This is a genomic window from Allohoeflea poritis, from assembly GCF_027889715.1.
In the GTDB taxonomy this organism is placed as follows: domain Bacteria; phylum Pseudomonadota; class Alphaproteobacteria; order Rhizobiales; family Rhizobiaceae; genus Hoeflea_A; species Hoeflea_A poritis.
In genome coordinates this window covers 57,672-113,270 of the sequence record NZ_JAPJZH010000014.1, presented here as the reverse complement: position 1 = coordinate 113,270, position 55,599 = coordinate 57,672, and the positions used below count along the sequence as shown (strand labels likewise).

At 62.2% G+C, this 55,599-nt stretch carries 54 protein-coding genes and 1 pseudogene (2 of these 55 running past the window's edge); 17 read left to right on the top strand and 38 right to left on the bottom strand.

Features of this window, described 5'->3' with window-relative positions; genetic code table 11:
- The 3 genes from OOZ53_RS20060 to OOZ53_RS20050 all read left to right on the top strand — a co-directional run.
- On the top strand, window positions 1-505 hold the 3' portion of the coding sequence (locus OOZ53_RS20060; protein WP_271091505.1) for an SMP-30/gluconolactonase/LRE family protein. It extends 383 nt beyond the left edge of the window; only the last 505 of its 888 coding nucleotides appear in the window; its start codon lies off the left edge, out of view; its stop codon occupies window positions 503-505.
- 7 nt (window positions 506-512) lie between these two features.
- Window positions 513-2,471, top strand: coding sequence for a beta-galactosidase (locus OOZ53_RS20055; RefSeq protein ID WP_271091504.1), 1,959 nt, complete (start codon window positions 513-515; stop codon window positions 2,469-2,471).
- A 111-nt stretch (window positions 2,472-2,582) separates the two neighbouring features.
- The gene (locus tag OOZ53_RS20050) at window positions 2,583-3,941 is read left to right on the top strand and encodes a phosphohexomutase domain-containing protein (protein WP_271091503.1); all 1,359 of its coding nucleotides are present in this window, start codon (window positions 2,583-2,585) and stop codon (window positions 3,939-3,941) included.
- Window positions 3,942-3,953: 12 nt separating this feature from the next.
- On the opposite strand, the gene OOZ53_RS20045 is transcribed toward OOZ53_RS20050, so the two are convergent.
- The 8 genes from OOZ53_RS20045 to OOZ53_RS20010 form a co-directional block, all read right to left on the bottom strand.
- Window positions 3,954-4,784, bottom strand: a complete 831-nt coding sequence (locus OOZ53_RS20045; protein ID WP_271091502.1) for an ABC transporter substrate-binding protein — start codon at window positions 4,782-4,784, stop codon at window positions 3,954-3,956.
- Window positions 4,785-4,801: 17 nt separating this feature from the next.
- Window positions 4,802-5,557 carry an ATP-binding cassette domain-containing protein gene (locus tag OOZ53_RS20040; RefSeq protein WP_271091501.1) on the bottom strand — a complete coding sequence of 252 codons (756 nt, stop codon included), beginning with the start codon at window positions 5,555-5,557 and terminating at the stop codon, window positions 4,802-4,804.
- On the bottom strand, window positions 5,550-6,257 hold the full coding sequence (locus OOZ53_RS20035) for an ABC transporter permease (RefSeq protein WP_271091500.1): 708 nt from the start codon (window positions 6,255-6,257) through the stop codon (window positions 5,550-5,552). Before OOZ53_RS20035 ends, OOZ53_RS20040 begins: the two co-directional genes overlap by 8 nt.
- Before the next feature lie 111 nt (window positions 6,258-6,368).
- Window positions 6,369-7,727: a putative bifunctional diguanylate cyclase/phosphodiesterase gene (locus tag OOZ53_RS20030; RefSeq protein WP_271091499.1), complete on the bottom strand. Its 1,359-nt coding sequence runs from the start codon at window positions 7,725-7,727 to the stop codon at window positions 6,369-6,371.
- 211 nt (window positions 7,728-7,938) lie between these two features.
- Window positions 7,939-8,853: a metal ABC transporter permease gene (locus OOZ53_RS20025; protein ID WP_271091498.1), complete on the bottom strand. Its 915-nt coding sequence runs from the start codon at window positions 8,851-8,853 to the stop codon at window positions 7,939-7,941.
- 9 nt (window positions 8,854-8,862) lie between these two features.
- Window positions 8,863-10,089 (bottom strand): metal ABC transporter permease, encoded by a 1,227-nt coding sequence (locus OOZ53_RS20020; RefSeq protein WP_271091497.1) that lies wholly within the window; start codon window positions 10,087-10,089, stop codon window positions 8,863-8,865.
- 8 nt (window positions 10,090-10,097) lie between these two features.
- The gene (locus tag OOZ53_RS20015) at window positions 10,098-10,856 is read right to left on the bottom strand and encodes a metal ABC transporter ATP-binding protein (RefSeq protein WP_271091496.1); all 759 of its coding nucleotides are present in this window, start codon (window positions 10,854-10,856) and stop codon (window positions 10,098-10,100) included.
- Between the two features lies 1 nt (window position 10,857).
- Window positions 10,858-11,826, bottom strand: a complete 969-nt coding sequence (locus OOZ53_RS20010; protein WP_271091495.1) for a metal ABC transporter solute-binding protein, Zn/Mn family — start codon at window positions 11,824-11,826, stop codon at window positions 10,858-10,860.
- 152 nt (window positions 11,827-11,978) lie between these two features.
- Between OOZ53_RS20010 and mutL the strand changes: the two genes are divergently transcribed.
- Together mutL and OOZ53_RS20000 are read left to right on the top strand one after the other, a co-directional pair.
- The gene (gene mutL, locus OOZ53_RS20005) at window positions 11,979-13,799 is read left to right on the top strand and encodes a DNA mismatch repair endonuclease MutL (protein WP_271091494.1); all 1,821 of its coding nucleotides are present in this window, start codon (window positions 11,979-11,981) and stop codon (window positions 13,797-13,799) included.
- Between the two features lie 39 nt (window positions 13,800-13,838).
- Window positions 13,839-14,066 carry a DUF2093 domain-containing protein gene (locus OOZ53_RS20000; protein WP_271091493.1) on the top strand — a complete coding sequence of 76 codons (228 nt, stop codon included), beginning with the start codon at window positions 13,839-13,841 and terminating at the stop codon, window positions 14,064-14,066.
- Window positions 14,067-14,071: 5 nt separating this feature from the next.
- Here the strand turns inward: OOZ53_RS20000 and lpxK are convergent, their stop codons facing one another.
- The 6 genes from lpxK to OOZ53_RS19970 form a co-directional block, all read right to left on the bottom strand.
- The gene (gene lpxK, locus OOZ53_RS19995; protein ID WP_271091492.1) at window positions 14,072-15,130 is read right to left on the bottom strand and encodes a tetraacyldisaccharide 4'-kinase; all 1,059 of its coding nucleotides are present in this window, start codon (window positions 15,128-15,130) and stop codon (window positions 14,072-14,074) included.
- Window positions 15,124-16,449 (bottom strand): lipid IV(A) 3-deoxy-D-manno-octulosonic acid transferase, encoded by a 1,326-nt coding sequence (gene waaA / locus OOZ53_RS19990; RefSeq protein ID WP_271091491.1) that lies wholly within the window; start codon window positions 16,447-16,449, stop codon window positions 15,124-15,126. Before waaA ends, lpxK begins: the two co-directional genes overlap by 7 nt.
- Window positions 16,446-17,165 (bottom strand): lysophospholipid acyltransferase family protein, encoded by a 720-nt coding sequence (locus OOZ53_RS19985; protein WP_271091490.1) that lies wholly within the window; start codon window positions 17,163-17,165, stop codon window positions 16,446-16,448. The genes waaA and OOZ53_RS19985 overlap by 4 nt, the downstream gene beginning before the upstream one ends.
- 98 nt (window positions 17,166-17,263) lie before the next feature.
- Window positions 17,264-17,503 carry a DUF4170 domain-containing protein gene (locus OOZ53_RS19980; RefSeq protein WP_425499196.1) on the bottom strand — a complete coding sequence of 80 codons (240 nt, stop codon included), beginning with the start codon at window positions 17,501-17,503 and terminating at the stop codon, window positions 17,264-17,266.
- A gap of 110 nt (window positions 17,504-17,613) precedes the next feature.
- Complete coding sequence (locus OOZ53_RS19975) at window positions 17,614-18,405, bottom strand: 3'(2'),5'-bisphosphate nucleotidase CysQ (protein ID WP_271091489.1); 792 nt, start codon at window positions 18,403-18,405, stop codon at window positions 17,614-17,616.
- Entirely contained in the window at window positions 18,392-19,738 is a 1,347-nt protein-coding gene (locus OOZ53_RS19970) for a TldD/PmbA family protein (RefSeq protein ID WP_271091488.1), read from the bottom strand. Before OOZ53_RS19970 ends, OOZ53_RS19975 begins: the two co-directional genes overlap by 14 nt.
- A 128-nt stretch (window positions 19,739-19,866) precedes the next feature.
- Here OOZ53_RS19970 and OOZ53_RS19965 point away from each other — a divergent pair, with 128 nt between their 5' ends.
- Together OOZ53_RS19965 and OOZ53_RS19960 are read left to right on the top strand one after the other, a co-directional pair.
- The gene (locus OOZ53_RS19965; protein ID WP_271091487.1) at window positions 19,867-21,678 is read left to right on the top strand and encodes a monovalent cation:proton antiporter-2 (CPA2) family protein; all 1,812 of its coding nucleotides are present in this window, start codon (window positions 19,867-19,869) and stop codon (window positions 21,676-21,678) included.
- Between the two features lie 161 nt (window positions 21,679-21,839).
- Complete coding sequence (locus OOZ53_RS19960) at window positions 21,840-23,252, top strand: MATE family efflux transporter (RefSeq protein ID WP_271091486.1); 1,413 nt, start codon at window positions 21,840-21,842, stop codon at window positions 23,250-23,252.
- 25 nt (window positions 23,253-23,277) lie between these two features.
- On the opposite strand, the gene OOZ53_RS19955 is transcribed toward OOZ53_RS19960, so the two are convergent.
- Genes OOZ53_RS19955 through OOZ53_RS19920 form a run of 8 tightly spaced genes read right to left on the bottom strand, consistent with a single transcriptional unit; the run spans window position 23,278 to window position 30,895 of the window.
- Complete coding sequence (locus OOZ53_RS19955) at window positions 23,278-24,081, bottom strand: alpha/beta fold hydrolase (RefSeq protein ID WP_271091485.1); 804 nt, start codon at window positions 24,079-24,081, stop codon at window positions 23,278-23,280.
- Between the two features lie 45 nt (window positions 24,082-24,126).
- Window positions 24,127-25,119 (bottom strand): branched-chain amino acid ABC transporter permease, encoded by a 993-nt coding sequence (locus OOZ53_RS19950; RefSeq protein ID WP_271091484.1) that lies wholly within the window; start codon window positions 25,117-25,119, stop codon window positions 24,127-24,129.
- Window positions 25,116-25,985, bottom strand: coding sequence for a branched-chain amino acid ABC transporter permease (locus tag OOZ53_RS19945; protein ID WP_271091483.1), 870 nt, complete (start codon window positions 25,983-25,985; stop codon window positions 25,116-25,118). Before OOZ53_RS19945 ends, OOZ53_RS19950 begins: the two co-directional genes overlap by 4 nt.
- Complete coding sequence (locus OOZ53_RS19940; RefSeq protein ID WP_271091482.1) at window positions 25,982-26,704, bottom strand: ABC transporter ATP-binding protein; 723 nt, start codon at window positions 26,702-26,704, stop codon at window positions 25,982-25,984. The genes OOZ53_RS19945 and OOZ53_RS19940 overlap by 4 nt, the downstream gene beginning before the upstream one ends.
- Entirely contained in the window at window positions 26,704-27,435 is a 732-nt protein-coding gene (locus OOZ53_RS19935; RefSeq protein WP_271091481.1) for an ABC transporter ATP-binding protein, read from the bottom strand. The genes OOZ53_RS19940 and OOZ53_RS19935 overlap by 1 nt, the downstream gene beginning before the upstream one ends.
- 44 nt (window positions 27,436-27,479) lie before the next feature.
- Window positions 27,480-28,712: an ABC transporter substrate-binding protein gene (locus tag OOZ53_RS19930; RefSeq protein ID WP_271091480.1), complete on the bottom strand. Its 1,233-nt coding sequence runs from the start codon at window positions 28,710-28,712 to the stop codon at window positions 27,480-27,482.
- 34 nt (window positions 28,713-28,746) lie between these two features.
- A complete protein-coding gene (locus OOZ53_RS19925) occupies window positions 28,747-30,057 on the bottom strand; it encodes a M20 family metallopeptidase (RefSeq protein ID WP_271091479.1) in 1,311 nt (436 codons plus the stop codon).
- Between the two features lie 52 nt (window positions 30,058-30,109).
- The gene (locus OOZ53_RS19920) at window positions 30,110-30,895 is read right to left on the bottom strand and encodes an N-formylglutamate amidohydrolase (protein ID WP_271091478.1); all 786 of its coding nucleotides are present in this window, start codon (window positions 30,893-30,895) and stop codon (window positions 30,110-30,112) included.
- Window positions 30,896-31,015: 120 nt separating this feature from the next.
- Here OOZ53_RS19920 and OOZ53_RS19915 point away from each other — a divergent pair, with 120 nt between their 5' ends.
- Window positions 31,016-31,870 (top strand): MurR/RpiR family transcriptional regulator, encoded by an 855-nt coding sequence (locus tag OOZ53_RS19915; protein WP_271091477.1) that lies wholly within the window; start codon window positions 31,016-31,018, stop codon window positions 31,868-31,870.
- 27 nt (window positions 31,871-31,897) lie between these two features.
- Here the strand turns inward: OOZ53_RS19915 and OOZ53_RS19910 are convergent, their stop codons facing one another.
- Together OOZ53_RS19910 and OOZ53_RS19905 are read right to left on the bottom strand one after the other, a co-directional pair.
- On the bottom strand, window positions 31,898-32,242 hold the full coding sequence (locus OOZ53_RS19910) for an MmcQ/YjbR family DNA-binding protein (RefSeq protein ID WP_271091476.1): 345 nt from the start codon (window positions 32,240-32,242) through the stop codon (window positions 31,898-31,900).
- 2 nt (window positions 32,243-32,244) lie between these two features.
- Window positions 32,245-33,141 (bottom strand): patatin-like phospholipase family protein, encoded by an 897-nt coding sequence (locus tag OOZ53_RS19905; protein WP_271091475.1) that lies wholly within the window; start codon window positions 33,139-33,141, stop codon window positions 32,245-32,247.
- A 209-nt stretch (window positions 33,142-33,350) separates the two neighbouring features.
- On the opposite strand from OOZ53_RS19905, the gene OOZ53_RS19900 reads away from it, so the two are divergent.
- Window positions 33,351-34,472, top strand: a complete 1,122-nt coding sequence (locus OOZ53_RS19900) for a Fic family protein (protein WP_271091474.1) — start codon at window positions 33,351-33,353, stop codon at window positions 34,470-34,472.
- A 17-nt stretch (window positions 34,473-34,489) separates the two neighbouring features.
- On the opposite strand, the gene rsmD is transcribed toward OOZ53_RS19900, so the two are convergent.
- The gene (gene rsmD, locus OOZ53_RS19895) at window positions 34,490-35,059 is read right to left on the bottom strand and encodes a 16S rRNA (guanine(966)-N(2))-methyltransferase RsmD (RefSeq protein ID WP_271091531.1); all 570 of its coding nucleotides are present in this window, start codon (window positions 35,057-35,059) and stop codon (window positions 34,490-34,492) included.
- Window positions 35,043-36,245, bottom strand: a pseudogene (locus tag OOZ53_RS19890) (pseudouridine synthase); the annotation flags it as partial. The gene rsmD and the pseudogene OOZ53_RS19890, both read right to left, overlap by 17 nt.
- 113 nt (window positions 36,246-36,358) lie before the next feature.
- Between OOZ53_RS19890 and OOZ53_RS19885 the strand changes: the two are divergent.
- Window positions 36,359-36,805: a nucleoside deaminase gene (locus OOZ53_RS19885; RefSeq protein ID WP_271091473.1), complete on the top strand. Its 447-nt coding sequence runs from the start codon at window positions 36,359-36,361 to the stop codon at window positions 36,803-36,805.
- Window positions 36,806-36,859: 54 nt separating this feature from the next.
- Here the strand turns inward: OOZ53_RS19885 and OOZ53_RS19880 are convergent, their stop codons facing one another.
- The 6 genes from OOZ53_RS19880 to OOZ53_RS19855 form a co-directional block, all read right to left on the bottom strand.
- Window positions 36,860-37,465: a hypothetical protein gene (locus tag OOZ53_RS19880; RefSeq protein WP_271091472.1), complete on the bottom strand. Its 606-nt coding sequence runs from the start codon at window positions 37,463-37,465 to the stop codon at window positions 36,860-36,862.
- Window positions 37,466-37,569: 104 nt separating this feature from the next.
- A complete protein-coding gene (ileS, locus tag OOZ53_RS19875; protein ID WP_271091471.1) occupies window positions 37,570-40,479 on the bottom strand; it encodes an isoleucine--tRNA ligase in 2,910 nt (969 codons plus the stop codon).
- 247 nt (window positions 40,480-40,726) lie between these two features.
- A complete protein-coding gene (locus OOZ53_RS19870) occupies window positions 40,727-41,470 on the bottom strand; it encodes an SDR family NAD(P)-dependent oxidoreductase (protein ID WP_271091470.1) in 744 nt (247 codons plus the stop codon).
- Entirely contained in the window at window positions 41,467-42,165 is a 699-nt protein-coding gene (locus OOZ53_RS19865; protein WP_271091469.1) for an SDR family NAD(P)-dependent oxidoreductase, read from the bottom strand. The genes OOZ53_RS19870 and OOZ53_RS19865 overlap by 4 nt, the downstream gene beginning before the upstream one ends.
- Window positions 42,166-42,171: 6 nt before the next feature.
- Window positions 42,172-43,167: a bifunctional riboflavin kinase/FAD synthetase gene (locus OOZ53_RS19860; protein ID WP_271091468.1), complete on the bottom strand. Its 996-nt coding sequence runs from the start codon at window positions 43,165-43,167 to the stop codon at window positions 42,172-42,174.
- 4 nt (window positions 43,168-43,171) lie between these two features.
- Window positions 43,172-44,020 (bottom strand): TIGR01459 family HAD-type hydrolase, encoded by an 849-nt coding sequence (locus tag OOZ53_RS19855; RefSeq protein ID WP_271091467.1) that lies wholly within the window; start codon window positions 44,018-44,020, stop codon window positions 43,172-43,174.
- 311 nt (window positions 44,021-44,331) lie between these two features.
- Between OOZ53_RS19855 and groES the strand changes: the two genes are divergently transcribed.
- Both groES and groL read left to right on the top strand, forming a co-directional pair.
- Entirely contained in the window at window positions 44,332-44,628 is a 297-nt protein-coding gene (gene groES / locus OOZ53_RS19850; RefSeq protein ID WP_271091466.1) for a co-chaperone GroES, read from the top strand.
- Between the two features lie 65 nt (window positions 44,629-44,693).
- The gene (groL, locus tag OOZ53_RS19845; RefSeq protein WP_271091465.1) at window positions 44,694-46,337 is read left to right on the top strand and encodes a chaperonin GroEL; all 1,644 of its coding nucleotides are present in this window, start codon (window positions 44,694-44,696) and stop codon (window positions 46,335-46,337) included.
- A 71-nt stretch (window positions 46,338-46,408) separates the two neighbouring features.
- Here groL and OOZ53_RS19840 read toward each other — a convergent pair whose 3' ends face one another.
- Window positions 46,409-47,116, bottom strand: a complete 708-nt coding sequence (locus OOZ53_RS19840) for a glutathione S-transferase N-terminal domain-containing protein (RefSeq protein WP_271091464.1) — start codon at window positions 47,114-47,116, stop codon at window positions 46,409-46,411.
- 180 nt (window positions 47,117-47,296) lie between these two features.
- Here OOZ53_RS19840 and OOZ53_RS19835 point away from each other — a divergent pair, with 180 nt between their 5' ends.
- On the top strand, window positions 47,297-47,683 hold the full coding sequence (locus OOZ53_RS19835; protein WP_271091463.1) for a DoxX family protein: 387 nt from the start codon (window positions 47,297-47,299) through the stop codon (window positions 47,681-47,683).
- Window positions 47,684-47,758: 75 nt separating this feature from the next.
- Here the strand turns inward: OOZ53_RS19835 and OOZ53_RS19830 are convergent, their stop codons facing one another.
- On the bottom strand, window positions 47,759-48,451 hold the full coding sequence (locus OOZ53_RS19830; protein WP_425499195.1) for a L,D-transpeptidase: 693 nt from the start codon (window positions 48,449-48,451) through the stop codon (window positions 47,759-47,761).
- 202 nt (window positions 48,452-48,653) lie between these two features.
- Complete coding sequence (locus OOZ53_RS19825) at window positions 48,654-49,385, bottom strand: L,D-transpeptidase (protein ID WP_271091462.1); 732 nt, start codon at window positions 49,383-49,385, stop codon at window positions 48,654-48,656.
- A 251-nt stretch (window positions 49,386-49,636) separates the two neighbouring features.
- Here OOZ53_RS19825 and OOZ53_RS19820 point away from each other — a divergent pair, with 251 nt between their 5' ends.
- The 4 genes from OOZ53_RS19820 (at window position 49,637) to hisG (ending at window position 53,746) form a co-directional block, all read left to right on the top strand.
- Complete coding sequence (locus tag OOZ53_RS19820; protein ID WP_271091461.1) at window positions 49,637-50,287, top strand: DNA-3-methyladenine glycosylase I; 651 nt, start codon at window positions 49,637-49,639, stop codon at window positions 50,285-50,287.
- Window positions 50,288-50,388: 101 nt separating this feature from the next.
- The gene (gene hisS, locus OOZ53_RS19815; protein ID WP_271091460.1) at window positions 50,389-51,912 is read left to right on the top strand and encodes a histidine--tRNA ligase; all 1,524 of its coding nucleotides are present in this window, start codon (window positions 50,389-50,391) and stop codon (window positions 51,910-51,912) included.
- A complete protein-coding gene (locus OOZ53_RS19810; protein ID WP_271091459.1) occupies window positions 51,909-53,042 on the top strand; it encodes an ATP phosphoribosyltransferase regulatory subunit in 1,134 nt (377 codons plus the stop codon). The genes hisS and OOZ53_RS19810 overlap by 4 nt, the downstream gene beginning before the upstream one ends.
- Entirely contained in the window at window positions 53,039-53,746 is a 708-nt protein-coding gene (hisG, locus tag OOZ53_RS19805) for an ATP phosphoribosyltransferase (RefSeq protein WP_271091458.1), read from the top strand. The genes OOZ53_RS19810 and hisG overlap by 4 nt, the downstream gene beginning before the upstream one ends.
- On the opposite strand, the gene glcF is transcribed toward hisG, so the two are convergent.
- The 3 genes in view from glcF to glcE are tightly spaced (at most 40 nt apart) and all read right to left on the bottom strand, a layout consistent with a single transcriptional unit that may run on beyond the window.
- Window positions 53,735-55,039 (bottom strand): glycolate oxidase subunit GlcF, encoded by a 1,305-nt coding sequence (glcF, locus tag OOZ53_RS19800; protein WP_271091457.1) that lies wholly within the window; start codon window positions 55,037-55,039, stop codon window positions 53,735-53,737. The genes hisG and glcF overlap by 12 nt on opposite strands.
- 22 nt (window positions 55,040-55,061) lie before the next feature.
- A complete protein-coding gene (locus OOZ53_RS19795; RefSeq protein WP_271091456.1) occupies window positions 55,062-55,442 on the bottom strand; it encodes a DUF4870 family protein in 381 nt (126 codons plus the stop codon).
- Between the two features lie 40 nt (window positions 55,443-55,482).
- Window positions 55,483-55,599, bottom strand: the 3' end of a protein-coding gene (gene glcE / locus OOZ53_RS19790; protein WP_271091455.1) for a glycolate oxidase subunit GlcE. It continues 1,110 nt past the right edge of the window; 117 of the gene's 1,227 nt are visible here — the last part of the coding sequence; its start codon lies beyond the right edge, outside the window; the stop codon is at window positions 55,483-55,485.

Sequence of the window (55,599 nt, the reverse complement as noted above, 5' to 3'; positions counted from 1 at the left end):
CGGATCGATCTATCACTATTTCCGCGGCGAGCTGAAACCCCTGTTCACCGGCATTACCGTTACAAACGCAATATGTTTCTCCGCCGACGGTTCGGTCGGGTATTTCACCGACACGCCGACCGGAAAAGTCATGCGGGTACCGCTCGATCCGCAGACCGGATTGCCCACGGGACAAGCTGAGGATTTTATCGTGCGCACGCTGGATCATCCGGGCTGGGCCGATGGCGCGGTCATCGATGCCGACGGGCTGATGTGGATTGCCCGCTGGGACGGTTCCTGCGTTCAGGCATATGATGCTTCCGGATCGGTCGTCGAGACAATCAATCTGCCGGCGTCGCAGATCACATGTCCCGCCTTTGTCGGCAAAGATGCTTCACGCATGATCTTGACATCGGCTGCCGAGGGGATCAGTGAACAGCGTCTGATCGAACAGCCGCATGCCGGCATGACATTTATGATTGACCGCCGTGTGAACGGCAGGATCGAGCCGAAAGTCTCGCTTTAGAAAGACCATGAACAAGAAATTTGAAATCGGCGTGTGTTACTATCCGGAACACTGGCCCGAAAGCCTCTGGCCGGATGATGCGCGGCGCATGGCCGCCCTTGGCGTTACCTATGTGCGTATCGGCGAGTTTGCCTGGTCGCGGCTGGAGCCGAAGCGCGGCGATTTGCGCCTCGAATGGCTCGAACGCGCCATCGACGTGCTGCATGAAGCCGGCCTGAAAGTGATATTGGGAACACCGACGGCAACACCGCCGAAATGGCTGGTCGACGAGATGCCGGACATGCTTCCCGTCGACAAGGAGGGCAAGGTTCTCGGCTTCGGCTCGCGCCGTCACTATTGTTTCTCGCATCGCGGCTACCGCAGCGAATGCCTTCGCATCGTGGAAACCCTTGCGGAGCGCTTCGGCAATCACCCGGCCGTCGCCGGCTGGCAGACCGATAATGAATATGGCTGCCACGATACAGCCCGGTCCTGGTCCGAGGAATCGCTCGCCGCATTTCGCCATTGGCTGAGCGACAGATACGGATCGGTTGAAGCGCTCAATTCGGCCTGGGGCAATGTCTTCTGGTCCAAGGAGTACACCGATATCTACGCGATCGATCTTCCCGGCCTCGCACCGGCGGAGATCAATCCCGCGCACCGGATGGATTTCTACCGTTTCTCGTCCGACCAGGTCGTCGAGTTCAACCGGCTGCAGTGCGATCTGTTGCGCAAACTGTCGCCCGGCCGAGACATCATCCACAATTTCATGGGCCGGACGCTCGAATTCGATCACTTCGCGGTGGGCGCGGACCTCGACATATCGAGTTGGGACAACTATCCGCTCGGCTTCCTGGAGGACCGGTCGGACGCGGATGATGACTGGCGGCGGCGCTTCGCCCGTGCCGGCGATCCCGATTTTCAGGCCTTTCACCACGATCTTTACCGTGCAACATCCGGCGGCCGCTGGTGGGTCATGGAACAGCAGCCGGGACCGGTGAACTGGGCCGACCACAACCCGGTGCCGCGCGACGGCATGGTGCGACTGTGGACACTGGAAGCCTTTGCCCACGGAGCCGAGGTCGTCAGCTATTTCCGCTGGAAACAGGCACCGTTTGCACAGGAGCAGATGCACTCGGGCTTGCTGCGTCCGGACGGTGTCGAGGCGGAAGGCTATTTCGAGGCAAAGAGCGCAATCGAAGCGCTGCAGGCCGTGGACACAACGGCAAACACCAAAGCGGACGCCGCGATCGTTTTCGATTATGAATCCGCCTGGGCCTGGGAGGTACAGCCGCAGGGCCGTGAGTTCGACTATTTCCGTCTGGTCTTCGACCACTACCGGGCGCTGCGGCGCAAGGGGCTGTCGATCGATATCGTTGCTCCGGATACCGCAGACCTGTCGGCCTACGGGCTGGTGCTGGTTCCGGGGCTGTTTGCCTGGAGCGATGCGCTTGTCACGGCGCTGTGCAACTTTGAGGGCATCGCGCTGATCGGACCGCGATCTGGCTCGAAAACCAGGGATTTCTCGATTCCCGACGGTTTGCCGCCGGATCTGCCGAAGAACCTGGCCGATGTCCTGGTCAGCCGTGTCGAGAGCTTGAGGCCGGATTGCCCCGTGAGCCTTGCCGACGGGGAAGGCGCGGTCCGGTTCTGGCGCGAGTTTCTGGTCACAGGCGGATCGTGTCAGGCCGAGATTACGGCCGAGGACGGCTGGCCTGTTCTGGTGCATCAGGGACGAACCCATTATCTCGGCGGCTGGCCGGATGACATCTTGCTCGATGACATTGTCGCGCGACTGACCACTTTGGCCGCACTGCCGACCGTCGATCTGCCGGAGGGCGTTCGGCTACGACGGCACGGCGATCTGACCTTCGTGTTCAACTATGGCGATACGGCCGCGGACCTCGGCGCGCTCGGCCTTGACGGCGAACTGATCATCGGGGGCAGCGCGCTGCCGCCATCCGGTGTCTCGGTCTTCCGGCAGTAATCTGTTATCCATGAGCCTGGCGCGCAGGGGACCATGGTTGTCTCCCCCGCGTCACGGTGATATCGCAGGGGCCTGCTGACCCTGACCAGACAAAACGGGAAATCCCCTGCAATGACATCAGCCTTCAAAGCCTATGACGTCCGCGGCGAAATCCCCGGACAGGTCAATGTGCCGTTCGCCTACCGTTTCGGGCAGGCCGTCGCCGCCCAGCAGCCTCGTCAGAGCGTCGTTGTCGGCCACGACATGCGGCAAGACAGCCCGGCGCTGGCCAGCGCCATCACGCAAGGGCTGCTTGACAGCGGGGTCGATGTCCTTCCGCTCGGCCAGTGCGGGACCGAGGAGGTTTATTTTCACACCGACAACAGCGGCGCCGATGCCGGCCTGATGGTAACGGCCAGCCACAATCCCAAGGACTATAACGGCATCAAGATGGTGCTTGACGGCGCACGCGCCGCGACCCGCGACAATGCGCTCAAGCCGCTCGAGGACCTGGTTTACTCCGACCGCAAGTTTCCCGTCGTCGCGGACTATTCCAAGCGCGGTCTCCTGGCGCCGCAACTCGGCAAGGCGCCCTATGTGGAGCGCCTGCTGAAACAGGTCGAGGGGCTGGCGTTGAAGCCGCTCAAGATCGTCTGCCACGCCGGAAATGGCTGCGCCGGCCCGGTCATCGACCTGCTCGAAGAACACCTGCCCTTTACGTTCATCAAGGTCGATCACGCGCCCGACCCGTCCCTGCCGAACGGCATCCCCAATCCGCTGCTGCCGGAGCGGCGCGAACGCGCCAGCCGTGCGGTCGTCGAGCATGGCGCCGATCTCGGCCTTGCCTGGGACGGCGATTTCGACCGCTGTTTCTTCTATGACGAGCACGGCAATTTCGTCGAAGGCTACTATCTCGTCGGCCTCATCGCCCAGACCATGCTGCGCGGCCACCCGGGCGGCACGATCCTCTATGACCCGCGCCTGACATGGAACACCATCGACACGGTCGAAAAAGCCGGCGGCACCGCAAGGATCTGCCGCACCGGGCACGCCTTTTTCAAGCAGATGCTGCGCGATGAGGACGCCGTCTATGGCGGCGAGATGAGCGCGCATCACTATTTCCGCGATTTCAGCTATTGCGACACGGGCATGCTGCCCTGGCTCGCTGTCGTCGCCGAGATGTCGGCCAGCGGCGCCAAGCTCAGTGAGATGGTCGCCGCGCGGATCGACGCCTTCCCCTGTTCCGGCGAGATCAATTTCACCGTCGCGGATTCGGACCTTGTGCTGAAGAAGATCGCCGATCATTTCGCGCCGGCCGATCCGTCCGTCGAGACCATCGACGGGCTCAGCATGGCCTTCGGCGACTGGCGCTTCAACGTGCGCGCCTCGAATACGGAGCCGCTGCTGCGGCTCAATGTCGAAGCGCGTGGCGATGCGGGCCTCGTCGCCGCACGGGTCAAGGAAATCTCCGCTATCATCGAGACCGAATGATCGGCCCGACGGTCAGCTTCCGCCGTTCTTCGCGTTCGGATGGAAAAGCTGCTGCCCGTCGAGACGGAAACCGGCAATCGCCGCCTGGCCCTCGGGGCCGAGCAGCCATTCGACAAAGCGTTCGGCTGCCGCTTCCTTGACATTGGGGCAATGGGCAGGATCGATGGTGACAACGCCATATTGATTGAAAAGCGCCGGATCGCCCTCGACCAGGATCCGGTGGTCGGCCTGGTTACCGAAGCTGATCCAGGTCGCCCGGTCGGTCAGCACATAGGCGTCCATGCCGACGGCCACATTCAGCGTCGCACCCATTCCGGAGCCGGTTTCGCGGTACCAGCTTCCGCTGTGTGCCTGAGGATCGACACCGATGCCGTTCCACAGCGCGAGCTCCTTCTTGTGGGTTCCCGAATCGTCGCCGCGCGATGCAAAGGCCGCGCGTGAATGCGCAATCCTTTGAAGCGCATCGCCGATCTGCGCACTGCCGCCTATTTCCGCCGGATCCGCGGAGGGGCCGACGAGCACGAAATCATTGTACATGACATCGCGGCGTTGCTTACCGCCGCCCTCGGCGACAAAGGCTTCCTCTGCCGCCTTGGCATGCACGAGCAGCAGGTCGCCATCGCAATTGCCCGCATTCTTGATCGCCTGGCCGGTGCCCACTGCGACGACCCGCACCTGTATGCCGGTCTTTTTCTCAAATCCGGGCAGCAAATGCTCGTAGAGGCCGGAATTCTGCGTCGATGTGGTCGACTGCAGCACGATGAACTCCCCCGCGGCAACCGTGGCCACCGGGAACAGAATTGTCGTCAGCGTGACCGCCAGACAGCGCAACGATGTGAACATGGTTCCTCCTGAAATAGCTAAATTAGTATCTTGCCGGCGATGAAGGCCTGTGCCTCCGGGGTCGCGGGCGCGCCGAAAAACCGGTCCGTCGGGGCATGTTCGACAATCTTTCCGCGATGCATGAAGATAATCTCGTCGCCAAGGCGCCGGGCCTGGGCAAGATCATGGGCGATCAGCACGATGCGCATGCCGTCCTCACTGGCGTTCCTGACCATGGCCTCGATGGTCTGCATGGAGGCGGGATCGAGGCTGGATGTCGGCTCGTCCAGAAAGAGCAGATCAGGCCCCGCCGCCAGGGCACGGGTCAGCGCCAGCCTCTGCATCTCGCCGCCGGACAAGACCCGCGCCGAGGCATTCGCAAGGGCCAGCAATCCGGCGGCCTCCAGCGCCCGGTGCGCCTGGGCGCGTGCCTGTTCTGCCGAGCTGCCGACGGCGCGCAGCGCGAACTCGACGTTTGCGCGCACGGAACGGCGCAGGAGCACAGGCCGCTGCAGGACCATGCCGAAGCGGCAGTAACGCTGACGGTTCGGCGGCTCGCCATTCCAGAGCACGCGGCCCGAATCCGGCGCCCGCAGGCCGGCCAACACATTGAGCAGCAGCGATTTTCCCGCACCATTAGGGCCGACCAGCACGGTTGTGCCACGGCCGCCGATCGTCAGTGCCTCGATATCGAGAAGCACCCTGCCCTTGCGGCGCACGAACAACCGCTCCGCCGATACGGGCAGGATCGGTTTGGCTGCCGCCTGCGGGCCGGAGCGGACGACCTCATGCATAGGCCGACCTTTCGGCTGCGGCGCGAAGCAGGAAGACCAACGCATTGACGGCAAAGGCTATGATGACAAGGATCAGACCGAGGCCGAGCGCCAGGGCCAGATTGCCCTTCGAGGTTTCCAGGGCAATCGCCGTCGTCATGACACGCGTGACATGATTGATGTTGCCGCCGACGATGATCACGGCGCCGACTTCCGCAACAGCGCGCCCGAACCCGGCGAGCAGCGCGGTCATCAGGCTGTAGCGCCCTTCCCACAGCAGCGTGCGCAGCCGCGCCAGCGAGCCGAGACCGAAAAGCATGAGTTGATCGCGGTATTCGCCGTTGAGATCTTCAAGTGTCTGGCGGGCGAGCGCGGCGATGATCGGCACGACCAGGACCGTCTGCGCAATGATCATGGCGGTCGGTGTGTAGAGCAGTTGCAGCGGCCCGAGGGCCCCCGCATTGGACAGCAGCATGTAAACGACAAGGCCGACGACCACCGGCGGCAGCCCCATCAGGGCCGTCACCGTGACGATGACGATGCCGCGCCCCGGAAACCGGGTGACGGCAAGGAAGGCACCCAGCGGCAATCCGATAATCGTGGCGATGAATACGGCGGTCATGCTGACTTTCAAGGACAGCAAGACGATTTCGATCAGCCCTGGATCCAACCCCAGGACAAGCCGAAAGGCCTCGAAAAATGATGCGGCAAAATCCTGCATGGTTCAGCGCAGCCCGGTCGATGTGTCGATACCGGCGCATTAAATACGGCAAGAATTGCCCGCATCATACCCAAAACGGCAAATTTGGAGGTGCCAGCGTCAGACGCGGCGCTAGCGGAATTGCTGCTGGGCGGTCAGCACGGTGCCGGCAGCGCTTATAAACTGCTGAATCCGGTCAGCACTCATCGGCCGGCCGTACAGATAGCCCTGGCCGATCGAACAGCCCAGCTGCAGCAATTTGTCCGCCTGCTCCCTGGTTTCGATTCCTTCCGCGACGACCTCAAGATCAAGACCTTCGCACAGTGCGATGATTGCCTTGATGATGTGCTCGGAGGGCCGGTCTCGGGTAATCTCGGAAACGAAAGTCCGGTCGATCTTGACCTTGTCGAGCGCGATTTCGCGAAGCCTGCCGAGGCTTGACTGACCGGTGCCGAAATCATCGAGAGAAATGGACACGCCCTCGGCGCGCAGGCTGTCGATAATGCTGTTGGCGATTTCCGGGTCGGCCATCATTGCGGTCTCGGTGATTTCCAGGCCGAGACGACGCGGATCGAAGCCGACCGATCTGAGGATCGCCATGATCTTGTCGTGGGTCGTGGGATCCAGAAGCTGCGCCGAGGAAAGATTGAAGGACAGGAACATCTCGACCGGCCAGCTCAACGCCGTCCGTGTCGCCTTCTTCAGCATTGCCTCGGTAAGCGGCTCGATGATGCCACGCTCCTCGGCAAGCGGAATGAAGGTGGCTGGCGAGACAAAGCCGAGTTCGTCGTCATGCCAGCGCGCCAGCGCCTCGAAACCGACAGGGGCGCCATTGCGCAGATCGACAATGGGCTGGAAGTGCACATCCACCTCATCGGCGATAATGGCGCGCCGGAGCGCCTGCTCGAGCTGCGTCGCGCGCTTCATTTCCTCGGCGATGTCGACGGAGTAGACCGTGGTCTGACCACGGCCGCGTCGCTTCGAGCGGTAGAGCGCCGTGTCGACGCTTTCCATCAATTGGCCGTAGTCCTCGCCGGCATAAGGGTAGATGGCAAAACCGAAAGATGACGACAGGCGAACCGTACGCTTTCCGAGATCATAGGGAGCGGACAGCACATCCTTGAAGATGTCGCTGACCTTCTCCGCGCCGCGCTCGTCGAACACAAGCGGCAGGACGAAGGCGAAAGCATCGTTTTCAAGGCGTACGGCCACCGCGCCCGGCGGCATGCAGGCACGCAGGCGGTGCGCCACCTGGCACAGGATGTCATCGCCGGCCGTGTGGCCGAAAAGATCGTTGATCGGCCTGAAGCCGTCCAGATTGACAAGACCGACGGTAAACGGCGCCGGATCGAGCGATCGTTCCTGTACCAGCTTGGAGATCTTGTCGCGCAGCCTGGCGCGGTTGCCCAAACCGGTCAAAGGGTCCGTATAGCAGACGGCTTCCGCCCCGCCCGTGGTCCTTATGCGACCGGAGGCCAGTTCAACCGACATCGTTTCTTCCTTACGCCCAAATGGTGGAGGAACACCATATCCATTGCACCAGCATGGCGCAGTTTTGTTAAGAAACAACTATCAGACGATTACGCCTTTTCGGATCAGGCCCCAGCAACCCATTGAAATTCCGTCAATATCGGATATCGATTCGGAAAATTACGCGGCCTGCGCGGTCGATCGGCACAACCCGGAGTTTGCTTGCCCGATATCAGCCGGCCGCTCCGCGCCTTTGCGGTGCAGCCAAGGCGCACGCGGCCAGTATTATGCCGCTGACCGCGGCGATCATCCCGGCCGCACTGACACTGAAGCCACTGCCGATGAGCGCCATGCCGCTTCCCGCGGCCCAGAAACCCACTACCGCGGACAGCAGCGCAAAAAGCACGCTCCACAGAAGCTGCGGGATCAGGCGATTGGTCATCAGCCGTGCGGCGGCGGCCGGGCAAATCAGCATGGCAATCGTGATGATCGCACCCACGGCCTCGAATGCCGTGACCGCCACGATGGCGACGAGCGAGATCAAGGCCGCACCGACAAGGCGGACGGGCACGCCCGTGGCCTGCGCAAAGACCGGATCAAAGGTGGAAACCACAAGCTGCCGCCAGAAGGCAATCAGGAATATCACAACCGCGACGAGGGCCAGTGCAAGGCGAGCAAGCTGCGGCGGAAGGTCCGCAAGCGCCTGCCGGTCGAACAGCGACTGCGCGTCCATGCCGGACAGCCATACAAGGCTTTCCAGGTTTCCGTAGAGCGCATGCTCGACATCGAAATGCACCTGCCTCGTATCGCTCTGCTCAAGCAGCACGACACCCAGTGCAAAGAGCGCGGTAAAGACGACGCCCATCGCAGCGCCGGGTTCGACCTTGCCGAGGTTGCGGACGAGTTCGATCAACAGCGCCGAAATCAGGGCCGCAGCGGCAGCCCCAAGCAGCATGGGCCAGACCGAGATAGAGCCGGTGACGATGAATGCGACGACGATACCGGGCAGCACGACATGGCTCACCGCGTCGCCCATGAGGCTCTGTTTGCGCAATACCAGGAAGTTGCCCAGCAGAGCGCAGGAGACGGCCGCGAGGGCGCCGATCGTCATGGGAACCAGCACAAGTCCGATATAGAAATCACCCATGATCGCCTCCTACCGCGCCGGCAGCACGCCGGACGGGCCGGCAAACTGCCTTTCAAGTTCGGCGATTTCACCGGCGGTGAGGCGTTCGGCGATGGGATCAAGCCGCATGCGCGCAGCGCGGTTGGCGGCATCCGGGTTGTTGCGGGCGTAAATCGTCCAGAGCGCCTCTTCGCGGGCTGCCGTCTCGGCGGCATCCAGACCGGCCCGGGTCGGCGTTCCGTCGCCGTGAATGAGTTTTTCCGACCTCAGGACCTTGAGCGTGTCGTGATCGTAAATCGCCTCGCCGCGCAGGATCGCCAGCAGGCCCTGACGCCGGTGAACCTTGCGTGAGAAGGCCCGCGCCCTGTAGAGCCCGTAGAAAACGCCGCGTGCCGGCGCGAAGAGCAGCGACAGGGCGAACAGGACCGCGGCGACAAGCACGATCACCGGGCCTGCCGGGAAATTGGGCACAGAGGCCGACAGGGCCGTGCCGACAAATCCCGAGGCCGCGCCGATCAAGCCACTGGCGACGATCATCGTTCCGGTCTTTTCCGTCCAGAACCGCGCGGCGACCGGCGGAATGATCAGCAGCGCCACGACAAGGATGAGGCCGACGATCCGCAGCCCCGTCACGGTCACGGCCATGACGAGAAACATCAACAGCAGATCGGTGCGGCGTATATCGATCCCGGACGTACGGGCAAAGGTCTCGTCAAAACACACCAGGGTCAGCGGCCGTCGGAAGACGAAGACGAGGAACGCGACAAAAAGCGCCAGCGCGGCCAGCGTATAGGCCTCGTTACGCAGCATGCCGGAGGTCGAGCCGAGCAGAAAACTGCCGATGCCCGCCTGTCGCCCGATCCCGAGGGACTGGATGACCGTCAGCAGGACGATGCCAAGGCCGAAAAAGGATGAAAGAACGGCGCCGATGGCGGCGTCCGATTTCAGCCGCGTGCGGCGCGTCAACCATTCGACACAGGCAAGCCCGATCATCGCGCTAATGGCGGCGCCGAGCAGCAGACCGGGCAGAAAACGCCCCGAACCGCCGAACCATGCCATCACCAGAAAGGCAACGCCGACGCCCGGCAGGGTCGCATGGCTCAATGCATCGGAGACCAGCGAGCGCTGACGCAGCAGAAGATAGGTGCCGACCGTGCCGCCCGCCCAGCCGAGCAGGATGGCCCCGATCGCGACAATGGCTGTGTTGTAGCCGGCGCGGAAGGTGAGCGCGTCGACGAATGCGGAAATATCGAACATCGATCCGCTCAGGCGAGTTCCGGTTCCGGCTGCACAAGGCGGCCGCCATAGGCTTCGGCCAGATGCTCCTCGGTGAAAGCCTTGTCCACCGGACCATTGGCAATGCGCCGCACATTCAGAACGAGCACGTCATCGAAATAGGCCGTGACCGTCGAAAGGTCGTGATGCACGGCAACGGCCGTGCCGCCTTCGCGGACGAGTTTTTTCAGCAGCGTGATGATCGTCTTCTCGGTGGCCGCGTCGACACCGGCAAAGGGCTCGTCCAGCAACAGGAGATCCGCCTTCTGGGCGAGCGCACGCGCGATAAAGACGCGCTGCTGTTGTCCGCCCGAGAGCTGACCGATCTGACGGTCGGCGAGCGATACCATATCCACTTCCTCAAGGCAGTTCAGAGCGAGCGCACGCTGCCCGCGGCCGATCAGCTTGAACGGGCCAAGGCTGCGATACAGCCCCATCAGGACCACATCGATGACGGTCGCGGGGAAATCCCAGTCAACACTGGCGCGCTGCGGAACATAGGCGATCCGGCTGCGGACCTCGTCAAGCGGGCGGCCGAAAAACAGGGCATCGCCGCTGATCGACGGGATGATCCCCATGGCCGCCTTGAGCAGGGTCGACTTGCCGGCCCCGTTGGGTCCGACGATTGCGCTCATCCGCCCCTGCTGAAAGGCCGCATCCACCGACGACAGGGCGGGCTTGTCGCCATAGGCGACAGACAGTCCGCGAACCTTGAGCGCGGCACCGCTGTCTGCAACGTGGACGTTCATCTCAGCTACCGGCCAGTTTGCCGTTGAGACCGGCAGCGGGCGCGTTGCCGCCCAGCGCATTCGTTATGACCGTCACGTTGGAATCGATCATGCCGATATAGGTTCCGGTATAGGTACCGGCCGATCCCATTGCATCGGAGAAGAGCTGGCCGCCGACGACGACCTTGTGCCCGCGAGCGGCGGCGCCCTCAATCAGCGCGCGGACATTGCGCTCCGACACGGAGGTTTCGACGAAAATGGCCCCGATGTCGCGATCGACGATCATATTGACGATCTCGTCGACCCGCTGCAGGCCGGCCTCGCTTTCCGTCGAAAGACCCTGGATGCCGACAACCTCGAAATCGTAGCCTTGGCCGAAATAGCCAAACGCGTCATGGGCGGTGATCAGCACCCGTTTTTCCTGTGGCACGGATGCCAGGCTTTGCCTGGCGAAGGCCGCAAGCCGATCGAGGTCGGCCAGATAGGCTTTGGTGTTTTCCGTATAAACCTGCGCGCCTTCCGGATCGAGTTCGACAAGCGCGTCACGCGCCGCCTCGACCGCATATCGCCAAAGATCCGGCGTCATCCACACATGCGGATCGTAGCGGTCGGAATAGTCGGCGTTGGACAGGCGCTGATCGACGGGAACCGCCTCGCCAATGGCATAGACCGGTTTGCGCGCGGCAAGCTTTTCCAGGAATTCCTCGAGCTGCGCCTCGAGGTACAGGCCGTTCCAGAACACAGCGTCAGCGCGGACCATCGCCGCGATATCGGATTGCGTCTGGCGGTAAAGATGCGGGTCGACCCCCTCGCCCATCAGCGTGGTCACTTCGGCGCGGTCGCCGGATATCGCCGTCAACGCATCGCCGACCATGGACACGGTCGCTACGATGTTCAGCTTCTCGGCGGCCCGTGCTGCGCTCACCGGCAACGCGAACGCCAGCGAGGCGGCCAGGATGGCTGTGAGAGCAAGGGTGCGGCGCAAAATCATTCAGTCACTCCGTAAAACCGGGCATGCAAAAGCACGCATCAATCGCCTTTGTGCTAACTTGTATTGCAAATCATTCGCAATAGCAAGAAAAACTTCACCGATTTTCCGCTCCCGGCTTTTCTTGATGCGGCGAATCCGGGATGATTGTTCCAATGACTGTCAGGCCCCTTCCAGAAACGCTTATCAACCAGATCGCCGCCGGCGAGGTGATCGAACGCCCGGCGAGCGTCGTCAAGGAACTGGTGGAGAATGCAATCGACGCCGGCGCGAGCCGCATCGAGGTCGCGACGGCGGGCGGCGGCAAGGCGCTGGTGCGGGTCACCGACAACGGACGCGGCATGACGCCGGACGATCTGGCGCTTGCGGTCAAGCGGCACTGCACCTCCAAGATCACGGAGGATCTCAGCGATATCGCCACGCTGGGTTTTCGCGGCGAAGCACTGCCGTCAATCGGCTCCGTTTCGAAACTGCGCATCGTCAGCCGCACCAGGGACGCAGACAGCGCCTGCGAGGTCCGCGTGTCGGGCGGCGCGGTCGAGGCAGTCCGGCCGGCCGCCGCCAATGCCGGCACCATCGTCGAGGTGCGCGACATTTTCTACGCCACGCCGGCCCGACTGAAATTCCTCAAGAGCGACCGCGCCGAGAGCGGTGCGATCACCGAGGTCTTCAAGCGTATCGCCATTGCCTTTCCGCATGTGCGCATGACACTGTCGGGAACCGACCGTTCGACGCTGGATTATCCGTCCGCCGGAGAGGATGCGCTGGCGCGCGTCGGGCAGGTGCTGGGTCAAGAATTCACTGACAACGCGATCGCGCTGGAAGCCGTGCGCGAAGATGTCCGGCTTGCGGGTTTCACATGCGTTCCGACCTACAACCGCGCCAATTCGCTGCAGCAATATGCCTTCGTCAACGGGCGGCCCGTGCAGGACAAGCTGATCTTTTCGGCGCTGCGCGGCGCCTATGCCGATACGATGCCGCGCGGACGCTATCCGGTCGCGGTGCTTTCCCTCACGCTCGATCCGCGTCTTGTCGATGTCAATGTGCATCCGGCCAAGGCCGATGTGCGCTTCCGCGACCCGGGCCTCGTGCGCGGACTCATCGTCGGCGCAATTCGCGAGGCGCTGGCCCGCCAGGGCGATCGGGCCTCCAGCGTCGGCGCACGTGACATGGTATCCGCGTTCCGGCCGGAAAACCGGACGGCAAACCAGGGTTTCAGCAATGGCGCTGCACCGTACCGGCCGGATTTCCGTGACGGCGGCTACGATCCCGCCGCATCACCTTTTCGCCCGCTTGCAGACGCGGCGGTAACGGGATTTGCCGAAAGTGGCCAAAGCGTGCTCAACACGGTGTCGGAGCCGTCGGCGCGAAGCGAACCGCAGGCCGGGGATGTCGATCATCCGCTGGGCGCCGCACGGGCGCAGCTTCATGCAAACTATATCGTCGCGCAGACCGGCGACGGCCTGGTCATCGTCGACCAGCATGCCGCCCATGAGCGGCTGGTATATGAAAACCTCAAGAAATCCCTCTATCAGGGCAATGTGGCTTCGCAGGTGCTGCTGATCCCCGAGATTGTCGATCTTGCCGAAGAGGACTGCGACCGGCTGGTTGTCCACGCCGCGGAGCTGGCCGGGCTCGGTCTTGTCATCGAGCGTTTCGGTCCCGGCGCGGTTGCCGTGCGTGAAACACCGGCGATCCTCGGTGAAATGGATGCCGCCGGGCTGATCCGCCAGCTCGCGGACGAGATCGCCGAATGGGACGATGCGGGCGGCCTCAAGGCCAGGATTGACTATGTCGCGGCCACTATGGCATGTCACGGTTCGGTTCGTTCGGGACGGCGCCTGTCCGCCGAGGAGATGAACGGTCTGCTGCGGCAGATGGAGGCGACACCCGGGTCCGGTCAGTGCAACCATGGACGGCCGACCTATATCGAACTGAAACTGTCGGATATCGAGAGGCTGTTCGGCAGGCGCTGAATTTCTTTTGGGCTCTGGAAGAGCTGACGGGAAACGGACATGAACAGATTTGAAGGCCACGGTTCCGGCGAAGCCAAAATCCGCTATCTCGATGCCGACTTCCAGGTCATAACGCCGGGCTCCCATGTGCGGTGCGCGGTGACCGGTGAGATCATTCCGCTCGACGAGCTGAAATACTGGAGCGTCATGCGGCAGGAGGCCTATGTGGATGTGAACGCCTCCGTCACCGCCGATGAACGGGCCGGTATCCTGCCGACGCAGCGGTAAGGCGATTATTCCCCTTTGATTCTGTTGAGCCTGTGCGTGACGGCGAGCTGCCTTTTCTTGAAGGCCTCGGCTGTGCGCTCAATGAATGTCCGAGCCAGGCCGGCTTGCTCGAATCGTAGCTGAACCTCCAGAACAACGGACTTTTCGGCAAGCTCGGCGGCTTTTCCGCGCGCGTCTTTGAGCCGCGCCATATCCTTGCTTGTGGTGATCAGTTCTAGCTTGTGTTTCGCCGCCGATTCGAGCAGATCCGCGGCCTCCTCCTCGCCGAATTTGTGATGGTCGCCGAAACTGCGCTCGGCGACGACATGCGCGCCGGTGCCGTGCAAGCTGCTGAAGAATTTTTTCGGATTTCCGATGGCGGCATATGCCAGCACGCGCCTTCCCTTGAAACTGCGCGGCTTGCGGACGGCAAGCCGCGCCAGATAGACGGGTTTGGCGGCCCGCCCGGCAATGCGGACCACCGGGTCGGCCGCCGTTCCGTCGCCGATCACCAGCAGCGCCGATGCGTTGCGCATCTGATCGACCATTGGAGCACGAACCGGCCCGCCGGGTATGACATGGCCGTTGCCGATGCCGCGCATGGCGTCCACAACCAGCAGGGCGAAATCGAACCGGATCGCCGCGCTTTGAAAGCCGTCATCCATGATGATGAAATCAACGCCCTGGGACAGCAGTTTCTCGGCGCCGGCATATCTGTCCGGCGAAACAACCGTCGGTGCCTTTTCGGCGAGCAAAAGCGGTTCGTCGCCAACATCGGCGGCGTAGTGGCGTTTCAGGTCCACCAGGGCGACCGAGCGCAAGCTGCCGCCATAGCCGCGCGACAGAAAACCTGGATTGTACCCCGCTTTGGCGGCCTCGGCACAAAGCGCCAGGGCCGTAGGCGTCTTGCCGGCACCGCCGACGGTGAAGTTTCCGATGCAAAGCACCGGTGCCCGCACCTCGCGGCGCGGCGCGTTTTCCATGCGCGAACGGGCAACGGCTCCATAGATCCACGACGCCGGATACAGCGACCAGGCCCGCCAGTCGGCACTGGACCACCAGAAGGGGGGCGCCTCGCTCACCATCGCGCTAGCCGGCCGCCCTCCTGATAGAGCTCCGCCTTGACCGTGAGCGGCTTGATATAGGGTTCAAGGGCCCGCACGGTGCGCGGCAGCGCCCCGCTGAGCTCCTCCACGGTCTTCTTGGCCGCGGCCCGCATCTTCTCGCCGGCTCTGCGGTTGCTGAGCAGGAACTCAACGGATTTCGCCAGGGTCTCGCCGTCATTGACAAGCCTGGCGCCGCCATTCTTCAGCAGGCTGCGGTAGCTGTCGCGAAAATTCTGGACATTGCGACCCGACAGAATGGCGCAGTCCAGCATTGCGGGCTCGAGTGGATTCTGGCCGCCAACCCCGGTCAGCGAGCGGCCGACGAAGGCAATGCTCGCCAGTTCCAGGTAAAGGCCCATCTCACCGATCGTATCGCCCAAGTAAATCTGCGTTTCCGACGTGATGACCTGACCGCGCGACCGCCTCGCGACGACCAGGCCGCGGCCGATCAGCATGTTCTCGATCTCGTCGGCGCGCTCCGGGTGCCGCGGAACGATAATGGTCAACGCCCTGTGCCTGGATTTCAGCGACTGGTGCACATCCGCGGCGATCGCCTCTTCGCCGGCATGGGTCGAAACCGCGGCCCAGACACCGCGATCGCCGATGCGGCTCTGCAGCCGGCGCAGCTCGATTTCGTCGTAAGGCGGCGGTTCGGTATCGACCTTGAGATTGCCCGATACGGAAACCGGCCGTGCGCCGAGTGCGCGAAACCGTTCGGCATCCTCCTCGGACTGCGCGACGACGAGGGACAGGTTCTCGAAGAGCGCCTCCGCCAGGTGTGGACGCTTTCGCCAGCTGCTGAAGGAACGGTCCGACAGGCGCCCGTTGACCAGCACCTGCGGCATGCGCCGCGCCCCGAGTTCGAGGATCGTCATCGGCCAGATCTCCGATTCCGCGATCAGCGCCAGATCCGGCTTCCAATAGTCGAGAAAACGGCTGACCGCCGGCTTGAGGTCAAGCGGGACATATTGATGGATCACCCGGTCGCCGAGACGCTCGGCCGCCAATGTCGCCGAAGTGACGGTTCCCGTCGTCAGGACAACCGAGATACCGCGCTTCAGAACTTCCTCGATCAGCGGCACGACGGCGTTGGTTTCACCGACGCTCGCCGCATGCGCCCAGATGACCGGACCTTCCGGCCGCCGCGAGCTGGCAAACCCGTAGCGTTCGCGGCGCCGGGCATGTTCTTCCTTGCCCTTGGTGGCCCGAAAGGCGAGGTAGGAGCCCAAAAACGGATAGATCGCCGCGCCCAGCCAGCGATAGGCGGTCAATGTCAGGCGCGCCCAGACCAGACTCATGCGCCGTTCCTGACTGCCCGATAGGCTTGATCGGTCACGCTGTTCAATTCGTCTGTCACCCTTTGACGATACTCTTCCAGATCCGCGTCCGAGGCATCCCGCGGCACATTGATGGGCCGACCGAGTTTAAGGCACAGACGACCGAAAGGTAAATTGACCGTGGTCTTGTCCCACGATTTCTCGACAACATGATAGCGGCTGGTGGCCAGCGCCATGGGAAAGATCGGCCGTCCCGACAGTTTCGCAAGTGCCACGATGCCTTCGCCGGACTGCCGCGGCGCGCCCTTGGAGATGTCGGCGATCATGACGATGTTCATTCCCTCGGCAAGCGCGTCCGCCATGCCCTTGAGGGCACGCACGCCTCCCTTGCGGGCGGTCTGCGCGCGCTCCCGCCCGCCCGAGCCCCTGATCACCCTGACGCCGGACAGTTTGAGAATACGGGCATTGATTTCCGCGTCGCGGCTCCTTGAAACCAGCGCCGCGACCGATTTGTTGTCCGGATAGACGAACTGCGTCAGCAGTTGCTGGCCGTGCCAGAGCGCGATAATCACGGGCAATCTGCCCTTGACCGCATCGACAAGGTCATCCGAGGCGGCCGATTTGCGATTGCTCCAGTAGATAAAACGGAGGGTGTGGTAGACCGCAGCGGCGGCAATGTTCTGAAAAGTGCCGGAAGCCAGCAACCTCTTTCCAAAACGCCTGAATGCCGTCGTCAAACCAGTTCTCCGTGTTCTCGTATTCGCAGGGTTGCGGACGGCGCCCGCACCCCCGTCAACGCCTGGCCGTTCCGTCGCCGCGCCAAGGCATCCCACCGTCAATCGCCGGCGCCGTCATCAGGATCGAGCAGCCGATGCAGATGAACGATGAAATAGCGCATATGGGCGTTATCGACCGTCTGTTGCGCCTTCGATTTCCAGGCGGCGTAAGCCGTTTCGTAGTTCGGGAATATGCCCACAACATCCAGTTCGCCGAGATCGCGAAACCGGACATTGCTCAGCGAATCCAGCTCTCCGCCGAAAACCAGATGCAGGAGTTGTTTGTCTTCTGTCTCCATCAGTTTCTCCGTGGCGCCCGTCGCGGGCCTGCATTCCAGTCCGGAATGCGGGATCAGCGATTGCAGCGCATCAAATACCTTCTTGATCAGCGGGTTTGCTGCAAATCGCCCTAAAGGTCAATGGTGCTCGCCAGGTTCTTCAATTCGGGTAGAACACGGTCCGGTCCGGCGATAAGGAGGCCGTGGCTGACCGACTTTTTGTTGTAGCGCACGGGCTCGCCCTTGCGGTTGAGCAACGCACCGCCGGCATTGCGCAAAATCAGGTCGGCGGCCGCGAGATCCCAGTCATGGGAACCGGGTTTCACCAGTGTCGCGTCGAGCCGCCCGTCGGCAACCATGGCAATGCGGTAGGCGAGCGACGGAATATGCTTCGCACGCGTGATCGTTTCGGCGAAGGCTTCCGGCAGATGCCGGTAAACGGTCTGCGGCATCGACATGACGCGCGGCGTTTCCACGCTGGAGACGGTGATCTTCTTGCCGTTCTTCGTTGCCCCGGCGCCTTCGACGGCCTCGAAAACCTCGCCGCGCGCCGGGCAGACCAGGACGCCGGCCAGCGATACCCCTGCTTCGACGACCGCGATACTCACGCACCAGACATCTTCCCCATTGACGAAGGCCCTGGTGCCGTCAATCGGATCGACGACAAATATCCTGTCCTGCCGGCGTTGCGCCCTGTCGTCCTCATTCTCTTCGGAAAGCCAACCATAATCGGGTCTGGCGGCGGACAATTTCTCATTGAGATATGTGTTGACCGAGATATCGGCCTCGGTAACCGGCGAACTGCCGCCCTTGTACCAGACATCCGGATTCTTGCGGAAATAGCCCATCGCGATGTCACCGGCCTTCAAAGCGGCCTCGCGGATCAGGGTCAGATCTGCCAGTCGTTCCTCATTTTCCTGCAAGTGTCATGCCTTCTATTGCAACGGTCGGCGACGCCGTTCCGTATTTGCGGTCGATGTCGCTGGCGGGCGTCGCGTTCATGAACATGTCCTTCAGGTTGGAGGCGATCGTCACCTCCGAGACCGGGTGGGCAAGTTCGCCGTTTTCGATCCAGAAACCGGAGGCGCCGCGGCTGTATTCGCCGGTGATCATGTTGACGCCCTGCCCGATGACCTCCGTGACGTAGAAGCCGGACTCCACCGAACCGATCAGCTCCTCGGCGGACACCATACCGGGTTCAAGGGCAAGATTTGTCGATCCCGGAGTAACGTTCGATCCGCTGCGCACACCGCGTCCATTTGTCTTCAGGCCCAGTTCGCGCGCGGTGCTCGTCGACAGGAACCATGACTGAAGCACGCCGTCTTCGACCATATTAAGGCGCTCGCCGCGAACCCCCTCGCCGTCAAACGGCCGCGACGCGGGGCCCCGGATGATCTGCGGATCGTCGGTGACCAGCATCCCGGGCTTCATCACCGCCTTTCCCATCATGTCGCGCAGGAAACTGGTTTTGCGGGCCACGGCCGCACCGTTGATCGCACCGGCCAGGTGTCCGACAAATCCGCGCGCGACACGCGGATCGAGCACGACGGTGACATTGGCGCCGGTATCGGCTTTGCGCGGGTTCAACCGCTTGACCGTACGCATGCCCGCTTCTCGGCCAATGGTTTCGACATCGTCGAGATCGGCATAGAACAGCCGGGAATCGAACGCATAGTCCCTCTCCATGCCCGTGCCCTCACCGGCAATGACGCTGACGGAGCGGCCGAACCGGCTTCCGACATAGGATCCGGAGAACCCGTCGGAAGTCACAAGCACCATTCCGCCCATTCCCGCCGACGCGCCGGCGCCGCTTGAATTCGTCACCCCCTCGACATCGAGCGCGGCGGCCTCCATCGCCAACGCGGCGTCGGTCAGCTCCTCGCTGCTGACCTGCGTTGGATCGAACAGATCAAGATCGTCATAGCTTTTGGCGATGTCCTGCGGATCGGCCAGGGTGGCATAGGGGTCCTCCGGCGAAACACGCGCCATCGAAACGGCGCGGTCTGCCAGTTCAGCGGCATCGATGCCGGCATTCGCCGAAACACTGGCCACCCGCCTGCCGACGAATACACGCAGCGAAAAACTGTCGCTTTCCGAAGCGTCCGTGCCTTCGACCTTGCCGAGCCGGACCGAAACGGATGACGATTGACCGCGCGCCACGACCGCATCGCAGCGATCGGCGCCGGACCGCGTGGCCTGCTCGACAAGTTGAGCGGCCTTGTCGATCAGTTCTTGTGATTTTTCCGCCTGAAACATGTATTCGGCCTTTCCTTTCCGCCCCATTTATTGTGGCGCCGGGGCGTCATCAAGGCTAATAGAGCAATGTTCCGGCGACGAACAGTGCAGAAACCGGATGAATATCGGGTCCTGGAAGGACGCAATATATGGCCGCTGAAGGCATTTCTTTTTACAGCCACGCTCTCGTTCTGCTTGGCGGCGCAGTCATCGCCGCGCCTCTGGCCAAGCGAATCGGCCTGGGCACCGTCCTCGGATATCTCGCGGCCGGCGTGATCATCGGACCGGTGGCGCGGCTCGTCAGCGGCGGCGATCGGATTCTGGAATTCTCCGAACTCGGCGTCGTGTTGCTGTTATTCCTGATCGGCCTCGAGCTCAAACCTTCGCGCCTGTGGTCCATGCGGCGCGAAATATTCGGGCTCGGGCTGGCGCAAGTGGCGATTACGGGCATCGTGCTTCTGGGCATCGTCGGGGCCATCGCCTGGCCAAGGGACGCGCTTTCATCGGCGGCGATCATCGGATTCGGGCTGGCGCTGTCGTCAACGGCCTTCGCGCTGCAGATCCTGGAGGAACGCGGCGAGCGCAGTACCGCCTACGGACAACGGGCATTTTCGATCCTGCTTTTCCAGGATCTTGCCATCGTTCCCATCCTGGCGCTCGTGCCGTTGCTAGCGCCCTATGGCGCCGAAGCCACGTCAACGCCCCTGCAGGATTTTGCCATTGCGCTGGCGGCCATCGCCTTCATCGTCGTCGCCGGCCGTTATCTTTTGAATCCGCTGCTGCAGCTGATCGCCAGTACCGGCGCGCGCGAGGCCATGATCGCTGCCGCCCTTCTGGTGGTCATCGGTTCGGCGGTGCTCATGCAGGCGGCAGGCATGTCCATGGCGATGGGCTCGTTCCTGGCCGGCGTCCTGCTGGCCGAATCCTCGTACCGGCATGAGCTGGAAGCCGATATCGAGCCCTTCCGCGGGATCCTGCTGGCGCTGTTCTTCATGGCGGTCGGCCTGTCGCTGGAACTGGACGTGATCGCGCAGAACTACGTGCTGATCATCGTGGCCGTGCCGGTGCTCATGATCGTCAAGAGCCTGATAATCTGCGGGTTGTGCCGCATCTTCGGGTCGGGCCACAATGAAGCGATCCGCATTGCCGGGCTGCTGCCGCAGAGCGGGGAATTCGGTTTCGTCATCTTCACGGCGGCGGCTGCGGCCGGCATCTTCCCGCAGTCGATCGCATCCATCCTGATTGCCATCGTCACGGTTTCAATGGTGCTGACACCGCTTGCCTCGGTGCTGGCGAACCGGTTCCTGCACGATGGCAGCGCGGAGGAACTGGAGGAAAATTTCGAGGGCGCGGGATCGGACGTGCTGATGATCGGATTTTCGCGTTTTGGCCAGATCGTATCGCAGACCCTGCTGGCGGGCGGCTCGGACGTGACCATCATCGACCACTCGGCGGAGCGCATCCGCAGCGCCACGAAATTCGGCTTCAAGATCTATTTCGGCGACGGGACGCGCAAGAACGTGCTGGAAGCTGCCGGTATCCGGGGCGCGAAGCTGGTCGCCGTGTGCACGCACGAAAAGGCGACTACGGACAAGATCGTCGATCTGATCCAGGCGGAGTTTCCCGGTTCACGCATCTTCGCCCGCGCCTACGACCGCGCGCACACGCTTTCGCTGCGCGAGCGCGAGGTCGAATACGAACTTCGCGAAACGGTCGAATCGAGTTTCATCTTCAGCCGCAAGACGCTTGAGGCGCTGGGGCTCGACCAGGAGCGGGTCGACGCGATCATCGACGAAACGCGGCGACGGGACGAAGAGCGGCTCCGCATCCAGGCGGTCGAGGGCCTTTCAGCGGGCAGCGACATGCTGCATACGCGTCCGGTGACCCCGGAACCGTTGATCAAGCCGAAGAAGGAAGCCGAGCGGCTGGACCTCGAAAAGCCTCCCGAATCCGTCGAATAACCCGCGCCGCCTTTGCGTCCCGCCGGTCTATTCGATAGGTTCGCATCAATGACGAAGCACCCGGCCAGCGGCCAAGCGGCTGCTTCACATTCGGGGGAGCGGATCAACTTGCCAATTTCAGCCGAGGACGCCTTGCCGGCCGGATCGCGGAGCAATCCGCTTTGAGCGAGTCGGCGAAATTCGTCACCGGCTCGACAATGCGGCACGTCATCGTCATGGCAGCAACCGGATCGGTGGGGCTGGTTGCCGTCTTTCTGGTGGACGCGCTCAACCTTTTCTACATTTCGCTGCTCGGACAGCAGGAACTTGCGGCCGCCATCGGCTATGCCGGCACGCTCATCTTCTTTACGACGTCGATCGGCATCGGACTGGCGATCGCCTCGACGGCCATCACATCGCGGGCCATCGGGGCAGGCCGGCGCGAAGAGGCGCGCGAGCTTGCCACCACCTCACTCATCTACACGGCGGTGATCATGGCGCTCGCCGCCCTTGCCTGCCTGCCCTATCTCGACGCCATCGTTCATTTTCTGGGGGCGCGGGACGAAACGGCGCGGCTGACGGTCGAGTTCCTGCTGATCGTCTTTCCTTCCATGCCGCTGCTGGGCATCGGCATGTGCATGTCGGGCCTGTTGCGCGCGGCGGGCGACGCCAAGCGGGCCATGTATGTGACGCTGTTTGCCGGCGCGGCGACCGCGGTGCTCGACCCGATCTTCATCTTCGGCTTCGATCTCGGCATCCACGGCGCCGCCATATCAACTGTTTTGACGCGATTCGTGCTGATATTCGTCGGCTATTACGGCCTGCGGCGCATTCACAATCTGCTGGCCCTGCCCTCGATGCCGGTGCTGACCGGTACGCTTCGGCCCTATCTCTATATCGGTCTGCCGGCCATCATGACGCAACTCGCCACGCCGGTCGGCAATGCCTATATGACCATCGAGATCGCCGGTTACGGCGACGCGGCGGTTGCCGGCTGGGCCGTCGTCGGACGGCTGATTCCCGTCGCCTTCGGCGCTTTGTTCGCCCTTTCCGGCGCGGTCGGGCCGATCCTCGGCCAGAATTACGGCGCGCTGCGTTTCGACCGTCTCTACAGCACGATGCGCAACTCCTTCATCGTCATTATCGCCTACACGCTGGTCGTATGGATGTTGCTGTTCATCAGCAGCGACTATATCGCCGCACTGTTCGGCGTCGACGGCGAGGCGGGCGAAATGGTCGTCTTCTTCTGCGAATATGTCAGCCTGACCTTCCTGTTCACCGGCATGCTCTTTGTCGCCAATGCCGCCTTCAACAATCTCGGCTACCCGCTGATGTCGACCATCTTCAACTGGGGACGTTCGACGCTTGGCATCATTCCCTTCGTTTGGATCGGATCGCACTATTACGGCGCCCTCGGCGCCTTGGCCGGTTACGGGCTCGGGGCGGTTTTCTTCGGCATCGCGGCGGCCATCGCCTGCCTGCGCATCATCCGCGGCATCGCTCAGAAACCGCCCACGGAACCGCCGCCGCCAACGGATATCCAGGTCTCACCGGCCGCCAACTCACCATTCACCTCGGGCAAGGGCGCGACTTAGAGCGTGTCTGGTTTTGATCAAGCGCCTACAAGCTCTCCAGGAACCGCTTCAGATAGACATCGAACGCATCCGGCGCTTCCCAGAAGGGCGCGTGGCCGATGCCTTCCATCAGGTGGACGCGGTCTTCCCAAAGGTTCCGGTAGGTCAGCGCCGCGACGAATTCATTGTTCACGAAGGGCTCCGCGCCGCCGTTGACGATGGCAAGCGGAACCGCCGCGTTGACGGCCGCCTCCTGCTGGTTCGCTCCAACGCCCCGCACGAAGCTTCCGAGCATCATCTCGCGGGCATTGCCGTCCGTGCGCGCGACAGCCTCGCGCAGAAACGGCTCGAACGGCGCGTTGATGCCGCACGTGGCGCGCGCATAGGCATCGATTTCCGCTTCCGAAAAGTCCCGCTGGCCTGCCAGTCCCATGTGCTCGGAGGGCAGGAACCCGGCTGAAAGCTGTTCCTCACCGCGCCCGACCGGCGGGGATCCGGTTATCATCAGGCCACTGATCGCATCGGTCCGGGTGAGCATCTCCAGGCCGATATGACCGCCGAGCGACCAGCCGAGCATGGCATAACGGTCGTGGCCGAGTTCACGCATCAGTTCGATCGCCGCTTCCGCGTAGCCGGGCATCGAATAGGTTTTCTCCGGGTTTGCCGCGTTTTGCGACGCGCCATGTCCGGGCAGGTCCATGGCGATGCAGCGATAGGCCGCGCCGATTTGGCCGTCGAGCTGGTTGCGGAACACTTCCTTGCAGGACGAGTTGCCATGGATCATCAGCACCGGCGGCCCTTCGCCCGCCGACTGGGTAACGGCAATGCCGGCATGCGATGTTTCGATCATGTGATGGTTCAAAGTCGCCTCCCCTGTGATAACCCGATGCGGCCGCTACGGTCCGTTGCGCGCAACCGCCGGCGCGGCGGGCTTTCGGTCGCGAAAGTCGAGCTTCTCGATAATTCCCAGCAGGCCGCCCGGCGCGATGCGCAACACCAGGATCATGGCAAGCGCGATGAGGATGAAGCGCGCCTCCTCAAGGCCGCGAATGCCCGCCAGCGCTTCCGTTGCAAAAGTCAGCGCAAGGGCGGCCGCAATGGGGCCGTATACCGTTCCCGTGCCGCCGATCAGCACCATGGAGAGCGCCAGCGAGAGCGTTCCGAACCCGAACACGTCCGGCGATGCGACACGCAGATAGATGGCGTAGAAGCCGCCCGCTATTCCGGTGAAGATCGCGCTGAGCACGAGGACGGTGACACGCTGGCGCGAGATCGAAATACCGCGCGCGGCCGCATATTCTTCCGCATCGCGTACGGCCTTCAGCGATTTGCCGAAAGGTGAACGCACAACGGCCAGCAGGAACAGAGTCGAGACGACAAGCAGGAAAAGCGCGGCATAATAGTAGCCGAGCTTGTAGTCCTTCAGAAACGAATAGTCGCCCAATCGCAGATAGGGAATGCGGACCATGCCCTCGGCGCCGCCGGTGATCTGCGCCTGGCTGAGCACCAGTTGCATGACGAGCTGGCCGAAAGCGAAGGTGACGAGGACCACGTAGATCCCCTTCAGCCGGGCAACGGGCGCGGCAATCAGAAAGGCCGCAGCCGCAGCCGTGGCGCCGCTGGCCAGGATGGCGATCCACGGATTGACGCCCAGCGTCTTTGCCAGGATGGCCGCCGTGTAAACACCCACGCCGAAGAAGGTGAGATGGCCGAAATTGAACACCCCGCAATGGCCGAGGCTCAGGTTCCAGTTGGATGCGATGATCGCGTAGAGAAAAGCGATGATGAACAGATGCCGCGTATAGCTGTCAATGGCGAAGACCGGGACCAGCAACAGCGCCGCCAGGCAGACAAGGGGCAAAACGATGTTTCTTGCAGCCGGTTTCATTGCCTGCCTCCGAAGATACCGTTCGGCCGGAAGATCAAAACCACGATCATCATCAGGAACAGCACGAAGGGCGTCCAGTAAAGGCCGAGCCAGAGGATCAGCAGCGCCTCGATGAGGCCGATGACATAGGCGGCGCCCGCCGTGGCGCCGAGGCTGCCCAGGCCGCCGAAGATGACCACGATCATTGCCTTGACCAGCGGCTCGGCGCCCATGGAAGGCGTGATGAAACGGATCGAGCCCAGCAAGGCCCCGGTCAGCCCCGCCAGCGCAGCGGAAAGCCCGAAGGCGATGGCAAAGGCGACGGGCACATCGATGCCGATGAGGGCGGCGGAACGCTGGTTCTGCCCGACAGCGCGCAGGGAGCGCCCGGTGTTGGTCCGCACGTTAAAGCGCCAGATGGACAGAAGAATGAGCGGCGCCAGCACGACCAGGATCGCCTCGTGGGCGGAAATCGTTGCGCTGAAGATGGATATCTCGCCATCGACAAGGCGCGGCAGTTGCTTCAGCCGCGCGCCCCAGATCATTTGCGCGCCCTTCTCCAGGATGATCATGGCCGCAAGAGTGGTCATCACCGTGATCAGCAGCATGTTTCGATTGCCGTAATAGGGACGCACGAGCAGCCGCTCGATCAAAACGCCGATCAGCGCCGCGACCAGGGTGCCGCTCGCGACACCGACAAGCAGGCCAAGGCCAACGGCCTCGCTGACTGTCCAGGCGACAAAGGCGCCGATCATCATCAGCGCGCCGTGGGCGAAATTGAATACGCCGAGGGTGGTCCAGACCACGCTCAACCCGCTCGCCATCATGGCGTAGAGCGAGCCGAGCACAAGGCCGGAAACGATGGTGGCAATCAGCGTGTCGATCAATGCGCCGCCTCTCCGAAATAAAGCTGCATGATGGCGTCGTGGTCCGGGGCGTTGTCTCCGTCGATCTCGCGCACCACCTCGCCATGCTCGATCATGTAGAGGCGCTGGGTCAGCGACAGCAGGAACTCGACATCCTGCTCCACGATGACGAGAGGAACGCCGCTTTTGGCAATGTTGCCGACGGCGGCAGCCAGCTCCTTCTTCAGGCGCGGCGAAAGGCCGAGGGTCGGCTCGTCCAGCATCAGCAGTCTCGGCGCGCACATCAGCGCGCAGCCGATGGAGAGCATCTGCCGTTCGCCGCCGGAAAGGGTTTTGGCTTTCTGGGTCCGACGCTCGTCAAGCCGGGGAAAGAGCTCGAACACGCGCCGAAGGTTCTGCGCCTTGCCGTGTCTTGCGCGCTTCGATATCGACGCCAGTTCCAGCGTCTCCAAAACATGCATCTCGCCGAACAGCGTGTTTCCCTGCGGCGATTGAACCAGCCCGGCATTGACAATGTCGCGGGGCCGCGCGCCGGTAATATCGGCGCCGTCGAACGAGATGGTACCGCCGGTCGGTTTCAACAGGCCCGATATCGTCTGGAGAAGCGTCGTCTTGCCGTGACCGTTGGGACCGAACAGGCCAACGCATTCGCCGGCATCAAGGCCGATGCTGATATCGCGCAGGACGGTGATGCTGCCATAGCCCGCCGTTACCCGCGATACGTCCAGCAGGCGGCCCATCAGTCCCGGCCTCCGAGATAGGCTTCGGCGACCGCCGGGTCGCGCACAACGTCCGCCGGCAGGCCCTCGGCGAGGATCGCACCCTGATTGAGGACGAGCAGCCGTTCGGAAACGGACAGCAGCAGGCTCAGCACATGCTCGATCAGAAGGATCGTCACGCCCGATTTATTGACATCGACCAGCAGCGCGTCGAGCCGTTCGATCTCCGGCTTCGTCAGTCCCGATGCCGGTTCGTCCAGCATGAGGACGGACGGTTCGGAAACGAGCGCGGAAGCAATCATGAGCTGCTTCTTCTCATAAACGGAAAGCTCGCTTGAAGGCATATGCGCCCGGGCTTCGTCGAACTGGACCCGGTCGATGGCCCTGCGGGCATTTTCCAGGGCCTGCCCGGCGGATTGGCCGCCACTGTAGACGGCGCTGATCTGCAGTGTCTCGATCGCCGAAAGATCCGGGAATTCCGCATCCTTCTGAAAGGTACGGCACAGCCCCGATCTGGCAATGGCGTGGGGCGGGCGGCCATCGATCCGCTCTCCGTTGAAGCGGACCTCGCCGTTGGTCGGCCCGTAAGGAATGCCCGTCATCAGGTTGAACAGCGTGCTCTTGCCCGAACCGTTCGGCCCGGCAATGCCGAAGATTTCGCCGCGCGTGACCGTGAAGGAAACCCGGTCGACGGCGGTCAGACCGCCGAAGGTCTTGGTGGCATCGCGAACGTCTATGATCGGATCGGACATCTTTGAATGCGGCGGGCCGCCAGGCCGGCAGCCCGCCCCTGTCTCTATTTCATCCAGGACGGCTGTTGGAAATCGCCGGTCGCGTAGACGTCCGGATAGAACAGATAACGCTCACCGTCACGGATCTGGTAGAACTGGATCGGCACGCCGTCATTGCTCTGAACCGACAGATGCGTCGCCGGATCGAACTGGATCCTGCCCATGGCGGTCTGCTTGTTGGTCTTGCCGATTTCGGCGCCGATTTCCGCGCGCTTCTTCGGATCGCCGACCTTGCCGAGCGCGTCGGCATAGATCATGACCTGCTCGTAGAGCGCCGGCCCGTAGGAGCCCGGCTCGTTGCCGAATGCCGCCTTGTACTTGCCGAGCACCTCGGCGGCGCGCGGATTGGTCGGCGTATTGAGCACGCCGCCCAGCAGGTTGTAGACGACGCCGGAGGAGTTTTCCTTCGTCAGCTCAAGGAACTCCGGCACAGACGGCGCATACTGGATGAAGACCAGGCTGTTGGTCGGGTCTTCCATGAACTGGGTCATGAAGGTCGCGGCATTGGCCGAGACGTAATCCGTGTTGATCAGGACCGCCGGCGGGTTCTGCCGGATCTTGGCGAGGAAAGCCCGCCAGTCATTGATCTCGCCGAACGGCAGGAGATCGTTTTCCGTCACTTCCCAGCCGGCCTTTCCGAAGGCGTCGACCATGCCTTCCGCGATGCCCTTTGAATAGGGATTGTCGGAAGCGATGATGGCGACCTTCTTGTTGGGCAGCGTCAGCGCTCCACCGGCGGCCAGCCCTTCGATGACCGGCACGATTTCGGTGTTGTATCCGGCATAGGAAGGCGTCATCGACCACACGGTTCCGAAATCGTCCGGACTGGGACTGATAATACCCTCCGTCTGGGCGGAGTTTGCCGAAACCAGATAGACCATGTCCTGCTCGGCCATCATCTCGATCTCGAAATTCGAGCCGGAGGCATAGCCGGTCATGATGGCGCCCATGTCGCGGTCACCGAGTAGACGCTCGGCCGCCGTCGCGACGGCGTCGGCGGTCGCCTCGCCGACATCGCCGACCACGAGTTCGAATGTGTGCCCGGCGACACCGCCGGCGGCATTGAGTTCATCGACCGCGAGCTGCGCCCCGTTGACCATTTCCTGGCCGTCGGCGGCCGCCTTGCCGGACACCGGCGCAAGGACGCCGATTTTTACGACATCGGCCTGCGCAAATCCTGCGGAAACGGCCAGGATCATGGCCGAAGCCGCACCGAGAAGTGTTCGTCTGTTCAACATTCCGTCCTCCTGTCAAACTGTTCGGTTTGCTTGGTTATTTTGTGCCGCAATTGTCTATGATCGCCGCTGCGATCACCTTCGTCGCCTCGACGAGACTGTCGATGTGGACGCATTCATCGTCGCCATGGAAACCATCGCCTGATGCCCCGTAGATGACGGCGTCGACCCCCGCGCCGGCATAGTGCGCCGCGTCCGTGACCGCCTCGAAACCCTTGGCGACCGGCTGTTTCTTCTGGACTTCGCCGGCCCGCTTGAGCAGCGAATCCGTCAGCGGATGGTCCATCGGCGTGTTCATGGGCGGGAAATTGAGATCAAAGAGATCCCAGAGGATTTTCGGCGGGTTTTCGCGCATCCAGGGGTCCATGGCTGCGAAATTCGCAACGAATGCCTCGAATTCGGCCTTCACATCCTCGAACTTCTCGTCCGGCATGAATTTGTAATCGAGGTCGATGGTCACGACGTCCGAGATGATCGCGGCATTGGTCATTATGGCCGGATTGCCGTCCTCTCCCATGCCCGCACCGCCGCGTATGACACCGGGATTGATTGTCGCAAGCCCGGCCGGCACCAGCGGGTGCCAGTGATCGCGGCATCTTGAAGCCTCGAAGTCGCGCAACGCATTGAGAAACCGGTTGGCAAGCTCAATGGCATTGACGCCGGGCTCGATCCGGTTCTCGACATGGGGTTGCGGCCACAGCGAGTTGAACCGCCAACCGGCATGCGCCTGTTTGCCGAAGATCGTCACCCGCACCCAGGTCAACCCGCCTTCGGCGGCGACCACATCACCCCAGCTCGGCTCTGCAATGATGGCCCTCTTGGCCAGTTTGCCGCGCTTGACCGCGTCGATGGCGCCGAAGCCGCCGGCCTCCTCATCGACCACGCTGTGGATCGACAGACGCCCCTCCAGCTCGATACCGGCTTCTCGGATGGCGCGGGCCGCCACCATGCAGGCGGCTACGCCGCTCTTCATGTCAACGGCGCCACGTCCCCAAATCTTGCCGTCATCGACCTCTCCGCCAAAGGGCTCGCGGGTCCAGGTCGAAGAATCGCCGACCGGCACAACGTCGATATGGCCGCACAGGATGAGACTCTTTTCCTCCGATCCGGACCAGTCGCCAATGACGTTCGGCCGGTCCGGAAAAACATCCCAGCGCTCGGTGGAAAACCCGCTGGCTTCAAGATGGCTCTGCACCAGGTCCTGGACTTCCGGCTCGCGATTGAGTTCCGGATCGACCTGGAATTTCGGATTGACCGAAGGAATCCGCACCATCTCCCGCGTCAGCTCGACAACGGCGTCCCGATTGCGGTCGATCGCTTCCCAGACAGTGTTCACTGCATCGCTCATTTCATTTCCTTCCTTGATCCGCTTTTCGTTTCATGCTGACCGACGCCCCGCATCACCGCACGGCACCTGCCTCGATCAGCGCGCCAATCGCCTTGCCCAGCAATTCAGCCCAACGGACGCAGCCCTGTTCATCGCGCAAATGGTCGTTCCTTATCTCCACCAGGCTGTGCTGAAGCCCGAATCTTTCGCCATGGGTCGGTATCGTCCAATCCGACTGATCGTCGATCGCATAGGGTTCGTTCATGCCGATGTTCAGTTCCGGGCGAAGCCGGACAAGCTGTTCGGCAAGCGCTTCCGGCGTTTTCGGATCGGTGCGCGAGGCAAAGCCGACATCCCACTTGCGCTCCTGGCCGGCCAGGGTTCGCGTAAAGCTGTGAATGGCGAAAAAGGCGCGCCGCTCATGTCCTTCGATAAGCGTGGAAACCGCCTTGTGAAACGGCTCGAATATCTCATCGATCCTGCATTGCCGCGCGGCCGCCGGGAGATTGCGGTTGCCCGGAACCTCCACATTGTCGCTGACGGCGGCAATGGCATCTTCAGCGTCGACCGGACGATTACAGTCTATGACCAGCCGGCTATAGGGCTGCAGGACAAGCGGCGCATCGAGTATCCCGGCAACGGTCCGGGCCACGCTTGCGGCGCCGATATCATAGGCGATGTGGAGATCCATCGCCGAAGGCGGCAGTCCAAGATCGCCGAGTGCGGCAGGAATCGCACGACCGGCATGCTCGCATACAAGGACCACGGGGCCGTCGCTGTCACCATTCACGACCTCGACCGGCCAGTGATCGCCCTCAAGCAAAAGTGATTTTGACCGCCCCGCGGCAGGTGACGCCATCCCAACACTCCCAACAGCGTCCCAGTAGATGAAAGAAAATTTTTAAAGTCAACAATTTCTTGGATATTGACGGATATTTTTCATTGTGACGCCGTGTCCGCCGCTGTATGGGTTGTAAGAATGGACCTTCGAAAACGCATCGAGGAAAAATCCCAGGACTTTACAGCCAATGAGCGAAAGCTCGCGGCGGCGCTTCTGGCCGACTATCCGTTCGCCGGTCTCGAATCCATCCAGTCCTTCGCCGAAAAAACCTACACATCCGCGCCGACAATCACACGTTTCGTGCAGAAACTGGGCTATGGCGGCTACCAGGAATTCCAGAGGCTTCTGATCGGCGAACTGAAAGAGGGGCAACAATCACCGATTGAACTGCGCCGAAGAACCGAGCCGATCAAGACCGGCTTTCTGAACAGCTTTCTTGGGCGCACTGCGGACATCATCCAGCAGGTCACCGAGGTGGTCACCGAGGAGCAGTTCAACCGCATCTGCGCCCTGCTGGCGGATAACAAGCGTTCCGTTTACCTCGTCGGCGGCAGGATATCCGATCCGATCGCGCAACTGCTGGCGCGTCATCTGCGGCAGATCAGGCGCGATGTTTACCACGTGCCGCCCGATCCGGAGGTCTGGCCGGAATATCTGCTGCGCATGCGCGCCCAGGATGTTCTCTTCATGGTGGATTTCCGCCGCTACGAGCAACGGCTGGCGCGCCTTGCAAAAATGGCGGCCCGCAAACGTGGCTCCCAGATCGTCCTGGTCACCGACAAGTGGCTGTCGCCGATTTCACAACATGCCGCCGAGGTGCTGCCGATGCCGATCGAGAGCGGCACGGCCTGGGATTCCTATTGCGGTGCTATCGCGCTGATCGAGGCCATGATCTCGCATGTCGCCGAGCAGGACTGGGATGCGACGAAGAAAAGGATCGGGGACTGGGACGGCTTCAGATCCGCTTCGGTCAAGGATGATCAGGGCTCATAGAGGCGCGAACTCGCCACGTCTTTGTATTCAATCGAAAGGATCGAGCGCGGACTGTGCTTTCTTGGTCAGGCTGGCGCGCACGATCCGGTAGGAATTCTCCAGCCGGTAGAGCAGTTCGTCCTCATCCGACTCCCATGGCAGATTGATCCATGAGCGGTGAAAATAGGGCGCCTTCACCCCGACACCGGCATCGATCAGCATCTGCGCCGTCTCAATGCTGTCGGTCTTGACCGAAACGCCAGGCGTGACCGCACCGATACAGGCAAACGTCTTGCCGCCGACCTTCCAGGCGTCATGGCCGCCGCCCCAGGGGTCGGAGACCTCGGCGCCTGGAAAGCGCCCGCATATCTTGTTGATCCGCTCCCGGCTCATAATCAGCCGCCTTCCTTTATGTGGTAGGTGAACACCGCATCGATGGCGTGCTTGAGCTCCTCGCGCACACCGGCGGAAACCTCCAGTATTTCGTCGGCCTTGAAGAAATCGAGCACCCGGAAGCGGTTCACGTCGGGACGCAGGAAGATATCCGGCCGGCCTGATTTCAGTTTCATGGTAATGATCGACTGCATCATCAACTGGCTGGCGCCGAACATGAGGTCCATCGTCGAAGGCTGGTCACCGTCATCGCCGCTCGGACCGCCAACGACATCGATGCCGATGACGATGTCGGCCATGCCAGCGAGATGATCGAACGGCACCGGATTGAAGATACCGCCATCGATCATGTACCGGCCATCGCAAAGCACCGGGCGGAAGAGCGCCGGGATCGCTGCTGACGCGGACACGGCATTGATCAGGTCGCCGCTTGTGCGGACGGCTTCCTGCTGGGCGTAGAAATCCGTCACGACGATCTGGGTCGGTATCTGAAGCTGTTCGAATGTCGTCGGGAAGTTCTGCGGCAGGAAGGCGCGAAGGATGCGCTCGATGTTGAACTGGCCGAGGCGCAGGCCACCGGTCATGACGTCGCCCATGCTGTAGGGGCGCGCCTTCCAGATCCGGCTTACCACCTCGCTGCGCCGGCCGAGCGCGTGGAGGGTGTGGGCACGCACTTCGCGGCCACTCATGCCGGCTGCCATCGCCGTTCCCATGATGGCGCCGATCGAGGCGCCCGCAATGGCGACCGGGCGAATGCCGAGTTCATCGAGGACTTCAATGATGTGGACATGGGCGACACCGCGCGCGCCGCCGCCGCCAAACGCAACCGCAACGGTCGGATCGCCCGATGACCCCCGGTCCACGTTATGTTCGCTGCCTATCAGCACGTCGTTGCGCATGCCATTCCTAACTGTCACCGGCCTCAGACGGGAAATACGATCCGACCGCCGGCACGCCCAATGTGACGCGCCTTCCCGCGAACTTCAAGGCCCGTCCTGCGCCGCCCGGTTGATCATGCTTAACGGGTGGGCGCCGAATTGAATGATTGACCGCCTTGTTTGCGGCTCGTCGCGGAAGGAGCCGGATATGCTTGGAATTTTGGATATATATGGGTGTATTTTCAGCTATTTGGCCAAATTATTTGCTATTTTGGATATTTATGGGTAATAATTTGGGTATGATGCTAAAGACCGCTTCCCTCGAAATTACTCGCGAGATCCTTTCGCTTATTGCCGAGCTGGATGAATTCAAGGGTGCCTGGCGGGCTCTGGGGAAGCTCGCCCCGGAACGCCTGTCATCGTTGCGCCGGGTCGCCACGATAGAAAGTATCGGCTCGTCCACGCGTATCGAAGGCAGCAAGCTCTCCGACAAGGATGTCGAGCGGCTTCTGTCCAATGTCGAAATCCGAAAGTTCGAGACGCGAGACGAGCAGGAGGTTGCAGGGTATGCAGAAACCATGGAGACCGTGTTTGCCCATGCTGGCGAATTAACCCTTACGGAAAACCATATCAAACAGCTTCATCGCGATCTGCTGGTTTACAGCGAAAAGGACGCATGGCACCGGGGAGAGTACAAAACAAATCCGAATAACGTCGTGGCCTTTGATGCAGCTGGCCAAGAAATCGGCGTTGTATTCGAAACCGCAACGCCTTTCGATACCCCCCCGCTAATGACGGAACTTGTCGGGTGGACGCGAGCTACTTTGGATGAAAGCCACCTTCACCCGCTCTTGGCCATCGCAATCTTCACTGTTGTCTTCCTGGAAATCCATCCGTTCCAGGACGGCAACGGCAGACTCTCGCGCATCCTGACGACATTGCTACTGATGCGCAGCGGTTACGCCTATGTGCCCTACGGATCGCTGGAAAGCGTGATCGAGCAGACCAAGGAGAACTATTACATCGCTCTGCGCAAAACCCAGGGCACGATCCGCACCGACAGGCCCGACTGGCAGCCTTGGGTGGTTTATTTCCTGCACGCTCTTCAGCAACAAAAGGCGCGGCTGGAGAAGAAGATCGAACGCGAGCATATGTTCATCAATACGCTCCCTGAATTGTCCGTCAAAATCCTTGAACTGGCGAAAGAGCACGGCCGGATTACAATCGGTGCAATCGTCAAGGTCACCGGCGCGAACCGCAACACCGTCAAGAAACACCTGCAATCGCTGGTGTCGGGGGGGCACCTGTCTCAACACGGAACCGGCAAGGGGACATGGTATGGGCGGGCTTAGCGCCAAATCGCCGAAGCTCACTTCGTTTCCGTAGATTCGCAACGATAGAAATGGATCGCCGTGTCGCCGAAGGAACGGATCTCCAGCAACCGGAAGCCGCCTCCCGGCTGCGGCCCGGCATCGGCACGCTCTTCCAGAAGGACGAGCGCGCCCCGCCGCAGCCAGCCGCCGGCGCAGGCTGAAGCGAGCGCCCTCTCGCCCAGGCCTTTGCCATAGGGCGGATCGGCGAATGCAAGATCGAAGGGCTCGATAGCACCGATATCGCCAAGCGATGCCGCATCGCGCCGATACACTTTCGTGCGCCCCTGAACGCCGAGCTTTTCGATATTGTCGCGCAGAAGGCCGCGGCCTTCGGCGGACTGTTCGACAAACAGCGCGAAGCTTGCGCCGCGCGACAATGCTTCCAGACCCACAGCGCCCGTGCCTGCGAAAAGATCGAGGACGCGGCTGCCCGCAAGCGCATCCGCATAGCCGTGCGCCAGGATGTTGAAGAGCGCTTCTCGCGTGCGGTCGGTTGTCGGCCGGATGGATTGCGAGCGCGGCCCGGCGAGCGAGCGTCCTTTAAAACTACCGCCGACGATCCGCATTTCCGGACCGGCCGCCACCGGGCTTGCCGGCGGGTCGTGCCCCGCCCTTGCCCCTGGCTCCCTTTGGAGCGGTTTTCTGCGCGCCCTTCTTGGGCGAAAGCGGCCGTGCACCGGGCGCCATCCATACATTCGAAGACCGGTTCCTGTTCACCGGCCTCTTCTTGGCCGGCGCTTTTTCCGGCTTCGACGTATCGAGCCGCCCGAGATCGCGGTCGCGCTTCTCCTCGCGGCTCAGTTTCCTGCCGGGCGTTGGCGGCTTTTCCTCTTTTGCTGCCTTTTTTGCAGCGGGTTTCTTTTTCTCCTGCGCCGATGGATCATTGAAAAGCGGCGCTTCGAAATTGGCGCCGGCCTTCTCGATCAGCCTCGGTCCGAGCTGTTCGCGCAGCGTGCGGCTCCTGACTTCCTGCACAGCGCCCTCCTTCAGAGCGGCGAGCTGGAAGGGTCCGTAGGAGATGCGGATGAGGCGATTGACCTCCAGCCCCAGCGCGCCAAGTACGTTCTTGATCTCGCGGTTCTTGCCCTCGCGGAACCCCATGGTCAGCCAGACATTCGAGCCCTGGGTGCGGTCGAGCGTTGCATCGATCGCGCCATAAAGAACGCCATCCACGGCGATGCCGTCCTGAAGCCTGTCGAGCCCGGCCTGATCGATCTTGCCGTGGGCGCGAACCCGATAGCGGCGCAGCCAACCGGTGGACGGCAGTTCGAGTTCGCGCGCCAGTCCGCCATCATTGGTGAGCAGCAACAGCCCTTCGGTGTTGATGTCGAGACGGCCGACCGAAACCACATGCGGCTGGTCGATCGGCAAGTTGTCGAACACGGTGGGCCGGCTTTCCGGGTCCTTGTGGGTGGTCACCAGGCCAGCCGGCTTGTGATAGAGCCAGAGCCGGGTGCGCTCGATGCCGCGCATCGGCTCGCCATCGATCTCGATCCGGTCAGACATCGTCACATTGATGGCCGGGGATTCGAGCGGCTTGCCGTTCAGCCGCACCCGTCCCTCGACGATCATGCGCTCGGCCTCGCGTCGCGATGCGACACCGGCGCGGGCCATCAGCTTGGCGATCCGCTCGGGCGCCTGCGCGATGGTTTCGGCGTTGCGGTCGGCCTCCGGGTCTTTCCGGCTCGCGGCTGCGCGCTGTCCGCCGGAACCCGTTGCGCCCGCCCGCCGGGGCTTGCCACGCGTATTCATATGGTGTTTGCCTTTCAAAATCCGCCGGGCCGCCGGCCGCGGGGAAAACTTCTGCCGCCAGCCTTATCAGGTTGCGCCCGCCTGGTTAATAGAAAAGGAGCCTGCACCGGCCGATGAACAAAAGCATCATGGACATCGCCCTGGAAGAAGCGCGGGCCGCCGGCGACCGCGGCGAGGTTCCCGTTGGCGCGGTCATCGTGCGTGACGGCGAAATCCTTGCCCGGGCCGGAAACCGCACGCGCGAATTCCATGACGTGACGGCCCATGCCGAGATCGTCGCAATCCGCAGCGCCGCCTCGTCGCTTGAAAGCGAGCGCTTGCCCGATTGCGATCTTTACGTGACGCTGGAGCCCTGCGCCATGTGCGCGGCGGCGATCTCCTTCGCACGGATCCGCCGGCTCTATTTCGGCGCCGAGGACATCAAGGGCGGTGCCGTTGTCAATGGTCCGCGTTTCTTCGACCAGCCGACATGCCATCACGCGCCGGAAGTCTATTCGGGTTTTGCCGAGAGCGAGGCGGCAGACCTGCTCGTGCAATTCTTCCAGCAAAAGAGATCCTGAACAAAAACGCCCGGCTGAGCCGGGCGATGTATTTGAAGGGCAGCGGTGGCCTGATCAGAACGGCCAAAGATTGCCGATCTTCCAGCCCTTTTCCTTCTGCGCGGCTTTCTTGCGCGCGCGCTCCTTCTTGAATTCGGGTTCGCCGAGGTCATCGACCGGCGCCGTTTCAGCCGGCTGGCGATATTCAACCGGCGGATCGCTGAGGAAGCGGCGGCCGGTATAGGCACCCTTTTGCAGGGCCTTGGCCTGGCGGAACTGCTCCTGCTGCTCCTTGGTCACCGAGCCACTGCCCGTCGCCAGCGGCGAACGGTAGTTGCCGCGCGCATCTTCCGCCTCTTCACGCAGACGCTGGCGTGTTTCCTCGGGCGATTCGGGCCATTGCGGATTGTCCTTTGACGCAAGGCTCGCCTGCGGCGCCGGCAGCGCCGAGCCCGATTCCGCGGGCGGCTCAACGATGGCCGGCCGCGGCGCATACGCAACCTCGCTGTTGCGTTTGGGCGGCCTGATCGAAACGATATTGGACAAATCGTCGATCAATTGCGCGTTCGCGGTCTTGTCGGTGCCGTAGGTCGGGCTGCTGACGCAGCCGGAAACCAGCAGCGATGCCGCGATTGCGCCCGCCACTGTGCACCCTGTGCGAAACCCGGTTGCTCTGTTCATTCGGTATGTCCCGTTCGAAGCCGGATATCCCATGCGGAACAAATCCGGCTATTTCTTGACAACTCTTTTAACGCAAAAGACTTATTGCGGCAATTCAACCTCTGTCACAGCCTGCCCAACTGCTTCAATTCGCGCAGCGCCTCGGCGTCGCGCGCCGAAACATCGGGAAACTCCGCATCGGAGCCGATATCGTCGGTGATACGCCAGGAACGGGCGCATTTACGCCCCTTCGCGAGCGCCGGAACGACGCTGACGCCGGCGACATCATCGAGCCGGAACGCGTCCGCTGGACCATCGGCATGCGATAGCTGGATCGCAGACGTGATGCAGATTTCGGAAAAATCCTGCCCGTCCAGGGCAACAAGCAGGTCCTCATCCGTGACATGGACGACGGGAGCCGCCTCCAGGGAAGAGCCGATTCGCTTCTCCCGGCGCTCGATTTCCAATGCACCGGTCACAACGCGCCGGACGGTGCGGATCTTCTTCCACTTTGTGTTGAGCGCGTCATTGCGCCAGGACCCCGGGACCTCCGGGAACTGCTCCAGATGCACGGAACGGGCCTGCGGATAGCGCTGCAGCCAGGCCTCCTCCATGGTGAAGGGCAGCATCGGGGCAAGCCAGCACGACAGGCAGTCGAAGATGGTCCGCACGACTTGCAGCGACGCCTTGCGGCGCACGCTCGACGGCGCGTCGCAGTAGAGCGCGTCCTTGCGGATGTCGAAATAGAATGCCGACAGCTCGACATTCGAGAAATCGATCAGCGCACGCGTGATGCGCTTGAAATCAAAGGCATCGTAGCCCTCGCGCACAAGCTGGTCGAGTTCGACCAGGCGGTGCAGCATCAGGCGCTCGAGTTCAGGCATCGCCGCGAGATCGACCGTTTCGCCCTCATCGTGCGAGAGCGAGCCGAGCATCCAGCGGATCGTGTTGCGGAGCTTGCGATAGGCATCGATATTGGTCTGGATGTTGGTCTTGCCGAGGCGCTGGTCTTCCCAGTAATCCGTCGTCATGGCCCACAGGCGCAGAATGTCCGCGCCGGACTGCGCCATCACATCCTGCGGCGTGACGGTGTTGCCCTTCGACTTGGACATTTTCTCGCCCTTTTCATCCATGGTGAAACCATGGGTGATGACCGTGTCATAGGGCGCCCTGCCGCGCGTGGCGCAGCTTTCCAGCAGGGAGGAATGGAACCAGCCGCGATGCTGGTCCGAGCCCTCCAGATAGACATCGGCCGGCCACTTCAGGTCCTCGCGGTCCTCCAGCGTGAAGGTGTGGGTGCTTCCTGAATCGAACCACACGTCCAGAATGTCGGTAACCTGGTTCCAACGGTCCTGATCGTTGCGGCCTTCAAGGAAACGCTCCTTGGCGCCGTCGGCAAACCAGGCATCGGCGCCTTCATTCTCGAAGGCCTCCATGATCCGGGCGTTGACCGTCTCATCGACAAGCACCTCGCCATCGGCGTCGGCAAAGACGCTGATCGGCACACCCCAGGCGCGCTGTCGCGACAAAACCCAGTCCGGCCGGGTCTCGATCATCGAGCGCAGGCGTTTCTGGCCGGCGGCCGGCACGAAGCGGGTCTCGTCAATGGCGGCCAGGGCCCGCGAGCGCAGCGTCGTTCCGTCCTCGAAGGGCTTGTCCATATAGACGAACCATTGCGGCGTATTGCGGAAGATGATCGGTTTCTTCGAACGCCACGAGTGCGGATAGGTGTGCTTGAGACGGCCGCGCGCAAACAGGCGGTCGGCCTCGATGAGGGCGGCGATGACACGCTTGTTTGCATCGCCTTTCTTGCCCTTGTCATCCAGGACCCGGGCAGCACCGTCCGGGCTGGAGGGGCCGAAACCGGGCGCATGATCGGTAAAGAAGCCGTCGTCGCCAACGGTGAACGGGATGGAGGCGTCAATGCCGCGGCCCTCCAGAGCGCGGGCATTGTCCATCCAGGCCTCGAAGTCCTCGCGACCGTGGCCGGGCGCCGTATGCACGAAGCCGGTGCCGGCATCGTCCGTCACGTGATCGCCGTCAAGCAGCGGCACGTCGAACGTGTAGCCCATCGCCACAAGGGGATGGCCGCAATGCATGTCGCGGAAATCGCCGGCGGAAACATCGGCCAGACGCTGCATGGTGACCTTGGCCTTGTCGGCGGCTTCCTGTGCCAGGGTGTCGGCAAAGATCACCTTCTCGCCGGCCTGCGGGCCAAAATCGTTCTCGGCCGCCGTGATCTCGTAAAGTCCATAGGCGATGCGCGAGGAAAAGGAGATGGCACGGTTGCCCGGGATCGTCCAGGGCGTCGTGGTCCAGATCACCACAGAGGCTCCGACCAGCGCGTCCGGACCCGCCAGGACCGGAAACTTCACCCAGATCGTGTCGCTTTCGTAGTCATGATACTCGACTTCGGCTTCGGCCAGCGCCGTGCGCTCGACCACCGACCACATGACCGGTTTCGAGCCGCGATAGAGCTGACCGAGCCTGGCGATCTTCATCAGTTCGCCGGCGATGCGCGCCTCGGCGTGATAATTCATCGTCGTATAGGGACGATCGAAGTCGCCTTCGATGCCGAGACGTTGGAATTCCTCGGTCTGCACCTCGATCCAGTGGGCGGCGAATTCACGGCATTCCTTGCGGAATTCATTGACCGGAACCTCGTCCTTGTCCTTGCCCTTGGCGCGGTACTGCTCCTCGATCTTCCATTCGATCGGCAGGCCGTGACAGTCCCAGCCCGGCACGTAATTGCTGTCATAGCCGCGCATCTGGAAGGAGCGCGTGATGACATCCTTGAGGACCTTGTTGAGCGCATGGCCGATATGAATGTTGCCATTGGCATAGGGCGGGCCGTCATGCAGCACGAATTTCGGGCGGCCGCTGGCGGCCTCGCGCAGCAGCTTGTAGAGATTCATGTTCTGCCAGCGCGCGACGATTTCCGGCTCCTTCTTGGGAAGGCCGGCGCGCATCGGAAATTCCGTGCTCGGCAGGTTGAGCGTTTTCGAATAGTCCAATTTTTCGGTCGTTTCGGTCATTTTTCAATCGTGTTTTCGGCTTGCGCCCGCCCCTTTTTTGGAGCGATTTGGGCGTCTTTGCGTATCGTGATTTCCACAGGGAGTTCCGCGCACGCAGCGTGGCAGATCGTGTTCCCGGACTTCCCACGCGCCGGCGACGGCACCAGTCAGGAAGCCGGGCCAATAATTCGTATTGCAGTTCCGAAAGCGTTTGTGGCCAGCATAGCCGTGCTTCTATCAATGCCGGCGACCGGAATAAAGGGTTTTCTCAATAAACCGTACGATCGAGCTTTTCAAAGATGATGCGCCGCATCATCCGCGTCGTAAGGCGGGGCGCAAGAAGCCCGGCTATATGGCCGATGCGCGCCTGCGGGCCGGGATAAAGGACCTTTTTCCGGCGGCGCGCCGCGGCGATGATCCTGGCGGCAAGGTCTTTCGGTTCCATCCGCTGGTCGGCGCGGGCACCCGCCGGCGCGTGACGTTCCGCATGAGCCGTTCGCACCGGGCCGGGAAAGACGGTCGTCACATGCACGCCGCGCTTTTTCATCTGTGCACGCACGCTTTTCGCATAAACCGCCAGCGCATCCTTGGAGGCAGCATAGACCGCCGCGCCGGGATATCCGGTCGCATGGGACAGCGAGGATATGAAAACGACATGCGCGCCCTTCGACAGGGATCCGGACCGCAGCAGTTCGGCCGTCATGACCATCGGCGTTTCGGTATTGAGGGTCAGGAGCCTGCGATAGGCTTGCGGCGGAATCTGCTCGAACGGTCCGGTGGCGCTGACGCCGGCATTGTGCACGACGAAATCATAGGGCCCCGCCTCTACAATCCTTGGCAAAAGCGCATCGACACTGTCGCGATCGGAAAGGTCCGCGACAAGAGGAACGAGCCGGCCGCCGCCTTGTAATTCATCGCGGTCGATCGCGACGACCGCGCCGCCGGAGGACAGGAACTGCTGCACAAGCGCCGCTCCGAGGCCGGCCGCCGCTCCTGTGACAAGCGCCTTCATGACGGCTTTCCCGTGAGCAGGCGACGGATCCTGGCGCCGAAAATGACCGTTGCCCCCGGACGGCCGGTTTCCATCAGCCGGGCCACTTCGTCGGCCATGGCATCGGCGGAAAAGAACATCTTCTCCAGCCCGCCCGGATCGTAGCCGGCCTTTTCATGCATCGGCGTTCGCGTCGGGCCCGGATGGATGATCTGCACACCGATCCGGCCGTCCCATTCGGCCCGCAGCGAACGGGCAAGACCCGTCAATCCCGCTTTCGAAGCCGCATAGGACGGCATATTGGCCGATCCGCGATGGGCAACGGAGCCGATCAGCACCAGCCTGCCCCGGCCCTCCTCAAGAAGCGGCGCCAGACGGTGGGCCATGAGCACCGAGGCGACGAGATTTACATCCAGCGTGCGGCGGATTGTTGCCGCATCCTCGGCATCGGCTTGCGCATAGGTTCCGGTGCCGGCATTGAGGATCAGTTTTGACAGAGAGCTCACCCCTGCGCTCCTCAGCGCCGATGCGACGGTCTCCACCGCCTCTTCGGGCCGCGACAGATCCGCCTTGACGAAGAGGGCATCGACAGGCAATCCGGCGCCGTCGCCCCGGCCGGTCAGCACGAGGCAGTGACCGCCAGCCAGCCGCTGTGCCAGCGCCAGGCCTATGCCGGACGTTCCGCCGGTGATGAGTGCTGTCGGCATGCCGTTCATGATATTTCAGCCAAAGGCCACGGCCTGATCGAGACCTGAAAGGGGCCGTATGGCCTGCAGGGCGGCCCTGGCCTCCTCAGCATCGCGCTTCATCTGCGCGACCAGCGGCTCAAGGCCGTCGAATTTCACTTCGTCGCGCAGATGCGAGAAAAATGCGACCGAACAGGTCTCGTCATAAAGATCACCGCCGAAATCGAAGACATAGGTCTCGAGCAACGGCGCGCCGTCGCTGTCCACGGTCGGCCGGTAGCCGAAGCTGGCGACGCCATCGCGGAATGTTCCGTCCTCGCGGCCGAAGCGCACCGCGTATATGCCGGTGCGCAGCCCGGCTTCGCTTGGCAGCGCCATATTGGCCGTCGGAAAACCGAGCGTACGGCCCAGTTGCTTGCCCTTCAGAACCCTGGCTTCGACCGTATAGTGGTAGCCCAGAAGCCCCGCCGCCTCGGAAACATCGCCGTCTTTCAGGCAGTCCCGTATGCGACTGGACGAAATCAGTTCGGCGTTTTCGTCCTGATAGGGCTCGACGACGGTGACGCCGAAACCGCGCTTTTCCCCGGCGGCAACGAGAAATTCCGGACTGCCCTGCCGTTGCCGGCCGAAATGGAAATTGAAGCCGGTAACGACATGGCGAATGCCAAGCTCCTCGACCAGCACCTCATCGACGAAGGCTTCGGCGGTTCTCTGCGCAAATTCGCGTGTGAATGGAAGCTCGACGACGGCGGAAAAGCCCATGGCGGCGGCCAACCGGGCCTTCAGCGGGGCGGGCGTCAGCCGGAACACCGGCGCCTCCGGTTTGAAAACGGTGCGCGGATGCGGCTCGAAGGTCAGGAGAACCGCCGGCGCCGCATGCCTGTCGGCCTCGTCCAGCGCCTCTTGAAGAACCGCCTGATGGCCGCGATGCACGCCGTCGAAATTGCCGATCGCCACGACGCAGCCCCGCATCGTGGACGGAACACCGGCCAGCGTATCTATTCGCGGGATCGGACCAGTCGCCTCTGACATCCACCTACCTCAAGCGCTGCATCCAGCGGACCGGACGGGCGTCATGATCGACAAGGAACGCTTGAAGTCTGCGCTCGTCAACCACGGCGCCGTCGGTATATTCGCGCGCATGGATGCCGTCTGAAATATACAAAAGATCGAGGCCGAAATCCTGTGCGCCCTTCACATCGGTCGGCAAGCCATCGCCAATGGCCAGTATGCGCGCCTTCTCGACATCCGGCCGCAGGTCAAGCGCTGCGGTCAAGGCCGCCTCATAGATCGGCTTGTGCGGCTTGCCGGAAATCTTCGTGCGACCGCCCATATCGCGATAGAGCGCGGCAATCGATCCGGCACAGGGTATCAGCCGATGGCCCCGCTCGACCACAAGATCGGGATTGGCGCAGATGAAGGGCAGGTCGCGCTCCCTGAAGTCACGCAGGATCGAAACATATTCATCCGGCTTTTCATTTTCATCGTCATAAAGGCCGGTACAGACCACGGCACCCGCCTCCTCAAGGCCGGTGACATTGACATCAAGGCCGTCAAGCAGCGCATAATCGCGATCAGGGCCGATGAAGTAAACGTCTTTGGCGCCGTCCCTGATCAGGTCACGCGTCACGTCCCCGGACGTGATGATGCGGTCATAGGCTTCGGGATCGACGCCGATATGTCCGAGTTGATCCTTCACGCCTGCCCTGCGACGCGGAGAGTTTGTCAGGAGCACGACGACGCCGCCCTGACGCCGGAAGGCGCTCAACGCCTCGCCGGCAAAATGCCGCGCTTCGACGCCATTGTGCAGCACCCCCCACACGTCGCAGAAGATCACGTCATATTTGGCATTCAGGTCGGCAAGTCTGTTCAGTCTGTCGGGCATTTGTGTCCAGGACGGTTCCGGTGCGGTCAGGTGCGAGACATTGACCATTGGCGGCAAGAATACAAGCCCCATTGATTGCGATGAAGCATCTTGAATCGGCCGACGGCGCACATTATCTGCGGGCTGCAAGTCGGGTTTCGGCAATCCGTTTACGATGCTGAACCCATTGCCTTAAATTTCGGCAATAAATCTTGACTCCCGTATCGATCATCACTAAGTCGTGCCTCGATTAGCACTCTCCCTTTGTGAGTGCTAGCAGTCAATAGACCGGACGCCCGTCCGGTCCTGTCATTTGATCGAGGGTATAGACAATGGCAAAAGTGAATTTCCGTCCCCTGCATGACCGTGTTGTTGTGCGCCGCGTTGATTCGGAAGAAAAAACGGCCGGTGGCATCATCATTCCCGACACCGCAAAAGAAAAGCCGTCCGAAGGCGAAGTTGTCGCTGTCGGCACCGGCGCTCGCGACGACAGCGGCAACGTCGTCGCCATGGACGTCAAGGCCGGCGACCGCATCCTGTTCGGAAAGTGGTCCGGCACCGAAGTCAAGCTCAATGGCGAAGACCTTCTTATCATGAAGGAATCCGACATCATGGGCGTTATCGGCTAATCCGATCCCCAACAAATTCGATCCCCATTAAAGCGTACGGGCTTACCGCCCAGAAATGAGGAAACATGTCTGCTAAAGAAGTAAAATTCAGCCGCGACGCACGTGAGAAGATGCTCCGTGGCGTTGATGTTCTGGCTGACGCTGTAAAAGTGACCCTTGGCCCGAAAGGCCGCAACGTCGTTATCGACAAGTCGTTCGGCGCACCGCGCATCACCAAGGACGGCGTTACCGTCGCCAAGGAAATCGAACTGGAAGACAAGTTCGAGAACATGGGCGCCCAGATGGTGCGCGAAGTCGCTTCCAAGACCAATGACGAAGCCGGCGACGGCACCACCACCGCAACCGTTCTTGCCCAGTCGATCGTTCGCGAAGGCGCCAAGGCTGTTGCTGCCGGCATGAACCCGATGGACCTGAAGCGCGGCATCGACCTCGCGGTCGCAGACGTCGTCGCTGAACTGCTGAAGAAGGCGAAGCCGATCAAGACCTCCGAGGAAGTCGCACAGGTCGGCACGATTTCGGCAAACGGCGAAGCCGTCATCGGCGACGACATTGCCGAAGCCATGCAGAAGGTTGGCAATGAAGGCGTAATCACCGTCGAAGAAGCCAAGACCGCCGAAAGCGAACTGGAAGTCGTTGAAGGCATGCAGTTCGACCGTGGTTACCTGTCGCCCTACTTCGTGACCAATCCGGAAAAGATGGTTGCCGAACTGGAAGACTGCTACATCCTGCTGCACGAAAAGAAGCTCTCCAACCTGCAGGCCATGCTGCCGGTGCTTGAGTCGATCGTTCAGTCGTCCAAGCCGCTGCTTATCATCGCCGAAGACGTCGAAGGCGAAGCCCTTGCGACGCTCGTCGTCAACAAGTTGCGCGGTGGCCTGAAAATAGCAGCCGTCAAGGCTCCGGGCTTCGGCGATCGCCGCAAGGCCATGCTCGAGGATATCGCAATCCTCACCGGCGGCCAGGTCATCTCCGAAGACGTTGGCATCAAGCTCGAGAATGTTACCCTCGACATGCTCGGCACCGCCAAGCGTGTTTCCATCACCAAGGAAAACACCACCATCGTCGACGGTGCCGGCAAGAAGGCCGAAATCGAAGGCCGCGTTTCCCAGATCAAAATGCAGATCGAGGAAACCACGTCCGATTACGACCGTGAGAAGCTGCAGGAGCGCCTTGCCAAGCTTGCAGGCGGTGTAGCCGTGATCCGCGTCGGCGGTGCCACGGAAGTGGAAGTGAAGGAAAAGAAAGACCGCGTCGATGACGCCCTGAACGCGACCCGTGCCGCTGTTCAGGAAGGCATTGTCGCCGGTGGCGGCGTTGCTCTGCTGCGCGCATCCGGAAGCCTTTCCACCAAGGGTGCCAACGACGATCAGGAAGCCGGCATCAACATCGTTCGCCGCGCCCTGCAGGCTCCGGCCCGCCAGATCGTTGCCAATGCCGGTGACGAAGCATCGGTCGTTGCAGGCAAGATCCTTGAAGGCAAGAAGGACACCTTCGGCTACAACGCCCAGACCGGTGAATATGGCGACATGATCGCCATGGGTATCGTCGACCCGGTCAAGGTCGTTCGCACCGCCCTTCAGGACGCAGCCTCGGTTGCCGGCCTGCTGGTCACCACCGAAGCCATGGTTGCCGAAGTTCCGCAGAAAGAAGCTGCGGCACCGGCCATGCCCGGCGGCGGCATGGGCGGCATGGGCGGCATGGACTTCTAAGTCCCGTCCATACGAAATACGAAAAGGCGGCCAATGGCCGCCTTTTTTTGTTGCCCGGAAACGGTCCCGTTTTATTGCGGGATCTCGGGGATCTTCATGCCCTTCTGGGAGGCGGGGCGTTCAAGGCAGCGCTCAAGCCAGCCGGTCACGTTCGACAGATCGCCGAGCCCAACCGCCTCGCCGGCCTCGTAGAAGTCGCGCACCGTGCGCACCCAAGGGAAAATCGCGATATCGGCGATGGTGTATTCATCGCCCATGATCCACTGGCGGCCGGTCAGGCGCCCCTCCAGTACGCCGAGCAGGCGCTTCGTCTCGTTCATATAGCGTTCCGTCGGATAGGGATCGCTGATCTTGTCGGCCGCGAATTTGTAGAAGTGGCCGAGTTGCCCGAACATCGGACCGACGCTCGCCATCTGGAAGAACAGCCACTGGATGCATTCCAACCGGGCCGCCGGATCTGCCGGGATCAGTTTGCCCGTCTTGTCGGCGAGATAGAGCAGGATGGCGCCGGATTCGAAAATGCCGATCGGCTGTCCGCCGGGTCCGTCTGGATCGATGATGGCCGGTATCTTGCCGTTCGGGCTCAGCGACAGGAATTCGGGTGTTTTCTGGTCGTCCTTGCCGATATGGGCGAGGTGCGCCTCATAGGGCAGGCCCAGCTCTTCCAACGCAATCGAAACCTTGACGCCATTGGGCGTCGGAAAGGAATAGAGCTGGATCTTGCTGTCGTCGCTCGGCTTCCAGCGTCCGGCGATCGGGAAGGATTTCAGCGCGGTCATTTAAGGGTATCCCGTGTTTGTTGATGTCTCTGGATTCGAAAGATTCTCCGTATGCGGAGTTTAACGACAGGCGGCGCACCTCTGCATAGTCATCAATTAATGAACAATCTGTTGCAGATTGTTCAGCTATCCACGGCAATGCAGCGATCTATATTTCCGGCCACAGAAAGGGGGAGAATCATGTCAAATTCGACAATCATTCTCATCGGGCGGATTTTGCTGTCCATAATGTTCATCATGGCGGGGCTGACCAAGCTGGGCGACGCGGCGGGAACTGCTGCCTATTTTGGGGCCCTCGGATTGCCGATGGCCGGCCTGATGGCGTGGCTGGTCGGCATATTCGAACTGGTGGCTGGCATAGCAATCCTGGTCGGCTTCATGACTGCGCCGGCCGCCTATCTGCTGGCACTGTTTTGTCTTGCCTCCGGTGTGATGGCGCATTTCGATTTCGGCGATCAGATCGAGTCGATCATGTTCATGAAGAACCTGACGATCGCGGGCGGCTTCCTGATACTGGCGGCAACCGGCCCGGGCAGCATCTCGGTCGACGCGCGCCGCGCCGGCTGACCGAACGAACAAAGCGCAACGAAAAGGCCGCGGATGGCTCGACCATCCGCGGCCTTTTTTAATCTCGAAGCCTCGTCAGTTGCGGAATATGGTCGCCAGAATGTCGACCCCGCGTTCCGTGTAGTAGCGGGAAGCGCCGCGGCCGTTCGGGCCGATGACGATGACTTTCGCGCCGACGGGCGTGCGCCGATAAAGGTGCTTCACGTCGCTGTTCATCATGCGGATACAGCCGGACGACATGTTCTGCCCGATCGTCCAGGGCTGGTTGGTGCCATGGATGCGGTAGATGGTGTCGCGTCCACCCCGGTGGAGGTAAAGGGCACGCGCGCCTAGCGGGTTGTTGATGCCGCCCTTCATGTAGGTCGGAATGATGCGGCCCTTTTTACGCTCGCGGGCGATCATCTGGGCCGGCGGGCGCCAGTCCGGCCATTCGGCCTTGCGCCCGACCTTGACCGTTCCCGCCCAGCCGAAACCTTCGCGCCCGACGCCGACGCCGTAGCGCGTCGCACGGCCATTGCCCTCTACGAAGTAGAGAAACTTGCGGCTCGTATCGATGATGATCGTGCCCGGACGTTCTTTCGTATCAAGCCGGACTTTCTTGCGAAGAAACTGCTGCTTGGGCCGTTTGGTCGATACCTGGATGACATCGGTACCGGTGTCCTGGCGGGCCAGCGCTTCGTCGCGCATGAACGCGTTCGCAACGCCCGTCGCTGCGACCGATATGACGACCAGCGTGACAACGAGCAACGGAGATACGTATTTCCTCACTGTCATTCTCCCCCTTCTGTTTGTTGCCGCCAGCGTACCATTGATACGCCGGCTTTCAAGAATTGAGACTGAAAATAATGAGAAAGTGATCGCGATCGGGCGGCGGCTGTTGCGAAAATCTACCACTGAATATTTAAGGGGACCGGAATATTACTTCCGATCCCCCGCATTTGATGCATCCCTGGTTTGAGCCGGAGCAGCCCTAGATCACAATGACCTTGGTGCCGTTGCCAACCCGTTCATAAAGGTCGACGACATCCTCATTGCGCATACGGATGCAACCCGAGGATACTGCAGCGCCGATGGTCCAGGGCTGGTTGGTGCCGTGGATACGGTAAAGGGTCGAGCCTAGATAGAGCGCCCTCGCGCCCATGGGGTTGGCAGGGCCGCCCGGCATGAAGGTCGGCAGGATACGGCCCTTCTTCTTTTCGCGCTCGATCATCTGTGCAGGCGGGCGCCAGTCCGGCCATTCCGCCTTGCGGGTGACGCGGTGGGTGCCGGCCCATTCGAAGCCCGGCTTGCCGACGCCGACGCCATAGCGACGCGCCTTGCCGTTGCCGAGCACCAGGTAGAGGAAACGGTTGGGCGTGTCGATGACGATCGTGCCCGGCTTCTGGCTGGTCGCATAGTCGACCAGCTGCGGCAGATAGACGGGGTTCATCTGGGGCGTCTGCTTGGCGCGGGACGAACGAACCGAGGCGACGCGCGTATTGTGCCGCCGGTTCACCGTCTGCCGGCTGATCGCACGGCGCTTGCGCACCACGGTGCCGGCGCCATGGGCCGTGCCCTTCTGCCGCAACTGGGTAACCCATGGCGCGGTCAGATCGGGGCTGAGGACAACCGGCGGGCGCTGGCCGTAACGGTCCTGAGCGCTGGCGCCGAAGGTCAGGGCACCGATGCAAAGCGCCGAAACAATTAGAGTTTTGATGTTCATCGGACGGACTCTCTACCTTTCGTCAGACAAAGTTCCACCGCCCGCGTTCCCGGAAGAAAACGCGCCGGCAAATTCACTGTTGTGGCCACGACACTGGCGGCTTTTGGAGACTCAAACGTGAATCAAATCCGATAAAATGCGATTCGTGCGGGAAAGCTTTGGGCAAGGTTATCGGCGGGTTGATAAAGCCGGTTAACGGAGCCTTAAAGGAAATGGATGAAGCGTTAACGACCGAATTTTGAGGAAATGCCATGGCAAATTCCGGATTGATCGAAGGCGAGGACGGCAAGCTTCGCTGTTTCTGGTACGGCAACAAGGACGACTATCTGCACTATCACGACAATGAGTGGGGATGGCCCGTCGATGACGACAAGAGGCTGTTCGAGAAGATCTGCCTTGAAGGCTTCCAGTCGGGCCTTTCATGGCTGACGATCCTGCGCAAGCGCGAGAATTTCCGCGCCGCCTTCGCCGGTTTCGACTTCGAACAGGTGGCCCGTTTCAACGAGGCCGACATCGATCGGCTGGTCGGCGACGCCGGTATCATCCGCCACCGCGGCAAGATTGTCTCGACCATCAACAACGCCAAGCGGGCATTGGAGCTGCGCGATGAATTCGGATCGCTCGCCGCCTATTTCTGGTCCTATGAGCCGGGGCCGGAAGACCGCCCTGCCCGGCTCGACCACGCGACGCTGATGACACTGGGCAAGACGGCGACGTCCACCGCGCTCTCCAACGATCTGAAGAAGCGCGGCTGGAGCTTCGTCGGGCCGACGACGGTTTACGCCTTCATGCAGGCGATGGGCCTCGTCAATGACCACATCGAGGGCTGCCATGTGCGCGAGGAGGTCGAGGCGGCGCGGCGCGCCTTCAAACGCCCGCAACCGAAGGCTCAAGCCCAGTGACAATCAAACTTGCTGCGGTGCATGCAATCGGCTAGGAAAGCCGCGCTTGATGCAAACGCTTCACCGAGCAGAAAAAGCACATTACCGCCGGACCCTTCGACATGGGCGAAAAGAAGAAAAAACCGCAAAAGCTGAAAGCGCGCCTGCCGCGCGGCTTCATCGACCGTTCGGCTGCCGATATCCGCGCCACCGAGGCGATGATCGGCAGTATCCGAAAGGTCTTCGAGCTTTACGGCTTCGATCCGGTGGAAACGCCGCTATTCGAATATACCGACGCGCTGGGCAAGTTCCTGCCGGACAGCGACCGCCCCAATGAGGGCGTGTTCTCGCTGACCGATGATGACGATCAGTGGATGAGCCTGCGCTACGATCTTACCGCGCCGCTGGCGCGCCACATTGCCGAGAATTTCAACGATATCCAGCTGCCCTACCGCACCTACCGCGCCGGCTGGGTGTTCCGCAACGAGAAGCCGGGCCCGGGCCGGTTCCGCCAGTTCATGCAGTTCGATGCCGACACGGCCGGCGCGGCGGGCGTTCAGGCCGATGCCGAGATGTGCATGATGATGGCCGACACGATGGGGACGCTCGGCATCGACCGCGGCGACTACGTCATCCGGGTCAACAACCGCAAGGTCCTCGACGGCGTCATGGAGGCGATCGGCATCGGCGGCGACGACCACGCCGAAACGCGCCTGACGGTGCTGCGCGCCATCGACAAGCTGGACAAGTTCGGCCCGCAAGGCGTGCGGCTGCTGCTCGGCGAAGGCCGCAAGGATGAAAGCGGCGACTTTACGAAGGGCGCGGGTCTGGACGAACCGGCCATCGCGCGCGTGATCGCTTTCGTCGAGGCTGCCGGCGCCGATGGCGCGCAGACGATATCCAATCTGGAGCGCGTTGTCGGCGAAGACAGCGCACGCGGCGCCGAGGGTATTGCCGAACTCGGGCAGATCGCCAGCCTGGTCGCTGCCGCCGGCTACGATGATGGACGCGTGAAGATCGATCCTTCGGTCGTGCGGGGCCTCGAATATTACACCGGTCCCGTCTATGAGGCCGAGCTCCTGTTCGACGTCACCAATGAGAAGGGCCAGACCGTGCAGTTCGGTTCCGTGGCTGGCGGCGGTCGCTATGACGGGCTGGTCTCGCGCTTTATGGGGCAGCCCGTGCCGGCAACCGGTTTTTCGATCGGCGTGTCGCGCCTGATGACGGCGCTGAAGAATCTCGGCAAGCTCGGCGACGATCCGGCACAGCCCCCCGTGGTCGTGTGTGTCATGGACCGCGACATGGACAGCATGGGCCACTATCAGCGGTTTGTGGGCCAGCTCCGCGCCGCCGGTATTCGCACTGAGATGTTCCAGGGCAATCCGAAGAATTTCGGCAAGCAGCTGCAATATGCCGACCGGCGCGGCAGCCCGATTGCGATCATCCAGGGTTCGCAGGAGCGCGCGGACGGCACTGTCCAGATCAAGGATCTGATCGAGGGCAAGCGGCTCTCCGGCGAGATCGAGGACAATGCCGCCTGGCGCGCCGCGCGGCCGGCGCAGGTCTCCGTGCCGGAAGCCGACCTCGTCGCGGAGGTGGAGAAAATCCTCGCCGCACAAGCACAGGACCGCGAGCAGGGCCAATGACACTGAAGCTGCCCGTCTTTGCGGACGACATCCTGTCGCTGTTTGCCGGGCGCAGCACCCAGACGGTCGATATTCCGGTGATCCAGCCGGCCGATCCGTTTCTCGACATGGCGGGTGAGGATCTCAGGCGGCGTATTTTCCTGACCGAGAGCGAGACCGGGCAGAGCCTTTGCCTGCGGCCGGAATTCACCATTCCGGTATGCCTGCGCCATATCGAACTGGCATCGGGAACGCCGCAGCGCTACGCCTATCTGGGCCAGGTGTTTCGCCAGCGCCGCGACGGCGGAAACGAGTTTTTCCAGGCCGGGATCGAAGATCTCGGCAATGCCGATATCGCCGCCGCCGATGCCGCGGCCATCAGGGATGCGGGCGATACGCTGTCGATGCTTTTGCCGGATGCAGAGCTTCAAACGACGCTCGGCGATCAGGCGGTGTTCGAAGCCGTTGTCGCGGCGCTCGGTCTGCCGGATGGCTGGCAGACGCGGCTGATCCGCGCCTTCGGCGATCAGGATCAGCTCGATGCGCTGCTGGCCGGTCTGTCGCAACCGCCCGGCGACGTGCCGGGGCTGGACAACGAAGCCGCCGCCCTGTTGAACGCAGGTGACGAAACGGGCCTCGCGAGCCTGATCGACAGACGCATGGATGCGACGGGCTATCTCTCAAATGCCAGCCGGACACCGGCGGAGATCGCCGACCGGCTGATCCAGAAGGCGCGCTTTTCCAGCGCCCATCTCGACGCCAAGGCGCTGGACGTGCTGAAAACCTTCCTGGCGCTGAACGCGCCGCTCGCCGATGCGCCGGACGCGCTCGCCGCCTTTGCGCGCATAGCGGGCCTCGACATCGGCGCGGCGCTTGACGGATTTGGCGAACGCGTGGCCGCCCTCGACGGCACCGGCTTCGATACGGGCTCGGCGCGTTACCGGGCCGCCTTCGGCCGGCCGCTCGACTACTATACCGGCCTTGTTTTCGAGATATCGGCGCAAGGCGCGGTTCTTGCCGGCGGCGGTCGTTTCGACCGGCTGCTGACGCTGCTCGGCGCCAAGACCGCCATTCCCGCCGTCGGCTTTTCGCTGTGGCTCGACCGGATCGCGCTGGTGCGCGCCCGGTCAGAAGGAGATGCGGCACAATGAGCGTGACCATCGCCGTTCCCTCGAAGGGCCGCATGAAGGACGACGCCACCGACGTGTTCGCGCGCGCCGGGCTCACCATCGCGCCGGTCGGAAACGACCGCTCCTATCGGGGCATCATCGCCGACATGCCCGATGTGGAGGTGGCCTATCTTTCGGCATCGGAAATCGCCCGCGAACTCGGCAATGGCGGCGTCGACCTCGGCATAACCGGCGAGGACCTGGTGCGTGAGGACTTGAGCGCCGCAGACGAGAAGGTGGAGATCTGCGCGCGCCTCGGATTCGGCAATGCCGACGTCGTTGTCGCCGTTCCCGAAGTCTGGCTCGATGTCGACACCATGGCCGATCTCGGCGATGTCGCCTCGCATTTCCGGTCCCGTCACGGAAGGCGCCTGAGGATCGCCACCAAATACTGGCGCCTGACGCAGCAGTTCTTTTCGGCCCAGCACGGTATCCAGGTTTACCGGATCGTCGAAAGCCTCGGCGCGACCGAGGGCGCTCCGGCCTCCGGCCAGGCCGACATCATCGTCGACATCACCTCGACCGGTTCGACCCTGAAGGCCAATCATCTGAAAATCCTGTCGGACGGCGTGATCCTGAAATCGGAAGCCTGCCTGGTGCGGGCGAAGTCCGATCGCCGCAGCGCGGCGGATGAAGCGATAATGGCAAAAATCGCCGACCGGGTGCGCGGTTTGTCAGCCGCTTAGCTCTTCCGGCTTCGGGCCGCCATGGGCCCAGTCGAGCAACTTGACCGTGTGGACCACGGGCAGACGGCTGCCCTGGCTTATCTGGGTAATGCAACCGACATTGCCTGTCGCCACCAGCTCGGCGCCAGTCGCCTCGATATTGCGCACCTTGCGGTCGCGCAGCTGCGTTGCGATGTCGGACTGCATGATGTTGTAGGTGCCGGCCGAACCGCAGCACAGGTGTCCCTCGGCCGGCTCCAATACTTCGAACCCGGCCCCGCGCAACAGGTCCTTCGGCTGGCGCGTGATCTTCTGGCCGTGCTGCATGGAACAAGCCGAATGATAGGCGACCTTGAGGGCCGGCTTCCGCACCGGCTCGGGAAGCTCCAGCATCGCGAGATATTCGGTTATGTCCCTGGCGAGTTCCGACACCTTTGCCGCCTTTTGCGCGTAGGCTGGATCATCGCGCAGCATGTAGCCGTAATCCTTGATGGTCGTACCGCAGCCGGAAGCAGTGATGATGATGGCGTCGAGACCGCCATTGTCGATCTCCCGCGTCCATATATCGACATTGCGGCGTGCGGCGTCCAGCGCCTGCCCCTCGCGGCCCATATGGTGGACGAGCGAGCCGCAACAGCCCTCGCCCGCCGGTGCAACCACCTCGATGCCGAGCCGGTTGAGAAGCCTGGTCGCCGCCGCGTTGGTTTGCGGCTCCAGCACCGGCTGCGCGCAACCGCCGAGAATGGCCACGCGCCCTTTCCTCTCACCGTCCGGCGGATGGCTGCCAAAGGCGGTCCGAGCGGATGACGGCGCGAGCTTTTTCGGCGCGAGTTCGAGCATGGCGCCCATTGGCTTCAAACCGGGCAGCACCTTGAAGACCGGCGCCAGCGGGCGCACCAGACGCGCCAGAGTGACCGACGCCCGAAACCGCGCCGGATAGGGCAGAACCAGCGCCAGAAGCCAGCGGTTCAGCCGGTTGAAGAACGGCCGCTTGTAGGTCTTTTCGATATGGGCGCGGGCGTGATCGACAAGGTGCATGTAGTGCACGCCGGATGGACATGTCGTCATGCAGGCAAGGCATGACAGGCAACGGTCGATGTGCTTGACGGTCTCGGCATCCGCCGGGCGGTCGTTTTCCAGCATGTCCTTGATGAGGTAGATGCGGCCGCGCGGGCTGTCGAGCTCGTTGCCGAGCGTCACATAGGTCGGGCAGGTCGCGGTGCAGAAACCGCAATGGACGCATTTGCGCAAAATCTTTTCGGCTTCCGCAACGCCGCTGTCGGCAAGCTGTTCGGCCGAGAAATTCGTCTGCATGCAATGCGTCCCTTGTGTTTGATCAGATGAACCAGGATTCCACGTTCCGGACCGGTTCCTTGCGGCCGGCAGCCTGCAGGCCCTTGAGGCAGCGGATCACGAACCAGACGAGCACGGCGAGCGCCAGCAGGAAACCGATGAAGACAAAAGCGGTCACGAAACAGATGAACGAATAGAGCAGGCCCATCCAGAATGTGCGGATCGCATAGGTGTAGTGACTGTCGATCCAGTCTTCCGAATTGCCGCGATTCATATAGGCCATCACCATGCCGACGACGAGCGGCAGGAAGGCCGTGATCAGGCTGACAAGATAGAGGATATAGACAAGCTGCACGTTCTTCTGGCCCGGCTCGATCCAGCTCTGCGCCTCGGTTTGCAGATCGTTCGGCTGTTGGTCGCTCATGGATAAACCTCCTGCGGTTGTGCGTTGCGAAAGCACCCTATCACAGGTCCGCGGCGAGGCGACCGGGGTTGAAGATGAACTGTGGATCGAACTGCTCCTTGAGGCGGCGGCTCAGCGCCGCGAGCGCCGGGTCAGCCGGCTCGAAGACCGGAATTTC

Bases quoted from the DNA above. Each gene is read 5' to 3' on its own strand.
- OOZ53_RS20055 (WP_271091504.1), top strand. From the start codon at position 513: ATGAACAAGAAATTTGAAATCGGCGTGTGTTACTATCCGGAACACTGG.
- OOZ53_RS20050 (WP_271091503.1), top strand. From the start codon at position 2,583: ATGACATCAGCCTTCAAAGCCTATGACGTCCGCGGCGAAATCCCCGGA.
- OOZ53_RS20045 (WP_271091502.1), bottom strand. From the start codon at position 4,784: ATGTTCACATCGTTGCGCTGTCTGGCGGTCACGCTGACGACAATTCTG.
- OOZ53_RS20040 (WP_271091501.1), bottom strand. From the start codon at position 5,557: ATGCATGAGGTCGTCCGCTCCGGCCCGCAGGCGGCAGCCAAACCGATC.
- OOZ53_RS20035 (WP_271091500.1), bottom strand. From the start codon at position 6,257: ATGCAGGATTTTGCCGCATCATTTTTCGAGGCCTTTCGGCTTGTCCTG.
- OOZ53_RS20030 (WP_271091499.1), bottom strand. From the start codon at position 7,727: ATGTCGGTTGAACTGGCCTCCGGTCGCATAAGGACCACGGGCGGGGCG.
- OOZ53_RS20025 (WP_271091498.1), bottom strand. From the start codon at position 8,853: ATGGGTGATTTCTATATCGGACTTGTGCTGGTTCCCATGACGATCGGC.
- OOZ53_RS20020 (WP_271091497.1), bottom strand. From the start codon at position 10,089: ATGTTCGATATTTCCGCATTCGTCGACGCGCTCACCTTCCGCGCCGGC.
- OOZ53_RS20015 (WP_271091496.1), bottom strand. From the start codon at position 10,856: ATGAACGTCCACGTTGCAGACAGCGGTGCCGCGCTCAAGGTTCGCGGA.
- OOZ53_RS20010 (WP_271091495.1), bottom strand. From the start codon at position 11,826: ATGATTTTGCGCCGCACCCTTGCTCTCACAGCCATCCTGGCCGCCTCG.
- mutL (WP_271091494.1), top strand. From the start codon at position 11,979: ATGACTGTCAGGCCCCTTCCAGAAACGCTTATCAACCAGATCGCCGCC.
- OOZ53_RS20000 (WP_271091493.1), top strand. From the start codon at position 13,839: ATGAACAGATTTGAAGGCCACGGTTCCGGCGAAGCCAAAATCCGCTAT.
- lpxK (WP_271091492.1), bottom strand. From the start codon at position 15,130: ATGGTGAGCGAGGCGCCCCCCTTCTGGTGGTCCAGTGCCGACTGGCGG.
- waaA (WP_271091491.1), bottom strand. From the start codon at position 16,449: ATGAGTCTGGTCTGGGCGCGCCTGACATTGACCGCCTATCGCTGGCTG.
- OOZ53_RS19980 (WP_425499196.1), bottom strand. From the start codon at position 17,503: ATGGAGACAGAAGACAAACAACTCCTGCATCTGGTTTTCGGCGGAGAG.
- OOZ53_RS19970 (WP_271091488.1), bottom strand. From the start codon at position 19,738: ATGTTTCAGGCGGAAAAATCACAAGAACTGATCGACAAGGCCGCTCAA.
- OOZ53_RS19965 (WP_271091487.1), top strand. From the start codon at position 19,867: ATGGCCGCTGAAGGCATTTCTTTTTACAGCCACGCTCTCGTTCTGCTT.
- OOZ53_RS19955 (WP_271091485.1), bottom strand. From the start codon at position 24,081: ATGATCGAAACATCGCATGCCGGCATTGCCGTTACCCAGTCGGCGGGC.
- OOZ53_RS19950 (WP_271091484.1), bottom strand. From the start codon at position 25,119: ATGAAACCGGCTGCAAGAAACATCGTTTTGCCCCTTGTCTGCCTGGCG.
- OOZ53_RS19940 (WP_271091482.1), bottom strand. From the start codon at position 26,704: ATGGGCCGCCTGCTGGACGTATCGCGGGTAACGGCGGGCTATGGCAGC.
- OOZ53_RS19935 (WP_271091481.1), bottom strand. From the start codon at position 27,435: ATGTCCGATCCGATCATAGACGTTCGCGATGCCACCAAGACCTTCGGC.
- OOZ53_RS19930 (WP_271091480.1), bottom strand. From the start codon at position 28,712: ATGTTGAACAGACGAACACTTCTCGGTGCGGCTTCGGCCATGATCCTG.
- OOZ53_RS19925 (WP_271091479.1), bottom strand. From the start codon at position 30,057: ATGAGCGATGCAGTGAACACTGTCTGGGAAGCGATCGACCGCAATCGG.
- OOZ53_RS19920 (WP_271091478.1), bottom strand. From the start codon at position 30,895: ATGGCGTCACCTGCCGCGGGGCGGTCAAAATCACTTTTGCTTGAGGGC.
- OOZ53_RS19915 (WP_271091477.1), top strand. From the start codon at position 31,016: ATGGACCTTCGAAAACGCATCGAGGAAAAATCCCAGGACTTTACAGCC.
- OOZ53_RS19910 (WP_271091476.1), bottom strand. From the start codon at position 32,242: ATGAGCCGGGAGCGGATCAACAAGATATGCGGGCGCTTTCCAGGCGCC.
- OOZ53_RS19905 (WP_271091475.1), bottom strand. From the start codon at position 33,141: ATGCGCAACGACGTGCTGATAGGCAGCGAACATAACGTGGACCGGGGG.
- OOZ53_RS19900 (WP_271091474.1), top strand. From the start codon at position 33,351: ATGGGTGTATTTTCAGCTATTTGGCCAAATTATTTGCTATTTTGGATA.
- rsmD (WP_271091531.1), bottom strand. From the start codon at position 35,059: ATGCGGATCGTCGGCGGTAGTTTTAAAGGACGCTCGCTCGCCGGGCCG.
- OOZ53_RS19885 (WP_271091473.1), top strand. From the start codon at position 36,359: ATGAACAAAAGCATCATGGACATCGCCCTGGAAGAAGCGCGGGCCGCC.
- OOZ53_RS19880 (WP_271091472.1), bottom strand. From the start codon at position 37,465: ATGAACAGAGCAACCGGGTTTCGCACAGGGTGCACAGTGGCGGGCGCA.
- ileS (WP_271091471.1), bottom strand. From the start codon at position 40,479: ATGACCGAAACGACCGAAAAATTGGACTATTCGAAAACGCTCAACCTG.
- OOZ53_RS19870 (WP_271091470.1), bottom strand. From the start codon at position 41,470: ATGAAGGCGCTTGTCACAGGAGCGGCGGCCGGCCTCGGAGCGGCGCTT.
- OOZ53_RS19865 (WP_271091469.1), bottom strand. From the start codon at position 42,165: ATGAACGGCATGCCGACAGCACTCATCACCGGCGGAACGTCCGGCATA.
- OOZ53_RS19860 (WP_271091468.1), bottom strand. From the start codon at position 43,167: ATGTCAGAGGCGACTGGTCCGATCCCGCGAATAGATACGCTGGCCGGT.
- OOZ53_RS19855 (WP_271091467.1), bottom strand. From the start codon at position 44,020: ATGCCCGACAGACTGAACAGACTTGCCGACCTGAATGCCAAATATGAC.
- groES (WP_271091466.1), top strand. From the start codon at position 44,332: ATGGCAAAAGTGAATTTCCGTCCCCTGCATGACCGTGTTGTTGTGCGC.
- groL (WP_271091465.1), top strand. From the start codon at position 44,694: ATGTCTGCTAAAGAAGTAAAATTCAGCCGCGACGCACGTGAGAAGATG.
- OOZ53_RS19840 (WP_271091464.1), bottom strand. From the start codon at position 47,116: ATGACCGCGCTGAAATCCTTCCCGATCGCCGGACGCTGGAAGCCGAGC.
- OOZ53_RS19835 (WP_271091463.1), top strand. From the start codon at position 47,297: ATGTCAAATTCGACAATCATTCTCATCGGGCGGATTTTGCTGTCCATA.
- OOZ53_RS19825 (WP_271091462.1), bottom strand. From the start codon at position 49,385: ATGAACATCAAAACTCTAATTGTTTCGGCGCTTTGCATCGGTGCCCTG.
- OOZ53_RS19820 (WP_271091461.1), top strand. From the start codon at position 49,637: ATGGCAAATTCCGGATTGATCGAAGGCGAGGACGGCAAGCTTCGCTGT.
- hisS (WP_271091460.1), top strand. From the start codon at position 50,389: ATGGGCGAAAAGAAGAAAAAACCGCAAAAGCTGAAAGCGCGCCTGCCG.
- OOZ53_RS19810 (WP_271091459.1), top strand. From the start codon at position 51,909: ATGACACTGAAGCTGCCCGTCTTTGCGGACGACATCCTGTCGCTGTTT.
- hisG (WP_271091458.1), top strand. From the start codon at position 53,039: ATGAGCGTGACCATCGCCGTTCCCTCGAAGGGCCGCATGAAGGACGAC.
- glcF (WP_271091457.1), bottom strand. From the start codon at position 55,039: ATGCAGACGAATTTCTCGGCCGAACAGCTTGCCGACAGCGGCGTTGCG.
- OOZ53_RS19795 (WP_271091456.1), bottom strand. From the start codon at position 55,442: ATGAGCGACCAACAGCCGAACGATCTGCAAACCGAGGCGCAGAGCTGG.